This window comes from Chryseobacterium candidae, from assembly GCF_004916905.1.
GTDB lineage: Bacteria > Bacteroidota > Bacteroidia > Flavobacteriales > Weeksellaceae > Chryseobacterium > Chryseobacterium candidae.
On the sequence record NZ_SDLV01000014.1, the window covers coordinates 1 to 50,180 of the forward strand.

Below are 50,180 nucleotides of genomic sequence, written 5' to 3' on the forward strand. Positions count from 1 at the left end.
AGCTAAACTTTTTGCCTAGTCCCCAAATTTTGCGCTTGATCCCATTAGATTTGATCCTCAAAATAGACAATGTAATTTTTGAAGAACATAATCAGAATGAATAAAAACAAAAAAACCTCTAAACTGAATTAGAGGTTTTAAAGTGGTTTCTCCAGGAATCGAACCAGGGACACATGGATTTTCAATCCATTGCTCTACCAACTGAGCTAAGAAACCATTTATGTTTTTGTTTATTACTTCGTTGTTTTAAAGTGATGCAAAAGTATAATATTTTGTAACACCACGCAAGTTTTTTGAGTTGTTTTTTTGATGAAATGTATTAGTGTAGCCTGTTTTTGTATTCAATACTCTGTTCATCAATCATTTGGAAGGATTCTTTTTTTTTTTAATATTATTTTTAATAGTTTTCTGCCAGTGTATTTTCATTACTGAAATTGATTTTTATTCTGAAATGATTGTCCTTATATGTTCCTGATAAGACAAAAATTGAAAAATCTTATTTACATTTATAAAATATTGAAAATGAATATAAAAAGTCAAAAAGCGGCATGTTCAGGCTACTTTTATCGTTTTCTTTAGATTGTGAACAATATTAAGTATGCGATTTCTACCTCGACTTTGTTTTTCCCTCGAAACATGAATCGTTTAAAATTTTTGTTGTGTTTGAGTTCTGCAAAAATAGGTTCAACATCGTGACATTGTTGTGTTCGGAGCTTAATTAAGAAGTTTGTAACTCTTTTCTCTAATTTTTGGCAGTTTGGATTGTTTTATGAAGTAATAATTTAAGAAGGCCGTGATCGCTTAGTATAATGCAAAGATAAACCTGCTAAACATTTCCCCTAGCTTTTGAGACTGACCCCGTTAATCTGAAGAGAAAAAACGTTCTTTCTTTTACACCCCTGAGCTGCATTCTGAAGTTTTTTATTTTTGCATTGAGGGATTCAGCAGCAGCATTCGTGCTTCTTTGATCTTTACTTACTTAAAAGTTATATTTTAAACCACCAATAATATAACCTTGTAACGCTGCTGTAGAAGATTCATCTATACCTAGCTGACTTGTGTAACTGTTGATATACTGAAAAGAGTTTAGATTCAGGATGTTATTAAATTGCAGGTTATATTCAAAGTTCGATTTTTCTTTTCGATATGAAACTTGACCTCCAATTAAAAAATTTCTGAGTGTGTTCTCACCTGTTTTCTGTATTAAATATTCACCTAAAATATTCCCAATCCATTCCTTTTTAATGTTGGCTCTAATCCCAAAAGATAGTTTTATATTATCTTGCTTAGAAGTCGTATTATAAAAACTCTGTTCGAAAATACTTTTAGTAAAAGTGTAACCTAAATCAAACTGTAGGGGTTCGTTTTTAAAATTCGTAGAGAGTTTTTGAGACAGTTCAAAATTTTGGACGGTAGAAATGTTTTCATTATTACTTATAAAATTTACATTCTTAGTTAAAGCACTTGTAAACTTTGTTTTTAATGCATAATACTTACTAAACCTCCTATCACTGGCAAATAAAAATATCAATCTGTCATTAAATCTTCCTATTGTATTTTCCATAGCCGAAAATGTGCCATAATTGATGGTATTTGTCGTAAAGCTAGGTTTGGTTTTGTCATACATCAGCATAAGAAACATACTGCTTCCTTTTTCTAAATAAGCTCTGTGAAAGGTTAATTTATAACTATCTGTATTGCTTAACAAATCGGGGGTAAGATCCATATTTTGATTAAAGTATAAATCTTTTGTATATAAAAGGTTGTATTGCAGAAGCTTTAAAGTGGGAAGTTTATATATTGAGTTATATTCCAGGCTAATTTCTGTACTGGCTTTGGATGCAGGACTGTATTGGAATTTTAGCCTTTTCTCAAAATAAGGTTTCTTATATTCATTGATATTCAGAAAATGAGAACTTAAAGAAGCTGACAAATCAAATTTCCCGAATTGTCTGTATACATTCAGGTCATTGATATAATGATAGGTTTTTAATGTCCTATTCTCATTTGTCTGTGATAACAGCTCCGTAAGTTCTGACTTTTCATTTTTATAAGAAAATCCTGAATGAAAATTAAAATTGACAAGCTTGTTTTTATTCTTCAGGTAAAAGTCCAGTCCATATCTATTTGAACTCACATCATATTTCTGAAATAATGAATTCTTATAAGTCAGGAATAGATCATTATTTGAAAGTATATTTAAGTTTCCCGAATAATCTTCATTGATTTTACTGAAAGCGAAGATTATTTTTGAATTATTCAACTGTTTATTCCATGAAAGAAAATTACTAATCCCATTATTTTTTACATTATTTTTAATAATATAAAAATTGTCATCTGTGGAATATCGGTCTATATTTTGGTTAAAATTATCCTGAGTAGGATTGTAACCGAAATTATAGTATAAAAAACTCTCATCTGCAAAACTCTTTTTCAATTTTATTTGAGTAGTCCCTAAAAAACCCTTATTATTTTCTGCCCTTTGCTCATAAAAATTAAAATCCTTTGACTGCCCTTCGAATACAGTTCTTTTAGAGGCTGAAAATTTATTTAACTGAGCATTATTAAAAATAGAAAAAGCTGTAATACTAAAATTCTTTTTTGATTTAGAATATTGTAAAGCTCCAAACTGATTATCCTTAGATTTTACTTTTCCATCATTATTAAGAAAAGTAGGAATATCTATATTTGAATTATTATCAGCATTATCTATATCTTCCTGTGTATTCATTTCATAAAAATCCATAAAGCTAATCGGATCTTTAGCAATATTATTTGCATCTGCAATCAGAGCAAGGTTGCCAAGTTTTCCAATCCGGAACAAATTGGCATGCCCCAGATATGAATTTTTAGTCCCATAATTGCCTTCTATATTTCCAGTGATTTTTCCCTTATATTCTTCTTTGAGTTTTAAATTAAGTGCTGTGGAACGGTTTCCATTTATGGTAGTATAGTTTTGCCAAAGGTCAATACTTTCAACCATATTAGCTGAAATATTCTGAGTGGCCATTTTATGATTTTTTCCAAAAAAATCATTTCCTTCTATTAAAACTTGTCCTACTGATTTTCCTTTATAGGTTACTTTTCCATTTTCATTAATATTCAGACCTGGGAGTTTTTTAATGAGATCTTCCGTCGTTCTTTCTGTTCCGTCTCTTACTGCTTTCAGATTAAAAGCAATAGTGTCTTCCTTCGCACTCGCAATTTTAGGGCGAGCTTTTATTTCTACTGTAGGTATGATTTTGACCTGTGATTCTAATACAATTTCAAAATCAGTTTTTTCATTTGTATTAATTTCTAGAATCTTTGTTTTGTATAATAAAGAGGTAATTTTTAAGGAAAAAATTCCTTTCTCGGACAGCCGGAAATTGCAAACCCCTTTATCATTTGTCTTTTGAAAGTCTATGGTTTTTTCATTTTTAAGAAGCTGAACATTAGCTTCCGGTACAGGATTTCCGTTCGCTTCCTTAATTTCAATATTAATATTAATGTTTTGTGAAAAAGAATAGCTGAAAAACAATAGAAAAATAATGATTGGAAATTTTAAATTCATTATAAACGGATATCTGTATGCGTTTCTTTCACTTTTGATGCTTCTTTCATAATTTCCTGAATTTTATCTTGATCTTTTTCCTGATCTAAAACTTTAAGTTTTGGATTCATAGGTTCAAAATCCGTTTCTTTTCCTTCATTACTTATTTTCGTAGCATACACAATAAAATTTGGAGATTCTACTTTTAATACAAGACCGGGAAAACTATTATATACATAAGGACCTGCACTTACCGGGAACTCCTCCGCATACCAGACTTTTACTAATCCTCCTCCACTCAGTGTGACTTCGGCTAATTTACATGTGTATTTTTCAATCAGTTCAACGTCATTTTTATACTCTACTTTAGAAAATTTAGGAGCATAATATTTATAATATTCTTCGTCTCCAAAATTTTGGTATTGATAGAAGCCTGAATCATTTTTTTTATGATAAATTTTAATAGGTTTTATAACGAAGGATTCTTTTGTTATGCTGGTAGTTCTTTCATCAACTTTTTTTCTTTCTTTCTCGTTTTCAAATCTTTCAGTAGCAATGTTTTTGTAAAAAGTATTGCCATTATGAAAGTAAAGGACTTGTTTTTGGGCTTTTTTAAGCTGTTCCTGTGCCTGGGTTTTAAATGCATCTGAGGACTCTGCAGAATATTCGCTAAGATCCTGCTTATTTACATATTCATATTCTACTTTTAAATTTTGAGCACTAATAAAATTTAAAAAAAATAAATAGATAAAAAGAGTGTATTTCATATCCAATAAATTATATTTACAAGAACGCCTATTTGTTTAGGCGTTCTTATTATTTATACTTTCAGTAACTATTTCTTAGCAACCATACCAATATGTGGTCATCACTAAATCAGTTGATTTTGTTACGATAAGATTTCCCATACCATCATCATAATAACTGTATGAAACCTCAGTCGTAAAAACAGTTTTATGGCAGATGTTTTTAACCTCTTCTACCTTTTCATTATTTTTCACCTCTTCCAAAGAATTTACTTTGTCATATGTATATTTCAAAGATACAGTTTCTTTGCTTTCGTGAGAAAAATTATGAACCGGTGTATTGCTTTTAGCAAATCCTAGTGTTGTTCCTGCAAATAAGAACGCTGCGAATAATAATGTTTTCATTTTAGTTTAATTTTTTTAGATGATTAATATTTTTGTCATATAATCCCTGACAGTGGTTTTTGCTGATCAGCTCTATTTATACTTTTCATACTGCGCATTACGAAAAGAAAAATATTTGTGTTTTTTACCTGAAACAAACTTAGGCAAGAGTTGAGCAGAAAAAAAACAATAGGTATCAGGATTTATAAATCTTGGATAAACATTATAAGAAATTTATAAATATAGAGAGGAGAGATATGATTTAAACCGCTATTTAACAGTAATTTAGAATGGAATCTCATGTAATCATTAAGATAGGATTTAAAATGCTTATTTTTGCACTTTGAAACACAATATGCAAAAGAAGTTCTTCTTTTTTCTACTTATTTTTTGTCAAAATTTATATTTTTCACAAAGTATAAAGGGATTTCGTATCCCAGACTCCTTAAAACAAAAGAGTTTTGAGCAACTAGAAAAATCCTTTGAAAAACAACTTTATATCAATACAGATAAAGCTGGAATTTATGCTAATACAATTCTTTTGAAGGGCAAGAAAAATAAAAATGGTGAAAAAATGGCTGATGGATATGAGTCATTATATAAAATAAGCAATAATAAGCCGGCCATTTCATTTATAGACAGTATGATTACTGTATCCAAAAAAATGCAAAATTCTGAATATTTGTCTAAAGCTTATCGATATAAAGGAGTTTATTATTATTATGTTGCTAATTATCCCAAGTCGTTAGATAACTATTTAATTGCTAGAGATTATGCTGAAAAGGATAGTGAACTTTACCATAATATAAATTCCTGTATAGGTCTACTAAAGCTTGAATTGCAGAATTATCAAGAGGCTTTAAAACTCTTACTAGGATATAAAGATTATTTAGAAAAAAATAATCTTACAAATCAAATCAATTATGAAAAATGCTTATATAATTTGTCTTATGCCTATCACGTAAGTAATAATTTAGATTCTTCAAATTATTATGTAAAACATGGGTTTGAACAAAATTCAAAAAGTAAAGATCAAGATCTATATGCTTCTTTATCATTAGTTTCTGGCATCAACACTTTCAAACAAGGAAATTACAAGCTTGCTTTACGAATTTTGGAGAAAGCATCCAAAATTTTCACTAAAAACCCTGACAATATTCAAAATGTAGCTCTAAGTGAGTATTATATAGGACAAATTTTATATCATATTAAGAATAAAAATTTTATAGCTCGATTTGAAAAAGTAGATTCAATAATAATAGCAAGTAAAAATGTGTCGTATGAATTACGAAATACTTATCCCCTTTTAATTGATTATTATAAAAAAACAGGAGACAAGGAAAAACAATTATTTTATATTGAACACCTTTTATCTGTAGATAGTATCTTAAATAAGAACTATAGCTTTTTATCCACACAAATCAATAAAAAATATGATACACCTCTTTTGTTAAATGAAAAAGAAAGCCTAATTGCAGATTTAAATTCTAAAAATTACACCTTATTCTGGTTGTTGGGTGTAGGTGGTTTGCTTATAGCTAGTTTGATATTTTTACAAATAAAAAATAGAAAAAAAATAAAACTATATCAATTTAAAGCCAACTTATTAGCTAAACATCAAGATATAAAAGATGTTATCTCAGAAGAAGTTGAGGTAACAGATAATAAATTAACCTACCCCTCATTAAAACAGGAAACTGAAAAACCTAAACAGTCGAATCTATCTTATAATAAAATTAAACAACTTAGAATACAATTAGAAGAATTCGAAAGAACCAAACGTTTCCTAGATAAAACGATCAATCTAGATTTATTATCAAAAGAACTTAATACAAACAGGGCGTATTTATCAAAATCAGTAAATGAGCTCAAAGGACAAAATTTCCCTCAATATCTTAATGAATTAAGAATTAATTATATTGTTGAAGAACTAAAGAAGAATAAAAATTTACAAAAACTTACAATTGCTGCTATTGCAGATGAAGCAGGATACAATAATGTGGAATCTTTTACTAATGCTTTTAAAAAAATTACAGATACCTTACCTTCTTATTTTATAAAAGCATTAAAAGAGAAAGATAAAAAATGATTTTTAATTGTCATATAATCAGTTGATTGTGTTGTAAGTTGTACGGAATTTATAAATTTCGGTATGCAGTTTTTGAATAATTATAGATTAATTTCGTTGATTTGCAAGTGAACTTAAATTAGAAAACAACAAAATGAAACAAAAAAAAGAAATCTCGAAAAAATTATCTTTAAAGAAATTACAGCTAACGAGAATTATCAATCCTAATTCAATTAAAGGAGGTAGCGATCTGAATTATTTTAATGGAGATGATGAGCCAACTGGTACTGGTAGAACAAAGAGATAAATCTACGTAATGATACATCGATTAATTTTCATATTTTTTATCCACATTATTTTTGGCATGTTGAATGCCCAGAAAATAAAATTAGCTCCATCAAAGCCTGTTACTGAAAACTATTTTGGAATTAAGGTCGTGGATGAGTTCAGGAATTTTGAAAATTTAAGAGATCCTTCGGTCATTAACTGGATGCAATCACAAACCAATTATTCAGATTCAGTTCTTAATAAAATTCCTAACAAAGAATATTACGTTAATAAAAGAATCGAATTTGATCAACGTCAATCATTTTCCGTAGATAGAATTAATATTACGGAAAATGATTTTTGTTTTTATTTAAAGAAAAAAGCTGAGGAAAATACAGCAAAATTATATTACAGGAAGGGATTTAAAGGTATAGAAACAGAGATTTTCAATCCCGAAAACTATAATCCGAAGTCTGATAAAAAATACATAATTAATTATATTAAACCTAATTATGATGGCTCTAAGGTGGCTATTGCACTAACAGAAAGCGGAAAAGAAATTTCTGAGATGATTATATATGATTTGAATTCTCATAAAATACTTCCAGACCTTGTTACAAATTGCTGGCCAACGAATGGGGGAGGTATTTCATGGCTTTCGGACAATAATAGCTTTATTTATCTCCGGTTTCCTGTAGTAAATCCTAATTCAGACGGGTTTATGAAAAACATGCAGGCCGTTGTTTATAAAATAGGACAAGATCCAAAAGAACTGAATGTAATTTTATCAAAAAAAAATAATCCTGACTTAAAAATAAATCCAGAGGACTATCCTATAGTAAAACTACCTACAAAAGAAAGCCAATATTTATTTGGTTATATAGCAGGTGCTACAAATTTTAATGATACTTACTTCCAACCAGTTAGTCTTATTAATAAACAAAATCAATGGAAGCTGCTCTTTTCTAAAGAGGAAAAAATTGATGGATTTATTGTGAAAAATGACAGTATAATTTTTATATCAGAGAAAAATGGTGTTAATGCTATTTATTGTACATCATTGAAATCCCCAGATTTTAAAAATCCTAAACTAATAATTCCTAGCATCCCCAACGAAGTAATTAATGGACTTTATCAAATTAAAGACGGCTTTGTCTTTAGCAGTTCAAAAAATGGTGTGGAAGTTAAACTATACCTTTATCAAAATAATAAAATTGAAAACTTGATATTGCCATTTCCATCAGGTGATATTACCGTAACTACCCAAAGTAATGAGTCCAATGACTTCTGGATAAATTGCACAGGATGGAAAAATGATAATGAACGTTTTAAATTTGATTCAATAATAAAAAAATTTACTCCTGAAAATTTAGCATCGATTGTAGAGTATCCTGAATTCAAAGATATTATAGTAAAAGAAATAACTGTCAAATCTCATGACGGACTAGACATTCCACTTTCTTTAATATATAAAAAAGACCTCCCGAAAGATAAAAGAAATCCCCTTTTAATAGATGCTTATGGTGCTTATGGAATCAATAACAGCCCATTTTTAGATATGACATTTATGCTTTGGGCATTAAAAGGTGGTATTGTTGCTATTGCTCATGTAAGAGGAGGCGCAGAAAAGGGCGAATTATGGCATTTAGGAGGCTTTAAAGATACTAAGCCCAATTCTTGGAAGGATTTAATATCATGTGCTGAATATATGATCAGTGAAGACTATACATCTGCCGATAAAATAGCCATTTGGGGCCAAAGTGCAGGAGGTATTACAGTAGGAAGAGCTATGACTGAAAGACCTGACCTATTTAAAGTTGCTATCATAACAGCAGGAATAGTAAATAGTTTGAGAATTGAGGCAATGCCAAACGGATTAAATAGTGTCAAAGAATTTGGTTCCAAAAATATTGAATCCGAGTTTAAGGCTCTATATGAAATGGACGCATATCATCATATTAAAAAAAACATAAAATATCCGGCAACCTTTATTACTACCGGCATCAATGATCCGCGGGTAGCCCCTTGGATGCCTGTTAAATTTGCCGCAAAACTACAAACAGATAATACCGCAAAGAATCCTATTTTACTTAAAGTTGATTATAAAGGTGGACATGGTGGCCGAGATCTTCTTTTAAAGCAAAAATACTTAAATTTATCAGATATTTTCGCTTTCGCTTTATGGCAACTAGGACATCCAGATTACCAACTAAAAGAAAACACAAAAAAATAAATGTCACGTTTTCCGTATCAATTTTTTGATGAATATGTAGTGCGTACTCCTTTATTTTCACGCAAAAACTTTCAACAGACAATAAGTAGCAAAGATGAAATTACAGATGCAGAACTGAAGGAAATCTGTATCAATCCCATATTTCAGGAAGCTGTTTATTTGGCTTCGCCAGATTTACATGATGAGCTGGCTAAATGGATTAATTCAGAAAAAGAAAATCAAAAGCTAAAACAAACCCTGTTAAAATATTATAGCCGAATAAGTACGCGATGTACTCCATTCGGCTTATTTTCATCGGTTGGGTTGGGATCCTTCGACAAGCTTATGATGACAATTCCAATTTCAGAAAAAATTAGAGATACCAAATTGGATATGCACTTTCTTGTTTCCTTAGCTCAACATTTTGTGCAGCTACCGGAGATAAGAAACAAGCTTTTGTTTTTTCCTAATAACAGTATTTATAAAGTAGGAAGCAGGATCCGCTATATAGAATACCAGTACAGCGAAGGAAAAAGGGAGTATATTATTTCTTCGGCCCCACTTTCTGAGGAATTACAGCAGATATTAAATTTTTCAAAAGAAGGAAAAACGATACGGCAAATTGCGGAAATTTTGATTGATGAAAAAATCATACAAGACGAGGCCCTGGAATTTGTAGAAGAACTCATCAATAATCAGGTATTGGTAAGCGAATTGGAACCTAATGTTTCTGGAAACGATTTTTTGGATACTATCATTACTATTTTAGAGAGAAGGGAAATAAAAAAAGAAGCTGAGATTTTAATTTCGATAAAAAATAAATTGAATGAATTAGACCAGAACATTAATAATCCAATCGCCAGGTATGCTGAAATAGAAGAATTAATAAAATACTTTGCAATAGAATATGAGCCAAAGTATCTCTTCCAGACTGATCTTTATAATAAAGCATTGTCTTATTTGCCCTTTGAATGGAAAAGACAATTAAAAAAGGGAATAAGAATCTTGAATAAAATCACCTTGAGTCAAAGGGAAAATGAATTTTCAAAATTTAAAAAAGCCTTTAGTGAAAGATTTGAAACGCAGGAGTTGCCATTGCTGTATGTTCTGGACAATGAAATAGGTATTGGTTACAAACAAAATATTTCTTCAAAAGGTATTCATCCTTATTTGGAAGATCTGATTTTTCCGGTTTTACAAAAAAATCAAAACAAGAATATTGAGCTTACTCCGGTTCATCAGATCCTTAATGAAAAGGTGCAGGAAGCTTTATCTGATAATCAGTATAGTATTACATTATCTGATGAAGATTTCAAAGATTTTGAAGAGAAATGGGACAATTTGCCGGATACCATTTCCATAATGACAGAGATAATTTCTGATAACAGCCAGGAAAAATTATTATTAAAAAATAGTACCGGAAGTAGTGCAGCTGATCTTCTAGGGCGATTTTCTTCAGAAAAATCACAAGTTCAGAGTCTCACAAAAAAGATTACTCAAAAAGAACAAGGGCTGAATCCTGATGTGATTTTGGCAGAAATTATCCATTTACCAGAAGCAAGAATAGGAAATGTAATCAGAAGACCAACTTTAAGGCAATATGAAATTCCTTATTTAGCCCAGTCGCTTTTCCCTGCAGAAAATCAAATACAAGTTGAGGATTTGTATATTTCCTTTAAAAATGATGAAATTGTTTTACGGTCAAAGAAATTGAACAAGAAGATCATTCCTTATTTAACAAACGCTCACAATTACTATACAAATACTCTTCCTGTCTATCATTTTTTATCTGATCTGTATTCTCAAAATACCAGATCCGGGCTTTATTTCAGCTGGGGTGGATTAGAGCATATTTATACATTTCTGCCAAGAGTAGAATATGATAATATTATTCTTTCAAAAGCCAGATGGAAAATTACTGAAAAAGATATTTCTTCTTTGGATGTATTAAATTCAGATAAAGAAGATTTCTTGCTGAAACTAAGAAATTGGAGAAGCAAAAGAAAAACTCCTGTGTGGATTCAATGGGTAAAGTTTGATAATACTTTAACCATCAATCTGGAGAATTACGATATGGCAAAGCTTTTTATTCAGGCTGTAAAAAGTGAAAAGTCAATCATTATAGAAGAATTTTTATATAACGAAAATGATGAATTTAAAAGAGAATTCATTTTCCCCATGCACAAAAATAAATAACTGTTGTGATAAAAAGAAAATTTGTTCCGGGAACTGAATGGCTGTATCTGAAAATCTATACAGGGGTGAAAACAGCAGATCTTATTTTGGAGGAAGCAGCACAGCCTTTGGTAGAATACTTTCAGGAAAATGATTTTATTTCAAAATGGTTTTTTATCCGTTATAATGATCCGAAACCACATTTAAGAATAAGGTTTGAATTAAATAGTATTGATAACTCTAATAAGATTATTGACAAAATAAATGAAGCCCTATATGAATCTGTAGAAAGTGGAGAAATTTCAAACATTATATTTGATACTTATAATAGAGAAATTGAACGTTACGGGGAAAATACCATTGAAGATGCTGAAACCTTATTTTGCAAAAACAGTGAATTTACTTTTCAATGTCTGCACTATGATGATGAAGAGAAAATTATTGTTTCTCTTTTCTATATTGATGAAATGTTGAATAAGCTAAACCTTTCAGTTCAGGAGAAACTAGATTGGATCAAAGATTTTAATACAGCTTTTAAACAGGAATTTAATGCTGATAAAAAATTAAATTCTCAATTGGATAAAAAATATCGGGAGTTTAAACCAAAATATTTAGATTTTACTAGGTCGGTAGATTTTTTGGAAGAGCGGAATGTTATTATTTCTAATATTGAAGAGAGTAATTTAGCGTTGCGGAATATTATTGACCATCATAAAAATCAATCTTTAGGAATATCATTGCAAAGCTTTTTCAGTAGCATTTTTCACATGAATATCAACCGGTTGTTTGTTTCTAATCAGCGATTGTTTGAGATGGTTATTTATGATTATCTACTAAGGTATTACAAAATGAAATTATATATTCCATAATCCATATCATTTCTGATCCCTGGTATACGCAAAAATACAAAAAAACCTCTGACTAATCAGAGGTTTTAAAGTGGTTTCTCCAGGAATCGAACCAGGGACACATGGATTTTCAATCCATTGCTCTACCAACTGAGCTAAGAAACCATTATATTTTTGTTTGACTTACTTCGTTGTTTTAAAGTGATGCAAAAGTAGTAAGTTTTAGTATACAAAGCAAGTATTCATCATACTTTTTTTGCGTAAAGTTAAAAACCTACTGATTATCAGCCGGATTATTTTCCTGCTCTTTTCTGATCTGCTCACTCATCTCTTCCAATACTGGTTTGATCGTGTTTTCCGGAAGATCACTGATTCTGATATACATCAATCCGTCAATCGCATCATTGAAGTTAGGATCCACGTTAAAAGCAATTACTTTGGCATTTTGTTTAATATATTTTTTGATCAGAACAGGAAGTCTCAATTCAGGTTCAAGATCATCAATAATCTTGTCCAGCTTATTCAGGTCAGATTCCATTTCCTCAAAGAAAATGTTTTTATCCCTGTCGCGAAGCTTTACCTTGTATTCGTTTCTCGGAGTGATATATTGAGCTACTGCAGAATCAAAATAATTAGAACGCATAAACTCAATCATCAGCGATTTTGAGAACTCAGAGAACTTATTAGAGATACTTACACCACCCATAAGAAATTTATGATCAGAATTTCTCAGACATACATGCACAATCCCTCTCCATAAAAGGAAGAGTGGAAGCGGTTTCTGCTGATATTCCTGGCAGATGTAGGCACGTCCCATTTCAATCACCTTTTTAAAGAAAGGGTGGATGTCCTGCTCAAACTCAAACAAAGAGCTTGTATAAAAGCCTTTGACACCATATTTTTTCATCACTTCTCTACCCAATGCCATTCTGTAAGCACCAGCCAGTTTTTTCTCACCGTTATCCCATAGGAAAAGGTGGTGGTAATGCTTGTCATACTCATCAAGGTCAAACGGAAGATTACTTCCTTCACCTACCGCACGGAACGTAAGCTCTCTCTGGCGTCCGATTTCCCTCATAATAGATGGAATTTCCTCGTAAGTCGTGAAATAGATCTCATAATTCCCGTTACTGAAAAGCATTTTATCAGTTCCTCTTAATTTGTCGACATCTTTAATGATATCTTCGAGAGGCGTTTCATCAATGATATTCTGAACAATATTTTCTTCCTTCAATAAAGGAAATTTTACAGATAAATTCTGAAGATTGATACTTTGAGCAAGAGATTTTCTTTTTTCATAATAAGATTTCATCATATAAACCTTACGTTTCAGAAACTCTCCCAATTCCTCAATTGTTTCCATATCATCCATTGCCTTCACAGTAATAGGACGCCCGATCCTGATTCTGATAGGTTTTTCCCTGTCATTCATCATTTCCGCAGGAAGCATAAGTGTCTGTAAATTCGGGTGAAGCTTAGCCACCTGATAAAAAAGTCTGCTGTTCTTGGCATGGAAATACATAGGAACTACCGGCACTTTAGCCATTCTGATCAGCTTAAGTGCCGTTTTTTCCCATTCCTTATCTAAAATTTCTCCGTAAGGATTATTCTTGTTGGAAACTTCTCCTGCCGGGAAAATACCTACACAGCCTCCGTTTTGCAAATGCTTGAGTGTTTCACGCATTCCCGAAGAACTGCTGTAAGCTTCTTTTCTGTTTTCAAAAGGATTTACAGCGATCACATAAGGTTCCATCGGTTTGATCTTCTCCAAAAGGAAATTACCCATTACCTTGAAATCCGGACGAACCTCTGTGAGAACCTTGCACATCAGGATTCCGTCAATAGCACCCAGCGGATGATTGGAAACCAGAATAAATGGCCCCGTTTTCGGAATCTTTGCCAGATCTTCTTCAAAAGCTACATAGCTTAGGTTTCTTTCTCTCACAAATGAGTCGAAAAAGTCTTTGCCTTCCTTGTCTTTTAGTTTGTCGTATAATTTATTTACTTCGTTTATTTTAGCAATGCTCATCACAGCAGATGCTACCGGGTTCTTGAGAAACCCAATTTTATTTAAGCCGGAAGCTTTGATCAGATCGTTTTTCGAAATTAAACTCATGTGTGTTTAGTCGCAATTAATATTATTGTGTTACCATTTGAAGCGTATTCTTGGAGATTTGTTCCAATAATACATTTTTTTCATGGTAAAATTTATCAATGTGATCCTTCTTCGCATTTCTTACTGTGAATAAAGATACATTTTTAATTGCTTCGGTTTTAAAAATTTTTTGAAGCTCGTCGTTAAGCTCATCAATATGATTAAATTTATCCTCAAGGCACAGTGCCAGAGAGATCGCAGAATTCTGCATCAGGGAAACTTTGATCTTATATTTGGATAAATATCCGAAAATCAGGCTCATATGATCTTCTGCAATAAAAGAGAAGTCTCTGGTAGAGATTTTCAAAAGATCCTGGTTTTCTTTTAGAATATAAGATTCTTCCTGTTGATTTTTGTCGGAAGCACCTACTTTTGTTCCTTCTTTGGTAGGATCTACGAAAGATTTTACATAAAAAGGAATGTTTTTTTGCTGTAGTGGCTGCAGGGTTTTCGGGTGAATAACACTTGCACCATAGTAAGCCATTTCAATAGCTTCCTCATAAGAAATATTGGAAAGAAGAGTTACATCACTGAACTTTCTCGGATCTCCGGTCATTACTCCCGGTACATCTTTCCAGATTGTCATTGCTTCAGCATTTAAGCAGTAAGCAAAAATAGCAGCAGAGTAGTCAGAACCCTCTCTTCCTAAGGTTACCGTAAAATTGTTGTCGTCTGAACCAATAAATCCCTGAGTTACATAGCATATTTCAGGATTAAGATGAGAAATAAATTCTTCCGTTTTTTTCCAGTCTACCGTACCTTCTCTGTAAGAATTATCGGTTTTTATATAATCTCTGGCATCCAGCCATTGATTTGTAAACTGAATTTCATTCAGGTATTCACTCACTATTTTTGTTGAGATCATTTCGCCGCAGCTTACCACCTGATCGTATACGAAGTTGTAGTTTGGCGATTTATTTCTTCTTAAAAAAGAATCAATATCATCAAAAAAAACTTTGATTTCAGTAAAAACAGCATGATTTTCAGGAAAAAGTCCTTCCGCAATCTCAATGTGTTTTCGTTTTATCTTTTCAATCTCAGTTTGATAGTTATCTTTTTTGAAATAAAGTTCTACAACTTTTTCCAACTCATTGGTCGTTTTACCCATTGCTGAAATTACCAGCAAGCATTTGGCAAATCCCTGGCTTTTTAGAACCATGGACACGTTTTTTACACTGTCGGCATCTTTTACTGATGCTCCACCAAACTTGAAAATTTTCATTAAATTGTTAAAAATAAAATTGTTAGATAAAAAATTACATGAGTTTTTTACGGACGTCAAAATTATAAATTTACAACGAGATATGAAATAGCCATGTGCGGAGATAGAATTAAGATTTCCTTAAAATCAACAATTCATGAAATAATCTGAATTTTTTACAGACATTAAGCAGCAAATTTGGAGGTCATATTTTCAGTAAAACCCTGATATTACGTTGTGTTTCGCTTGTATCTCTCTGAAATACAGTGATTAATCTCTTTTTTAATTAAATTTTCTTAATGCGATAAATTTTCCGAAATTTGGGCAAAACGTAAAAAGAAAAATATGTCAAATCAACCATTACAGACTTTAGGAGAATTTCTTATAGATAAACAGGACGATTTTCAGTATTCTACAGGTGAATTTTCTCGTCTTCTAAGTGCAATAAGATTGGCTTCGAAAGTGGTAAACAGAGAAGTAAATAAAGCCGGAATTGTAGATATAACAGGAGCTGCAGGAAACCAGAACGTTCAAGGGGAAGAGCAGCAGAAATTGGATGTGATCGCTAATGAAATTTTTATTACGGCTTTATCTCAGAGAGAGGTTGTTTGTGGTATTGCTTCTGAGGAAAATGATGATTTTATTGATATTAAATGTGGTGAAAACGGACATTTAAGCAAATATGTGGTATTAATTGATCCTTTGGATGGATCTTCCAATATTGATGTCAATGTTTCCGTAGGAACTATTTTCTCCATCTACAGAAGAGTTACAGAACCGGGAACTCCTGTGCAGCTTGAAGACTTTTTACAAAAAGGTGTTAATCAGATTGCTGCGGGATATGTTATTTACGGTTCATCTACCATGATTGTTTACACAACTGGTAACGGAGTAAACGGATTTACATTAGATCCATCTTTAGGAACGTATTATCTTTCTCATCCTAACATGACTTTCCCAAAAACAGGTAAAATCTATTCTATCAATGAAGGAAACTATATCAAATTTCCGCAGGGAGTAAAAAATTATCTTAAATACTGCCAGATGGAAGAAGGTGACCGTCCTTATACTTCAAGATATATTGGTTCTTTGGTTGCAGACTTCCACAGAAATATGCTGAAAGGAGGAATTTATATTTATCCATCTTATTCACAGGCTCCCAATGGTAAATTAAGGCTTTTATACGAATGTAATCCAATGGCATTCCTTGCAGAGCAGGCAGGAGGAAAAGCAACAGACGGATTCAGAAGAATTCTTGAAGTAGAACCTACAGAACTTCACCAGAGAATTCCTTTCTTCTGTGGAAGTATTGAAATGGTAGAAAAAGCTGAAGAATTTATGCGTATTGACAGCGTGAAGTAAATGGAAGCAACGTATTTACAATATTTATTACAATTTAAACGCCCGAGTGGAACATCTCGAGGCGTTTTGCTTGATAAAGAGACCTTTATTCTGACTATTTCCGAAGAAGGAAGAAAAGGAGTAGGGGAATGTGCTGTTTTCAGAGGACTGAGTTTTGATGACAGGCCTGATTATGAAGAAAAACTGAAATGGCTTTGTGAAAATATCAATCAGGACAGTGTTTTTTTGAAGAAGGAACTGAAAGAGTTTCCTTCGATCTGGTTTGGTTATGAGCAGGCCATTCAGAATTTGAAATATGGAGGTAGTCTTTATTTTCCAAGTGAATTTACCGAAGGAAAATCTGCCATTACCATTAACGGCCTGATATGGATGGGCGATGCGGGATATATGGAAGAACAGATTCAGGAGAAGCTGGATAAAGGATTTCATTGCATTAAATTAAAAATTGGTGTCGATTGGAAATCTGAGCATGTTATTCTTCAGAAACTAAGAGAAAAATTCTCCAAGGATCAGCTGGAACTTCGTGTGGATGCTAACGGAGGATTCAGTAAAGAGGAAGCGTTAATTGTTTTACATCAGCTTGCCGATCTTCATATCCACTCCATTGAGCAGCCTGTCAAAGCCGGAAATTGGGATGATATGGCAGAGTTATGTACAAAAACGCCTATTCCGATTGCATTGGATGAAGAACTGATCGGAATTACTGATCCTGAAAAAAAGAGACAGCTTTTAGAAAAAATTAAGCCTCAATATATTATTTTAAAACCTGCCCTGGTAGGCGGCTTTTCAGGATCTGATGAGTGGATTTCCCTGGCTGAAAATCAGAATACAGGCTGGTGGATTACCTCAGCTCTGGAGAGTAATATCGGCTTGAATGCCATTGCTCAGTATACATTTACCAAAAAAAATCCAATGCCTCAAGGTTTAGGCACTGGAGCTTTATTTGTCAATAATTTTGAATCTGATCTGGAGCTCAGAAATGAGCTGCTATGGTTCAAATATAACAAAAGTAATTAACATAACGGTGCAGGTGAATCTGGACAGGTCGTCTGCCCACAATAATCCGGCTGCCATGATCTGCAGCACATTGCAGACGGATTCCAGCTGTTACACCCAAGAGGCGGTCTTCCTCCTTTGATGGTTTTTAATTCCCCTCTTTTGATTTTTTTTAGATTTTTCATGATAATAATTTTATTTGATTGTTAAGTAAATGTCGATAACTTTTTTTAATTATACAACATATGGAGAATTATTTAGTAACATTTAACAATTCCTCTGAAATGTTTGAATAGTTTTGAATATGAGTTTGGTTGGTTGCATTCTTTTAGCATGGCAATCCCTTCCTGTTCAGAATATATAAATTTTTTTTATCCGGTCTGTAGGGGAGACCTGGTAGCTGTGGTTCGGATATTTTTTTGATTTAAAGGTTGTTACTCAATTAAATCACATCTTTTACAAAGATGGCTTTCTTTAAATAATTTAATATAAAAGAAACCCTTTTTTTAATCTGTCCCATAATAAAAAATTATATTTCCCTAATGTATGAATTAGCAATCTCTGTGCCATACTGTAATTGAGAGCTGATTTTAACATAGGGTTTATTTTTAAGAATTCTTCTAATTATTTGTTAAGAAATAATTGTGAAAATATTTTCGTTATCTTTTGTTCTGCTGGTGATAAGATTTCTGTCAATTCCGTATAAATTCTGGAAGATATCATTTTGTACCTGCGAGCTTGAAAGATATCCCCAATGGTTTCCCACTTCATATTTATAGCTGTCCAGAAGATCATCTTTTACGAAGGTACAATCAATAACAGACACAATATCTTTATAATGATCAATTCCGCTGGGACCGTTTTTGCCAAGTCTTGGGGTGAGAATGTTTTTTGTAAACTGAGAAGCCCCCAGAATAATATCCTGTCTGTTCAAGTAAATAGAAATCCTGTTGGCCAATAAAGGAAGTTTATTAAATGAGTCCTCTGAATCTTCAAATACTTTATAGCTCACATCAGCATTCAGCAGTACAACCTGGTCAATGACACGAAGGATATTTTCCCTTTTAAGGCTGTATAACATGCTTTGAAGCACTCTGTTTCCCATAGAGTGTGCCATTAAATGTATTCTTTGATTGCAGGGAGTAAGATTCCGGTTGGAAAAAATATCTTTTAAAAATTGAGTATAGAAATAAAACATTCTCATCAGAGATGTTCCGGAATTGATACTGGAAGCCTTATCATCAAAATAGCTCAATGGGATGATACTGCCGGAGGCCGGCCAGCTCACAAATAAGATATGCTCTACAGGAGACGCGGGATTATCAATGAATATTTTCTTAAGATCAAGGATAGCCTTTAATTCATCATCAAAATCATACAAATAACCATGGATGAATATCATTACATCACTTCTGTCTTTGGTGGAAGACATGTTTTTGTACAGTTCATAAAACATTCTTTGGGTTCCGCCAAGATTATTGGCCGTAAGAGAAGATTTTTTAATTCCTTTTTCACTCAACAGAACGTCTAAAACTTCTTCATAACCCTGTTTTTCGGGTTCAGAAAAAAGTTGGTAATTTAAAATATTTCTGTTGGTGTAATCTTTCTTCTTTTTGGCCTGAGCGCTTGGTTCTTTATAATTGTCAAAATCACATTTAGCGATTCTGAAATTAGGAATTGAGTATTCTTCATTGGAAAAAGAGTCTACTTTTTCGCCTTTATGCCGGATAATTTTCCGGTTGCTTAAGATATAAACGGCCATAAGGGGTAATGGGTTAAAATGGTATTAGCTTTCCCAAGTTAGTGAAAAGTATTGAATTACAATCAATGAGGCTTTTAAATTATCACTTTTACAAAAGCTTATTTTTCCGTAACTTTGTGAAACTTTTTTTGCTAAAAAATAAAAGCTACTTTAATGGAAGAAGAAAAAAAATCACTCAATTTTATTGAGCAAATTATAGAAGATGATTTGGCAAACGGTCTGAAAAGAGATCAGATCCGTTTCCGTTTTCCACCTGAACCGAATGGATATCTGCATGTAGGGCATACAAAAGCTATCTGCATCAACTTCGGTCTTGGTGAAAAATACAATGCTCCCGTAAACCTTCGTTTTGACGATACGAACCCTGAAAAAGAAGAACAGGAATTCGTAGATTCTATCATGAAAGACGTTGAATGGTTAGGTTTCAAATGGGATAAAGTTTTGTACGCATCCGATTACTTCCAGCAGCTTTACGATTGGGCAGTTCAGTTAATTAAAGAAGGAAAAGCTTACGTAGATGAGCAGCCGTCTGAAGTGATTACTGAGCAAAGAAAGAACCCCGCAGAACCGGGAATTGAATCTCCATACAGAAACCGTCCTGTGGAGGAATCGTTGGATTTATTCGAAAGGATGAAAAACGGAGAATTTGAAAGTGGTTCAATGTCTCTTCGTGCAAAAATCGACATGGTTTCGCCCAATATGAATATGCGTGACCCTGTGATGTACAGAATTTTGAATAAGCCTCACCACAGAACAGGTACAGCCTGGAAAATTTATCCAATGTACGACTGGGCTCATGGTGAATCTGATTATATCGAACAAATTTCGCATTCATTATGTTCTTTGGAGTTTGAAAACCACAGACCTTTGTACAACTGGTATTTAGATCAGGTTTACGAAGAAGGAAGAGTTAAAAACAAGCAGAGAGAATTTGCAAGGATGAATGTTTCCTATATGATTACTTCCAAAAGAAAGCTTCAGAGACTGGTTGCTGAAGGGGTTGTAACCGGATGGGATGATCCTAGAATGCCTACCATTTCAGGGATGAGAAGAAAAGGATTTACTCCTGCTTCTATCAGAAACTTTATTGAGAAAGTAGGAGTAGCAAAAAGAGAAAACCTTATCGAAATTCAGTTGCTTGATTTCTGCGTGCGTGAAGACCTGAATAAGGTTGCCAAGCGTGTGATGGCAGTTGTAGATCCCGTGAAATTGGTGATCGAAAACTATCCGGAAGACAAAGAAGAATGGTTGGAAACTGAGAATAATCCTGAACAGGAAAATGCAGGAACAAGAGAAGTACCATTCTCAAGAGAAATCTATATTGAACGTGAAGACTTCAAAGAAGAAGCTAACAATAAATTCTTCAGACTTAAACTGGGTGGAGAAGTTCGTTTGAAATCTGCCTATATCATCAAAGCTGAAAGAGTAGAGAAGGACGAAAATGGTGAGATAACAACCATCTATGCTACCTATGATGAGAAGAGTAAATCGGGAAGCGGAACAGAGGAAAGTTTAAGAAAAGTAAAAGGAACTTTACACTGGGTATCTGCAAAACATGCTATTCCTGTAGAAGTAAGAATCTACAACCAACTGTTTACAGTGGAACAGCCTGATGCGGAAAAAGATGTAGATTTCTTAAACTTCATCAACCCTGAGTCTGTAACAACGGTAAAAGGATTTGCTGAGCCAGGCCTGAAAGACGTTGCTGTGGGAGAACCATTACAGTTCCAGAGAATCGGATATTTTACAAAAGATCATGATTCTACAGATGATACATTGGTATTTAACCGAACAGTAACTTTGAAAGATTCTTATAAACCTGAATAATTTTCAGGAACAGATCATAAAACAAAAGCAGGACTTACATGAAGTCTTGCTTTTATTATTTAATAGTTTAAAATCTGAAATTTAAGATTCTACTTCAGGAAATCCTTGTCCTGATAGGTGGGGTTTGGATATTTAATTTATAAAATCCATGTGCTCTAAATTTTTGATTAAAGATATTTTTATTCGATGATCTTTTAGCCTTTTACTCCTTTTACCCATTCCTGAAATCTGGTCAGGAAAGATTCATGCTCTTCCTGTTCTTCCGGACGGTTTACAAGGATATGTTCAAAGTAAGTTCCTTTTAATATTTTTCTTAAAATTCCTTCTCCTAAGAAAGGTTTATAATCATTCAAAGCCTGGGTAGCTTTTAATAAATGTCGGATGTCATATTGTAACGGATTGATATCCGGAACCTGCTTATTAAGATTCAAAAGATTGTAAACTGCTATTCTCGCCGTTCTCACAGAGCTTTCCATGGTGAAGACAACATCATTATTGGTTTCTACAAACTGTCCTACAAGACCTAAGTTGGTACATCCTTCAGGAACTACTCTAGGACGGTCTCCCATTGCTCTAGGCATGAACATAGAAGTGATGTAAGGCATGAATGCTGTACGTACAATGGTGTTTTCTATAACGTTATCGAATTGATCCGTCATTCCAAGGTGATAACATAGCTCAGCAAGAATTTCGTTTCCTGTACACTGAGGCATTGGCTTTTTGATAAAATTACCTTCTTTATCCATCAGTAAAGCGTATACCCATACTACAAGAATGTCATCCGGCTGGGTAGGGAAGTGCGGCTGTCTGTTGCAGGTAAAGCTCATCACCCAATTAGAATCTGTAATGGTAATAATTCCTCCCGTAGCAGTTCTTCCTGAATAAGGATCATTTACACACAGTTCTTTCAGTTTTTCTGTAAAGGCAGATGGACGACAGGTTAACGTAGCAGATTCCCATGAAGATTTTTCAATATGACTACAGAATTTTTCAGGCTTCCCGAACACTTCAGATTTCGCTGCAAGATTTTTCCACAGTTTCCATCCGGCACTTTGTCCGGCGCTGCTGTTGTCTATCGTAACTTCGGGAATAGTATTGTTGTCTCCGTAGAATGTACTTTCAGTCATAGATCCGGTAGTTACAATTACGTAGTCGTCTTTACCGATCGGTATTCTTACTTCTTCGCCATTTTGTTCAGTGATGATTCCTTCTACTGTTTTTCCTTCAGTATTAATATGAATATCAAGATCTTTTACCAAAGTGTTGAACTGGATCTGTACTCCTTTTTCCACAAGGAAGTTTTTTAATGGAGTTACGTACGTATCGTACTGGTTATATTTTGGGAAAACAAGGCATGAGAAGTCTTTCATTCCGTCAATGGCATGAAGAAATCTGTGCATATAGAGTTTCAGTTCCAGTAAGCTGTGCCAGTTTTCGAAGGCAAACATAGAACGCCAGAAAAACCAGAAATTACTGTTCAGGAAAGACTCAGAAAAATAATCTTCAATGGTAAGGTCGTCCAGCTCTTCTTTTTTCTTTAGCAACAATTTTACAATGGCCAGCTGATCCTTTTTCTCAAGTCCGAATTTACTGAAATCCTTGATCTGTCCCTGATTATGAATGAGTCTTGCTTTGGAATAGTTCGGGTCATTATCATTTATGAGGCGGTATTCATCCAGCACACTGTAAGGCGCAGGCAGCTCCAGGGCAGGAATATCCTGAAACATATCCCATAAATTTTCATAGGTCATATCCATTTCTCTTCCTCCACGTATGATGTAACCGTCTTTGGCATTACCGGCTCCATCCAGAGATCCGCCTTCCACATCCAGCTGATCGAGAAAAATAATATTTTTGCCTGGTACACGGCCATCACGGATAAAATAATACGCTGCCGACATACCGGCAATTCCGCTTCCTACAATATAGATTTTACTGTTTTCGTAAGATTGCAAAGGAATACCTTTATTACGTTGGTAATTTCCGATCTGGTCGGAGAAAGGCATCGTCTTTTCAGGAGTGTTAATCTGAACTTCTTTACTTGAATCCGGTTCGTGGTTTACTTTGCCGAACTGCTCAGAGGCATTTAAAACTTTATCGAATTTTGAATTGATCGTACTCATCTTTTATTGTTTTTAATTAACAGTATAAAGGTACCTCTATTCAGAAAGCGAGATATATCCTCAAGTTCAGAATTATTATCCCCAAATTCTCATGACTGAATATTTTCTTTAGTTCTGTATTCCGAAGGTGAAAGCGTCGTATGTTTTTTAAAGAAACGGCCGAAGGCTGACGCCGAATTAAACTGAAGTTCAAAGGCAATTTCTGATATGGTGATCCCGGGATTTCCAAGCATGACATAAGCTTCTTTAAGCAGCGCTTCATCAATAACCTCATGAGGGGTTTTTCCACTTGCTTTCTTAATGATTTCGATGAGGTATTTATTGGAAACATGAAGTTGGTCTGCATAAAACTGAACCCCCCGTTCCCTGGTGATATTTTCACGGACCAGTTTACTGAATTTGAGATAAAGGTCTTTTTTCCCTTCTTCTTTTTCCGGATTGGAAGCATTTTCCTGTTCCATAATCTCAGCAGTCTCCAGCAGAAGATTGAAAATAATGGTACGGATAATCTCTTCCGTAAACTTTCCCTGCTTTTTCGATTTTTTATCAAGGTAGTCCAGAAGGTTTTGCAGGAGTGAAGAATTTGTTGCCGTAGTTTTTACGATGCTGTATGAACCTTTGGGAAAAAGATTCATTTTTTCAATAATAAAAGGATTGGAAATATTTTTAATCAGAAAATTCTTGTCGAAGAACAGCAGTTTCATCGTAAAATCTTCACTAGTCTTTACAAATTTTACAATCGTGGAAGGAGCAGCCATAAGAAAACTGTGGGCCTCTATTTTATATTTCTGACGGTCTATCTCAATATTAATTTCTCCGGCAGTACAGATACACAGAGCGTAATAATCCATCCTGAAAGGAGCCTTAGGGAATTTGAAAATGGGTTTCCCGGAAGAAATGTAATAGGATTGCAGGCAGTCAATACTGTAAAAGGATAGCGTATCATGTAAATTTTCGTAGGTTACCATTCTTAGTATTGATTAAATTTTATGGTGTTTTGAAGAGGTTTTTAGCTTAAATAGCCTTACTGTTACTGCAATTTACGATTTTTATAAAAGTCTTTGGATTTTATATTTAAAATAATCCATTTTTACACTGACAGGCTGTTTGTATGGAAATTATTGATGAAAAAGGTTTTAAATAGAGGCTTTTTGGGTTATTTTTAGCTAATTTTGCACTTTCAAATTTCCCCAAAATAGTATTGTGAGATTAATTAACGTATATACGAGTTCTTTCAAAGGACTCTCGCAGGAGAGTTGGATGCTGGCGTTGGTAATGCTCATCAACAGGGCCGGTTCTATGGTACTTCCGTTTCTGGGAGTTTATATGACCAATCATTTACATTTCAGTATTGAAAATTCCGGAATTGTACTGAGTTTTTTTGGAATAGGTTCGGTCATTGGATCATGGCTGGGCGGTATGATCACGGATAAAATAGGAGAATATAGGGTACAGAGCCTGAGTTTACTGCTCAGCGTTCCTTTATTCTGTCTGATTCCGCTTTTTACAACGGAAGCTGGTCTGGCGGGAATTATTTTAGCCCAAAGTATTGTAAGTGAAACGTTCCGTCCGGCCAACTCGGTGGCGATTACCAAATATGCAAAACCTGAAAATATTACCCGTGCTTTCTCGCTCAATCGTATGGCTGTTAATCTTGGATTTTCCATTGGTCCGGCGCTGGGTGGTATTTTGTCGGCTATTTCTTATGAATTTCTGTTTTTCAGCAATGCATTGGCTGCTTTGCTGGCAGGATTGATGTATATCTGGTTTTTTAAAGACCGTGCAAGACTGGCGAAAGAGAAAGCGAAAAAGATAAAAGAAGCGATTGTTATTAAAAAGGAAAGCTCACCCTATCGTGACGGTAAATTCTTGATTTACTGCGTATTTTGTATGTTGTTTTCCATATGTTTCTTCCAGTTGTTCAGTACGCTGACGATATTTTATAAGGATACAGCACACCTGAGCCAGCAGAATATCGGGTATATTCTCGGATACAGTGGTTTCCTGATTGTACTGCTTGAAATGGGACTGGTACAGATTGCTGAGAAGTATTTCACATTAGCTTTTACGATGTTGATCGGGACTTTCCTGTGTGGTATTTCCTACGCTATGCTTGCTTTCGATTACAGTTTGATTACGCTTGTATTGTCTATGACACTGCTTTGTGTAGGAGAAATATGGACCCTCCCTTTTATGTCAACTATTACGGCATTACGTTCGGGAGAAAACAACAAAGGCGCTTATATGGGATTGAACGGAATGTCGTTTTCTATTGCCTTTATCATTACACCTTATGTAGGAACACTCATTGCAGAAAAATTAGGATTCAATGTACTATGGATCGGAACCGGATTACTTGCAGTATTTATTGCGATTGGCTTTTACTTTATCATTCCATGGATGCTTAAGGATAAAAATAAGGTAGAAAAAGAGATTATATAGGCCTTTGATTCATGAATTTAAAAATAAAAAGTTTCCGGGCAATTTCGTAGAAATTGCCCGGAAACTTTTACTATATACTAGTCGTTTACGATTAAGATTTTGAAAGAATGGTATTGATGATCATATTCGCGTGAACCCTGGAGTTTTCAATAAACCAAAGATGGGTATCTTTTCCTCCGCAAACTACTCCTGCAAGATAGAGATTAGAAATATTGGTTTCCATGGTTTCAGGATTATAAAATGGATTGAGGCAGTCGCCGTTGATTTCTATTCCTGAATTTTTCAGGAAGTCAAAATCGGGAAGATATCCGGTCATGGCCAGTACAAAATCATTGTCAATTTCATGAATTTCTCCTTTTTCATCTTTAAGAATAACAGTATTTTCTTTGATTTCTATCATTTCTGCATTAAAATGAGCTTTAATGCTTCCTTCTGCAATTCTGTTTTCAATATCCGGTTTTACCCAATATTTTACACTTTTGGAAATCTCAGAGTGACGGACAATCATCGTTACCTCAGCACCTTTTCTATAGGTTTCCAGAGCTGCATCTACAGCAGAATTGCTTGATCCCACTACCACTATTTTCTGCCTTGCATAGGGATAAGGCTCGGTATAATAATGTTTGACCTTCGGAAGATCTTCACCCGGAATATTCATAAGATTTGGGATATCGTAGAATCCGCTTGCAATCACTACATTCTTGGCCAAATAGGTTGCTTTCGTCGTTTTAATCTCAAATATTTCAGCATTTTTTGAAACATTCAATACCTTTTCATAGAGGTTGATATTTAGTTTTTTCTGTCGGGCAATTCCCTGATAGTATTCCAGAGCTTCCTGTCTTCCCGGTTTGGGAGCCGCGGAAATAAAAGGAATTTCATCAATTTCCAGTTTTTCAGCAGTAGAGAAAAAGCGCATGTATAAAGGATAATTGTACAGTGAGTTGACAATGGTTCCTTTTTCTATGATTAAATGAGTAAGGTTGTTTTTTTGAGCTTCAATAGCACAGTTTAGGCCGATAGGCCCGGCTCCGATAATGAGAGTGTCCAAAATTTCCATACAACAAAGGTACGGCTGAAATTGTAAATTATGAATTATCATTTATCATTTATGAATTATAGCGGTTGGCATCAGTTTTGGTACTCTTTTTATCCACCAAAAAAACTTATCATATGAAAAAGAAAATTATTCCTCTATTAGCTATGAGTACAGTATTAGTTCTCAGTGTTGCTACAGCCTGTAAAAAAGAGGCTGGCAAACCTGTTCCCAATCAAATTGATTCCATTGCACAGAATAGAGTTGACAGTGCTGGAACCGTTCAAAATAACGTTAATAAAGAAGCTGTTTTAAAACAGACCAATGATGAGGTTTTAAAAGCTTTAAAAGATAAAGATTATACCACTTTTGCCTCTTTGATTCACCCTGAAAAAGGAGTGCGCTTTTCTATGTATGCTTATGTGGATGTAAAAGAAGATAAACATTTTTCTAAAGCAGATTTTGAGAAATATCAACCTACCAAAACCTTGTTTACATGGGGGGCACACGATGGTTCGGGTGATCCTTATAAAGCGACGATCAACGACTATCTTAGTAAATGGGTATTTTCTAAAGATTTTACTACGTCACAATATTCAGTTAATAAATTCATTGGTGGAGGTAATTCTCTGAATAATTTAAAGGAAATCTATCCTAAAGATGACTTCACTGAAAACTATATTAAAGGAACCGAAAAATATGGTAATATGGACTGGAAAACGGTTCGTTTTGTATTTGAAGAATTTCAGGGTAAATATTATCTGGTTGCTGTTTTGAACGATCAGTGGACGATATAGAAACAAGAAGCAGGTGCTGGAATTAAACTTCCAGCCTCTAACTTCCATTTTTTTTTATTTCAAAACCTCAGTCAATTGACTGGTAAGGTTTTTTCTTGAAAACTGTTCAATATTTTGAGTGTTTTTGAGAAGGCTGCCATTTTTCCAAAGTTCAAATTTTTCAAGAATAAACTTTTTTACCGTTTCTGTATCCTGATAATTAAAGTGTTTTCCTGCCTGTGTTTCCTCAAGAATTTTTGCCACATCAGCTTTTTCAGGCCCGAAGGAGAGAATCTGTTTTCCTGAAGCCAGATATTCAAATATTTTTCCGGGGATGATTCCTTTTGAAGATTCATTTGGGAAGTTAGTGATAAGAAGCATGTCAGAATTTTGCATTTCTTCTACCGCTTTACCATGAGCCAGATATCCAAGATTCAAAATATGATTTTTTAAATTCGAATTTTCAATAGCACTCAGAATTTTATCATCTATTCTTCCTACAAACTTCAATGTAAAATCATCTGCAAAATCAGCGTTTTCCTTGATCAGTTCATCAAGTGCTTTCCATAGATTTTCTGGATTTCTAAGTTGCTCTAAAACTCCGATATAACTAAGTGTAAATTTATTTTCACCCTTTTGTCCTTTCGCTTTTTCGTCCGAATCACTTTCATCAAATCCATTTGTAATGCAAACGGCATTAGCTCCTGCTTTTCTGAAGTTTTCAGCATCGGTATAACTTGTTGCCAGCGTGATGTCTGCATTTTTAAATACAGCACTTTCCAGCTGACGGTGTTTTTTATCCGAGCTTTTGGTTAATTTCAGATGTTTGTAATAAGAAATCTCTGTCCATGGATCACGGAAATCGGCAATCCATTTCAGGTTCGGTATTTTATTTTTCAATCCTAAACCAATCAAATGGAGCGAGTGGGGCGGACCTGATGTTACAATGGTATCTATGTTATTTTCTTTCAGGTATTTTTCTAAAAATGCAATAGAAGGTTTTACCCAAAAAACTCTGGCATCAGGAATGAAAAAGTTACCTCTTACCCAAATTGAAAGTCTGGATTTCCAGCTTTGGTTTTTTCCAACATCAAACTGTCCCGCTTTAAATTTTTTATTGCTTTTGTTCAGTTTTTCAGCCAGTTGATAAGGTTCCCAGATTTTGGTTCTTACCATCTCAATATTTTCAGGAACGTCTTTCATCAACGTTTCGTCCAGCAATGGATAACTTGGATTTTCCGGAGTATAGATGATCGGTTTCCAGCCAAAATCTGGCAGATATTTTGCAAATTTCAGCCACCTTTGAACACCAGGACCTCCCGCAGGAGGCCAGTAATATGTGATAATCAATATTTTCTTCTGTTCCATTTATTTACTTAATGGTCTTTGTCATTCTGAACGAAGCGTAGCGCAGTGAAGAATCTCACTCTATCTCTTCATTGAGAAATTTCCAATCTGGATTGAATTCTTTAATTAAGTTTTCTTTCTTTTGTCTGGTCCAGCCTTTTATTTGTTTCTCTCTATTTATTGCTGTCTCAATGTCACCAAAATGTTCAAAATATATTAAATAAAAGCATTTATATCTTGAGGTGAAGCTTTTTTCAACAGCTTCTGGATTTTTATGCCAGTATAGTCTGTTCTTCAAATCGTTGTTGACTCCTGTATATAATACTGTCTTTGTTTTATTAGTCAGTATGTAAACATAGTAATTATGAGTGCCTAACGTTTTCATTTGAGATTCTTCATTACGCTATGCTTCATTCAGAATGACATTCGTAATATTATTTAAAAACCTTATTATACTGTTTAAGCTTTTTATTCAGCTGCAATCTCTTTTTTCTTGTTCTTATTCATCCAGAAAAGTCCAAATGCTGCCAACAGGATAAATAATCCGAATGAAAGAAGAGAAAGCCATTTCCCTTTTTCAATCACTTCAGGTTCAAAAACCATTCTGATATGGTGGTTTCCTGCCGGAACATGTACGGCACGAAGCAAATAATCTGCTTTGATGTAAGGAACTTCTTTCTCATCTACTAACACTTTCCATCCATGAGGATAATACACTTCAGAGAATACAGCCAATTGAGGCGTCTTCGACTGAGATTTAAATTCAAGTTCGTTAGGCTGGTATTTTATGAGAGTAATAAATGCTGTAGAATCTGCCTGAACCGGTTTGTTATCAAAATATGATTTGTCAGATGAAGAAATGACAGCCGTTTTTTTGTTGTCTATAGTCCCGATAGCTTTTATTTCCTGGTTAGGAGTATCTACAAATTTTAAATCACTTACAAACCATGCATTTCCGTTGGCTTTTGGATTAGGAACAACCTGTGGCTGCTCAGGGCCTCCGAAAACCATGTATTTGGCATTTAATAAGTTTAAAATATTAGGTGTTTTTACACTGTCGACACTATTAATGTATTCATTTAGTACATCATCGTATCTTCTTAATTTAACTGCGTGATAACCTCCAATGGAAGCCTTAAAATAAGACGTATTGGTTTCACTGGTTACACCCAGTGTCTGGTTGTAAATTCTGTAGTGCGTTTTGTCTTTTTCAGCAATCGTTTCCAATGTTTTGTTGATGTTGACATTGGATAAAATAGATTCCAGATTTGGATTTCCCTGAACTTTTTCAGCCAGCAGATCTGAGCTTTCTGTCTGGAAAGGATTTTCAGCAAAGATTTTATCTACGTAGTTTTCATCGTTTAAGTAACGCTTATTTACCGTCCAAAGGTCAAATAAACTTACAAGCCCAATCACTACCAAAGCAATATTCTGATTAAGCTTTTTCTTTAAAGTTAAGAATAAAGCAGCTGCAGCAATCGCTACATAGATGAATGCTTTTATCGCATCTATTCTGAATAGTTTATATCTTTCATCTACAAGATAATCGAGAAGGAATGGAGGGAAGTAGGTTTTTTCGCTTTCTGTAGCAAAGCCTAACAATGACTTTCCAAAGATTAAAAGAATCAATAAAAATCCTAACGTTCCGCCTCCTACATACATCAGAATTTTCTGCTTATATTCTTCAGTCAACTTTTCATCTGTAAAGAATCTGTATAATCCCAGAATAGCAATTAGCGGGAATAATAACTCTACTACCACTAAGATGGATGAAGGAGCTCTGAATTTATTATAGAACGGTACATAATCGATAAAGAAATCCGATAATGGCATAAAGTTACTTCCCCAAGCCAGTAAAATGGTCAGGATGGAAGCTCCCAAAATCCAGTAACGGTATTTTTTTGAAGCAAAAAAGAATCCTAATAAGGCAAGGAAACATACAATAGCTCCCTGATAGGCTGGTCCGGAAGTTCCCGGCTGGTCTCCCCAGTAGGTTACCCCGCTGAAACCTTTGGAAATTCTATCCATTTCTGCCTGTGAACCTACATTTTCCTGAACCAGTTCCTGAACTCTGTTCATGATTTCTTTTCCTTCAGGTTCCTGGCTTCCTCCACCCATTAATCTTGGAATGAAAAGGTTTAAAGTTTCCAGTTGCCCATAGCTCCACATCAGCATGCTCTCTTTGTCCATTCCGGATTTTCCTGAAGTATGGCTGTCGTTCGTTAAAATCTGTTTTCCACGAACCGTTTCTTTTACATATTCAGAATTGGCCATGATTCTTTGTGAATTCATTCCAACTCCAATAACACATGATGCCGCAATAATTCCTGATGAAATAAGGAAATGTTTCATCGGTGTCTTTTTCTGGATGGCTCTGATGAGTTCAGATAGGAATAAGAATGCTAAAGCAAGGAACAGATAATAGGTCATCTGTGGGTGGTTCGCAGCAATTTGAAGACCCATAAAAAGGGTAGTGACAATGAATCCCCAGATGTATTGTTTTCTGATATACACCAGTAAAATTCCGGCCAGCAGCGGTGCAAAATATTCAATGGTATTGACTTTACCATTATGTCCGGCGGCAATAATGATATAAAAATAGGTGGAAAGCCCGAAGAAAGTGGCTCCTAAGAGTGCATATTTCCAATTTCTGACTACTACCATTCCCAAAAGGAAAAAACCTGCAAACAGCAGGAAGAGATAATTAACCGGCCTTGGCAGGAAATTCAGATTGCTGTCGATTTTTTTGATGATGTCACCTTTGAACTGGCTTCCCATCTGATAAGTCGGCATTCCCCCAAACATGGAGTCACTCCAATAGGTCTCATTTCCGGTATTAGCTCTATAATCGAGCAGTTCTTTTGCTCCTCCTCTGTATTGCACGATATCGTGCTGGAAAAGCTGTTTCCCTGAAAATACAGGAGTGGAATATAAAAATGCTAAAACTATAAATACTACTAATGAAGCTGCAATATAAATTAAGTTTTTATTTTTTGCCATGCTGGTTATTATCTTTTATTTCTTGGAATTTTTACCTTTTGTCCTTACTCTCTTTCACCTCTTCGTAGTCTACCGTTTCTGCATCCCAGTTAAGGTTCTGTTGGTTATTCTTATTCGAGTTGTGTAGATCCTGCTGTTTGTTATTCTGGTTATCATTATTGAAACGATAGCTGTAGAATGTCTTAAAGAAAATTCTTTTCAGAATATTCCAGACAAAGAAAATAATAATGGCAGAGAGTACTAACTCAAGAATGTACTTCATAATTTTTTTGTTTAAAGTTCAGGGCTTAACATGTAAACTTTAAACCCTGAATGTTTATTCAAGTTATTTGGCAGATGGGTTTACCATTACCGAAGAATTGGAAACGCTCTTCATAGACTGAGATTGTTTTCCATCTGAAATGGTTTCTATCTGAGTTGTTTTTACGTTGATATTCTGGTTGGTAATCCATCCAGTACTTTCGTCAAATTTAATGGTTCCGTTCTGAACCAGTTCACTGCTCAGGCTGTGTGTAATGGGCCCTTGAGCTTTCTTTTCTGTTTTCTTAGGAATCCCTCCGGTTACTGCAATTTCTGCTGCTCCGTTTCCTAAACTTTTAAGCACATAATTCGATGTTACTTTTACGCTTCCGCTTGGGTCAGCATTTTCAGAAGTTGACCACTTTTCTCCCATTTTTACTCCTTTTTTAGGAATAATCATCAGGTTTTTATGGAACTGATCTTTCAGTACTTTTTCGTTGAATGACTGCTTAAGGCTCGCTACTACGCTTGCTTTTTCATTGGCATCTTTGATAAGTGTACCTACGGCGTTACCTACTTTTGTGTAAACAGCATCAAATCCGGTAATAGAAATTACATTCCCTTTTGTATCCATCTTCATCTGAAGTTTGTTTCCGGTAAGCGCTTTGTTGACATTCCAGATCATTTTAAGATCATCTTCTTTAGGAAGAGGAAGTTTAGTGTCTACTACTACCGTTTTTCCCTGTGCTGACTGAGAACTTCTCTTTGCTACAAGGTTAAGGGTCATCTCATATACGTTTCCTTTGATGTCATCCACTACAAAATTCATTTCATCTGTAGATTCGCTGGTAGCCGTGATAGATTTTCCCTGAGGATCTGTCATCGTTTTTACATCCCTCTGATAAGTGGTAAGTGGATATGTCTTTCCTTTTTCTAATTTGAAAGTCTGTGTAATAACTCCCGCAGAGTCTTTAATTGCCGGATTTTCTGCCACTTTTGCTACAGAATCAGCAGGAACTTCTATAGTTACTGTCTTTCCGGTTTTAGGATCTACTTTTGTTATTTTTGCCGTTTCTTTTTTACAGGATACAAGGGCTATTGATGATATAAGCGCAAGCGCTGCAATGTTCTTCATTTGATTTTTTTAACTTTATTTTTTACTACTATTTCTTAATCCGCAATATCATGCGGTTTTGCTTCATATTCTCCACCTGATTCATTGGAGAAGATTATGATTCTGTATTTTTGACAGATAAATCTGAAATACATATAAAAATAATATCCTCACAATACTGCAGCGTGATTGTATTGCCCTGGTTTATGGATTGGGTATTACGGTCATTTTTTGTCTTACCGCTTCATACAAAATCGCTCCACATGCTACAGATACATTCAGAGATTGAGTTTTTCCTTCAATAGGAAGTTTTATTTTTTCATCAGCATGATGCAATACTTCTTTAGAAATTCCGGTTTCTTCATTTCCCATAACAATAGCGCATGGCTCTGTCATATTAACATCATAAATTAATTTCTGAGCTTTTTCACTGGCTGCATACACAGAAATTCCGCTTTGCTGAAGGAAATCTACTGCATGAGCAAGGTTGTTTTCTTTACATATTTTAATGTTGTAAATAGCACCTGCAGAAGTTTTTATAGCATCGGAGTTAATAGGAGCTGCACCCTTTTCCGGAATGATAACCGCGTCTACTCCTACACATTCTGCCGTTCTGCAGATCGCACCGAAGTTTCTGACATCAGTAAGTCTGTCCAGGATTAAAAGAAAAGGTGTTTTTCCCTGTTCAAATAATTGTGGAACAATATCCTCCACCTTATGAAACGGTACATCCGAAATAAAAGCAACCACACCCTGATGGTTTTTTCTTGTAAAACGGTTCAGTTTTTCAACCGGAACATAATTGGGACGGATTTTATTTTTCGCTAAAATGGCTTTTAATTCAGCATAAATAGGACCCTGAAGTGCATTCTGCACAAAGATCTTGTCAATCGTTTTTCCCGCTTCAATTGCTTCAATCACGGGACGCAGCCCGAAAATAAAATCGTCTTTCATTGAAAATATATTATATAGTTATAGAGTGAATTGTCAATCGTGAATTTTACTTTGTAAGTCAATCTGCGGATGCATATTTACATTTGACTATTGACTTGCGCAGCAAGATTCACTATCTGCCTTTCTCTCCTAAAATTGCTCTTTTTTGTGCCATCACATATCCGTAATGAAGGGTTTCATGCATATTGTTGAAGATGATAGCATCCTGTATGCTTTTCAGATCCATTCCGAAACTTGTGGTGTAAGGAGTGTAATCTGAGAAGAAATCACTGTCATAATCCTTCATTAAAATCTTTGAAGTTTCTGTAAGCAAAAATTCTAAATCTTCCACTTCAGATTTCTGAACATTTAAGTTGGGTAAAGTTCCTTTCTTGTAGGTCTCAATCCAATACTTATCAATACGGAAAGGATTTCCGCTCAGGTAATAGTGCAGCAGCTGCTGTGTGGCAACAGTATGTGCAATATTCCAGTAGATATTGTTGTTGAAACCATCCGGAATCAGAATCAGGTCTTCATGAGAGGTATTCTGAAGGATATCTAATAGGTTCTTTCTTACCTGTCTGTGTGCTTGAAAATGATAATTCATTTTACAAAATTTTTAATCTCCAAAAATAGTTTAATAAACTGGAAATGACAATTTTTGAACAGATGATTGAAGCAAAATTTATATATTTTTATGAAAAAAATTAATAATCTTATTGAGTTTTAAGCCTTCAGCAATTCATAACCTCGCATCAATGCCGGAATTTTTAACAAACTTTAACTCAAAAATGGCATTTATTATGTTGATTAATGCAAGTATTTATCAGAAATTTACCACTTATTTTAAATCAAGCTATGTCAGAGATATATCAAGCTGAAGATATCCGCCAATTGACGGAAAAAGTAAAGGAAAAAAACTACTTATTTTCTCTTCTGAGACAGGAAATCAACAAAGTTATTATTGGACAGGAATACATGGTAGATCGTCTTTTGGTAGGACTTTTGGGAAATGGACACGTCCTTCTTGAAGGAGTACCGGGATTGGCTAAAACCTTAGCGATAAAAACATTGGCAGACGCTGTTCATGGAGATTTTTCAAGAATTCAGTTTACACCGGATTTACTTCCTGCTGATGTAGTAGGAACCATGATCTTTAATATCAGAGACAATGATTTTTCTATAAAAAAAGGGCCGGTATTTGCGAACTTTGTTTTAGCGGATGAGATCAACCGTGCGCCGGCAAAAGTACAGTCCGCTCTTTTGGAGGTTATGCAGGAAAAACAGGTGACAATTGGTGATGAAACCATGAAACTTCCAAAACCGTTCCTGGTATTGGCAACGCAGAACCCAATTGATCAGGAAGGAACTTATTTGCTGCCTGAAGCACAAAGCGACCGTTTTATGTTGAAGTGTACGATCGATTATCCTGCTTTTGAAGACGAAAGACAGGTGATGAGAATGGTTTCAACATCCCATCAGCCCACAGTGAAACCTGTCATTTCCCTTCAGGATATTGTAGATGCGAAAGAACTTATCAATCAGATTTATCTCGACGAGAAAATTGAAAAATATATACTGGATATGGTGTTTGCAACACGTTATCCGGAAAATTACGGTCTTTCTGAGCTTAAAAATTATATCGGTTTCGGAGCTTCTCCAAGAGCATCCATTAACCTTGCTATTGCCTCAAGAGCCTATGCCTTCTTAAAAGGAAGAGCATTTGTAATTCCGGAAGATGTAAAAGCACTGGCAAAAGATGTATTAAGACACAGGATGGGCTTAACCTTTGAAGCTGAAGCAGAAGAAATTTCAACAGAAGAAATTATTAACAGAATTTTAGCAAAAATACAGGCACCATAATGAGTGATGTGATCATAAGAAAAGCAGTTCAGGAGGATTGTGCTCCTATGTTAGGTTTGATAAAAGAATTGGCAGAATATGAAAAAGCATTGCATGAAGTAACCGTTAGTTTGGAGGATTTTACTCAGGATGGTTTCGGAGCTTCTCCCGTTTGGGGAGCTTTCGTGGCAGAATATGAAGGAGAAATAGTTGGAATATCATTGTACTACGACAGATATTCAACATGGAAAGGAAGAAGGCTGTATCTGGAAGATCTGGTTGTGACAGAAAAACTGAGAGGAAAACAAATAGGAAAGAAATTATTTGATGCAACGCTGGAATATGGTAAAACCCATAATTACAGCGGAATGGTATTCCAGGTACTGAACTGGAATGAACCTGCCATCAATTTTTATAAAAAATACAGCCCGAAGTTTGACAATGAGTGGTTGAATGTTTCTATTGAATTAAAAGATTAACCCCGAATTCCGCACTCAACATTAAACTTAGAATTTTAAACATTAAACTCGTCTATGCAGATAAAAGATATTGTAAAAAAAGTAAAGCAGATTGAAATCCGTACCAGAAAAAAGACGGAGGCTGCTTTAATGGGACAATATCACAGTGCCTTTAAAGGGCAGGGGATGACTTTCTCGGAAGTACGTCCCTACCAGTTTGGTGATGAGATCAGAAGAATCGACTGGAATAAAACCGCACGTTTCCGTGAGCCATTTGTAAAAGTGATGGAAGAAGAAAGGGAATTGACAATGATGATTCTCGTTGATATTTCCGCTTCCATGGATTATGGGACAAAGGTTCAGCTGAAAAGGGAATACGTAGCCGAAATTGCGGCCAGTTTAGGCTTTTCAGCAGCAGGTAATAATGATAAAGTAGGGCTGATCTTGTTTGCTGATAAAGTATACAAAGTCATTCCTCCTCAAAAAGGAAGAAAACATATTCTTTCCATTATCAGTAATATTCTCACTGCAGATTATGTTCCGGCAGAATCTAAAATAGACAAGGCAATGGAATATATGATGGGAATTTTTAAAAGAAAATCTCTGGTATTTCTGTTTTCAGATTTTGAGGATGCCTATGATTCCAAAATGCTGAGAGTAGCTTCAAAGAAACATCAGTTGCTGGGAATGAGGATTTATGATGAAAAAGATAATGAAATTCCTGACGTAGGATATGCCCGTTTACTTGATGTGGAAACCGGAAAAGAAATATGGGCCAATACTTCCAGTGCAAGATGGCGATATACCTTCGCGGAAGCTCAAAAACAAAAACTGAGAGCCCTGGAAGAAGATTTTGCCAACAGCTCTGCCAGTTTTATGAATATCAATACCGGCTCAGATTATTCAAAATTATTGTATAATTACTTTCAGAAAAAATAACATCGGGCTTTGCTCGTAATTAAAAAACATGAGGCAGCTGCCTTTATTATTTTAACATTGAGAAAAATACTTTTAATATTATCTTTTCTGATCTGTGCAAATGCTTTTTCACAGATATTATCCTCTAACGTAGAAAAGAAGACTCTTGCTCTGGGAGAAATTAATCATCTTACCATAAAGATTGATAACCTTAATGAACAGCAGGTAACTTCGGCTGCCAAAAATGAGCTGCTCCCTTTTCATTTTGAAGAAACTAAAGACAGTATCGGACAAACGGCTAACACGTATGAAAGAAAGATAGAGTTTGCTGTTTTTGAAGAAGGAAAATTTACCATTCCGGAACTGGAATTCAAAGTAGGAGATCGAATACTTAAAACGATTCCTTATGAAATAGATGTCATTAATACAGCTCAAAAAGCAGATCAGATCAATGATATCATGAATAACAAGCAGGTGAAACTTGAACCCAAAGATTACTGGGAGCTTTACAAGTTTTATATTCTTGCAGCATTGGCAGGGATTGCACTGGTCATTGCCATTATTATGTTTGTAAAATGGGGAAGAAAATCAAAGAGTTCCCCTGTAGTGGCTACCAATCAGACCTTAAAAGAACTTGATTCCCTTAAAAAGAAAAAATATATTGAAGGCGGAAACTTCCGTTCATTTTATGTGGAACTGATCGATATTTCCAGAACCTTCATTACAAAACAATACCGCCTTCCGGCAGATGTACTTCTTACTGATGACCTTATAGATGTCATGAAAAAAAATAATACAATCTCGCAGGACAACGAAAAAATAATAGAAGATGTATTTCTTAGAGGAGACCTGGTGAAATTTGCCAAAACATTCCCGGATCAGGAAACCATGGAAAGAGATTTTGCCAATATCAGGGATTTTGTGAAAAGATCATCCAAAGATTTAGAATTTGAAAACTTAAGAAAGGATGTTTAATTTTGAGTTTTACAGCCCATGGTTTTTGCTGCTTTTTCTGCTGTTTATTCCACTTTTAATTAAGGATATTGGAAGAAATAAAAGAAAAGGTATAAAAGTTCCTACGGTAAAAAATATGGATCATAGCGGCGGCATCCAGGGTGTACTTTTTTTACTGAAAATTTCGAAGTATATCATTCTTTCTGCGTTGATTATTGCCATGGCAAGACCGAGAACGTTTACGATTTCTCAGGACAGAGATGATACAAAAGGGGTTGATATTATGTTATCTATTGATGTTTCCTTAAGTATGCTGGCAAAAGATCTCACTCCGGACAGAATCACAGCATTGAAAGATATTGCTGTGAAATTTGTCCAGAAACGCCCGAACGACAGAATAGGTGTGGTTGCTTATGCGGCTGAAGCTTTTACTAAAGTTCCGGTTACCTCAGATCATCAGGTCGTTATTGATGAAATTAAAAATCTGAATTCTGCAGGTCTTGAGCCTGGAACAGCTATCGGAGAAGGTCTTTCCGTAGCGGTGAATCATTTGATTAAAAGCAAAGCCAAAAGTAAAGTAATCATTCTGATGACGGATGGCGTAAGCAATATTCAGAATGCAATTCCTCCACAGATCGCAGCTGAACTGGCAAAAAATAATAATATCAAGGTATATTCAATAGGAATAGGAACCAATGGTTATGCACTGATGCCGACATCTCAGGATATTTTTGGAGACCTTATTTTTACGGAAACAGAGGTTACCATTGATGAAAATACCTTGAGAGAAATAGCACAGACAACGGGAGGTAAATATTTCAGAGCTACCTCAAACAGCAGTCTGGAAGAAGTATATAACGAGATCAACCAGCTGGAAAAATCTGATGTAAAGGTTTCCAAGCTGTACAATTATGAAGAATATTTTAAAATATTCCTTTGGATTGCACTGGCTATATTGGTGTTGGATGCATTGTTGAGATGGGTGTTTTATAAAATTTTAAGCTGATGAGTTGGTCTTTAGGAAATTATTGGTATTTATTTTTGCTGTTGCTTCTGCCGCTGTTAGCTTCTTTCTTGATCCGTTTTTTACAATGGAGAAAGAAGAAGAGAGAAATTTTTGCAGGTAGCCAGTTTCATGATAATTTATTCGAAAAGAGTTCGGGATTTACAAAATTTTTCCCCGCCTTATATTTATTGGGAACATTGTTCCTTATATTCTCTATCATTGACCTTCTGAACGGTTCAGAAGAGGTAAAAAGTACCCAAAAACTGAACAATGTGATCTTTATGCTGGATGTATCCAATTCTATGAACGCTGAAGATATAGATCCAAGCCGTTTGACAGAAGCCAAAAATCTGATGCTGGCTACCATGAAGAAAATGAATAATGACAAGGTAGGTATCGTGATTTTTGCAGGAAATGCCATGTCTATTATGCCTCTGACAACAGATTATAATTCTGCCGAAACTTATATCAGCGGTATTGAAACCAGCTCTATGCAGATTCAGGGAACAGATTTTCTGAAAGGAATGCAGGCTGCTGCTGAAAAATTTAAAAATGTAAGCAAAGGATCCAGAAAAGTAATTCTTTTGAGTGACGGTGAAGATAATGAAGGAAATGATAATGCTGCCATCAGATTGGCTAATAAAGAAGGAATAAGCATTACTTCTGTAGGAGTGGGTACAGATGAAGGTGCTCCGGTTCCGGAATATGTGTTCGGACAGCTGATGGGTTATAAAACCGATGCCAACGGAGGTACGGTGATTTCAAAAAGACAGACAGAAGCATTAAAGAAAATGGCTGAATCTACAGACGGAACTTATATTGACGGAAATAATATCAATGAAGCTCCGGACAGAATTGTAGAAGCAGTTAATAAAAAATCTGCCGGTGCGGAAACTATGGTGAAATCGCAAAATGCCAATCATTATTACCAGTATTTTCTTGCAGTATCTCTTCTGTTTTTCTTTTTAATTTATATTTTTAATCCCAAAAAAGACTTTAATGTGTAGAATTCCTTTATTTATAGAAGAAATTCTACAACTACTTTAACCGAATTTTAACAAATAAAACTCTGTTTCTTAACATATAAAGGAATAATTTTGCAAGTGATGAATACTAAAATCATATTTTTATCGTTTATTGTTGCCCTTTCGTTCTCAGGCGTCATGTTTGGGCAGGAAAGCTATAGAAATTTAGTGTATGAAGGCAATCAGAAATTTGACGGTAAAGATTATGAAGGTGCCTCCTCCAAATATATGGAAGCGATAAAATCCAATGATAAAGATTTTACCGCTCATTACAATATGGGGAACGCATTGTATAAAAGTAAAAAATACGAAGAAGCAAAAGCTGAGTTTGAAAAAGCAGAAAAACTTTCACAGACACTTCCCGATAAAACGGCTGCTCTTCATAATTTAGGGAATGCTTATATGCAGATGAATCAGCCGGAAAAAGCTGCTGATTATTATAAAAAAGCTTTGAAGCAGGATCCCCACAGTGAGGTAACGAGAAAAAATTATGAGATTGCCAAACTGAAAGAGAAAGAAAAACAACAGCAAAAAAACGAACAGAATAACTCAGGAAAAGGCGGCGGCGGAAATGATCAGAACAAAGAGGATGATCAGAAAGGCGACAAAGACAAAAAACAGGATCAGGGTAACGGCCCACAAAACGAAGGTAAAAGTGACCAGGGTGACAATCCTAAGCAGAATCAAAATAATGAAGGCAGAATGCCAAAAAATCTTGAAAATGCGATCTTAGATAAAATAAACGAAAAAGAAAAAGAAACCGCCAGAAGAATTTTAAATAAAAATTCTTATTCGATGCCTGAAAGCAACGAGAATGATTGGTGATGCAGCACAAATTAATTTACATATTGCTTACTCTGGCATCCGTAATTACTTACGGACAGGTAAATCTGTCTATGGACGCAGATAAAACCGAATATGCGGGTAAGGATATCATTAATCTGACCATTGTTCTTGAACTTAACGGAAGTGATCTTGTACAGCAGACAGGTTTTCAGCTTCCGGATCTTTCAAAATTTAATATTATAGGAAGCGGATCTGTTACCAATACCGTTATTGATCCGGCTACCAATACTTTAATTACCCAAAAAGTTTCCAGAATTGCTCTTGAGCCTAAGAAAAAAGGGAAAATAAAGATCGGTTCCGTTCTTGTTACCGTAAACAACAGGATTTATAAAACAGAACCTTTTGATGTCAATATCCGTGATATTGTCGACAGAAGATCATTGGCTGCCAATACCTCCAATGAGGTCTATCTGAACATGGAAATTGATGACCGGGATGTATATCAGGATCAGCCTACCGTAGCTGTTCTGAGAGTGTATTCAAGAAATATGGATAACCTGAGAAAGGTGAAAAATATCCGTCTTCCTCAGCAGGACAATATCAATGTACATCCTATCAATTTTGATAAATCTGAGATAGATCCTTCTGGATATGGAAATATGCCTTCACAGGTTCTGGCTATGTTTATGGTATTTCCGAATGAAGCCGGATATGTGGAAATTCCAGGAGTATCCGCTTCGGTAAGTACTTATTCAAATAAAACAAAAATTGTTTCCAATAAAGTTAAAATCAATGTAAGAAAGCTTCCTGAAGGAGCTCCGGAATGTTTTAAAAATGCTGTTGGGAACTTTAATGTCAACGTATACAACGCTTCCAAAGAAAAACCTGAAGCCAAAAAGCCTCTGAATGTAGTGGTGAAAGTTTCAGGAGAAGGTAATTTACCGGATATGGAACTTCCTAGAATTGCTGCTTCTCCGGACTATGAAGTTTTTGCACCGAAAATTACCTCTAAAGTAGCTCCGGGAACTGCGGGAATGAAAGGTGAAATCCTGGCTAATTATGTGATTATTCCTAAAAAATCAGGGGTAATTTCAATTAAGACAGAGCAATTTGCTTTCTTTGATCCTGCCAATAAAGAATATGTAGATCTTGGACAGAAAACACTGGATCTTAACGCATTTTCTCATGATCAGATTATGGAGGCTCGTTCTACGGTAGAAAAAGTAAACGAATACACCAATAACCTTTTGGAGACAGTAAATACTCCGGTGTTAAAAACCACTTCATTTAAAGTAAAAGAGAAAAGTAAATTCCACTGGAATATTCTTTTAACCAATATTGCTATTCTGATCAGCTTATTTGTTGCGTATCTGTTATTTAAAAATTGGCAAAAAAAACGTACATTAGTTAGGGAAACTGTACCTTCAAAACCTTTAGGTTCAGTAGCTGAAACAGAAAAGGAGATCAGAGAATTGATGAAAACAGATATCAATGATTATTTCGGATATCTGGAAAATCTTAAAGATAACGGAGAGTATGAAAAGTTTTTTGTAACTCTGGAAGAATTGGATGAAGAAGTAAGAAGTCAGTATTTTCAGGGCTCTGCTTCAGAGTTTAAGACTTTTCTTGAAAAGCACAACGGTTCTTCAGTGGCAGAAGAATACAGCAAGCTGCAGCAGAAAGTTCAGATGGAGAAATACAATCCTGTGAAATCAACTGAAGCTCTTGAAGAACTTTTAAAAACTATTGTTAATTTATATTCACAAATTAACAAATAATCAGTTTATTTTCATATTTTTGCGAAATTTTTAATTACAAATAGATGGAGATTTTTGATGGTTTTTCTTTTAAAGAGGTTGTTACCAGCTTTATGGTTCTTTTTGCTGTTATTGATATTATAGGCTCAGTTCCTATTATAGTAAGTCTTCAGCAGAAGTTTGGACAGATTGAAGCGGGAAGGGCTGCCATTACTGCCGGAGTTATTATGATTGTTTTCCTGTTCGTAGGAAATAAGATTCTTAAGCTTATTGGAGTTGATGTAAATTCCTTTGCTATTGCCGGAGCTTTTGTGATTTTTGTCATAGCGCTGGAAATGATTTTAGGGATTGAAATTAATAAAACTACTGAAGCAAAGGCCGCATCTATTGTACCCATCGCATTTCCGCTGGTTGCTGGTGCTGGAACCCTGACTACTGCACTATCCCTCAGAGCTGAATTTCATGATATTAATATTATCTGCGGAATTATTCTTAATACAATTTTCGTATATTTGGTGCTGAAATCAGCGAAATGGCTGGAAAGGAAAATCGGGGATGCTACCTTAATGATCCTTCAGAAAGTTTTCGGAATCATCCTTTTGGCAATTTCAATTAAATTATTCACCGCAAATTTTGCCCAGTTGGTGCAGAATTATATTAATTTTTAAAGAGTCATGAAGAAGTTTTATAAAGTATTTTTAGTACTGTTTATTGTATTCATCACCATCAATCTTTATGCTATCAACTGGCAAGCAACAGATATTCTTGGAGATGAAGATAACATTAAGTTTGTATTCTCAGCGGGTGCTGCAGCAATAGGTCTTATCCTGCTTTTTGTAATGGATACCTGGAGCAGAATTGGTGTAAAGAAATAAATTGAATTTCTCAATATAGATATAGCCTCTTTCTTTTTGAAGGAGGTTTTTGTTTTTTTAGGTGACAGGTTTTTAGGTAGCAGTGGGCTGGATGATAGTAATTATAAATTATGAATTTTCGCCGTTATTAAAAACATTATTGGATTTCATATTCAATAGGAACAGGCTTTAGCCAAGCTTATAATTATGGTGCAAAGTTCGCAAAGGTATTATTAGCCACTTTAAAATCGTTCGCAAGGGCGTTGCACTCAGCAAGGAAAACTAGACGCAAATATGTGTGAAAATCTGTGCAATCTGTGGTAAAATTAACACGTAAAAATATTATGATCTAAAAAATAACCAAGTTTTTCAATATCGCTTCAGATTTCAGTTCTGTTTCTTTCCATTCTTTGTCCGGATTGCTTTGAGCTGTTATTCCGCCTCCCACAAAAATATGTACAGAATCTTTATAAAGCCTTGCACAGCGTAGATTTACAAAATAAAGAATACTTTGTTGTGTTTCAACTTTTATATAGCCTGCATAAAATTCACGGGGAAATTTTTCATATTTACGGATATTCTCATTACAAAAATCTTTTGGAATACCACAGACAGCCGGAGTAGGATGCAGGTCCTGAATAATTTGATCAAGGTCTTCAGGTTTTATACTGGTTTTAAAATCTGTTCGTAAATGTTTGATATTACCGGAAATATGATCATAGGTTTCCGATTGTTGTACGTTGTCAGAATAGTTCTTAAGAATATCCTGAATGTAATTGGTAACCGGCTTTTGTTCTTCAATCTCTTTTTCAGACCATTCTTCAGATACGGGAAGAGTTCCGGCAAGAGCCATAGTTTCAAATTCGTGAGTCGTTTTATTAAACTTCCCTAATACTTCCGAGAAAGCTCCCATCCAAGCATTTTTTCCATCATTAAACAGATATCTGAAGGCATTGGGGTAAGTTTCACATAGATTTTTGAAACTCTCTTTATAATCGATAGATGTAAATTCTGTAAAAATCTTTCTTCTGGAGTAAACCATCTTTTGCAGGTGATTTTCTTTAATCACTTCAATTACTTTCTGTAATGTTTCGCAGTATTCTTCTTTTGTTTCGGCAGAAGAAGCAGTAGAATCGCTTATCAAACTTTTGTTATTAATAGAAGTATGAACAAATTCTGCAGCATCAATTTCAAAAATATCTCCGCTGAAGCTGATCTGTTCTAAGCTGTTATAGGAAAAAAAAGTGACAGCATTTTTTGTGTTTTTTTCATCCGCAGACAGCAGTCTCTCGTCAAAAGGAAATTTGAAATAAATCATGGGTTATGAAAGGTTTTGAAAATCATCATTGGGAAATATTATAGAAAATTCCCCCTGTGATTTTCCTTTCTACAAAGGTATTACTAGTCTTAAAGATGTCAAAATAAAAAGAGCTTAAATTTAATTTAAGCTCTTTATTTTTTATGTTGATGCAATTTATCTGTGAATGATATTGTTCGTCATTGTAGTATGATTGATCAAAAGTCCTTTTTCATCACGGATTTCAATTTCAGAAACGTGCATGGTTTTACCTTTTCTGATAAAACGTGCCGTAGCAGTTACAATACCATCTTTTTTGCTTCTTAAATGATTGGAATTGATATTGGTTCCTACTCCGTAATATTTTTCACCATCGATAAAAATATTAGACAGGCTTGACCCTAAGGTTTCAGCTAAAACGCAGCTAGCTCCTCCATGCATGATTCCAAACGGCTGATGGGTTCTTGGGAGAACAGGCATTGTGGCTGTAAGGGTTTCGTTTTCAAGATCAATATCGATAAATTTGATTTCAAGGGTTTTGGCAAGAGTTACATCTCCCCAGTTATTGATGAATGCTAATATTTCTTCTTTTGTCTTACCTTTCATTTTAATAATTGATAAATGATGATTAATTTTGCTTCTAGCTTCTAGCTTCTAGCTTCTAGCTTCTAGCTTCTAGCTTCTAGCTCGGTTCCCATAATATCGGGATTCCAGTTGGCAGGCACTTTGGGAACAATGTCATTTTTTATATAATAGTCCTGGATTTCCTGCATAATCTCTGAAAAAGGGACTGATGCTATTCTTTCATAGGGAATGGTGTAGCCCAGATAAACAATTTTTCTTTTAAAATCTCCTGCTGCCAGAACAATAGGAACTTTTGCAGCCAAAGCCATGTGATAGAATCCTTTTCTCCATTTGGGTACCCAGCTTCTCGTTCCTTCCGGAGTAATAACAAGACTGAAATCTTCCTTTGAAAACTGGTTGGCTACGAAATTCACAAGGTCATTTTTCTGGCTCCTGTCGATCCCAATACCTCCAAGCCCTTTTACGATACCTCCATACCAGGCTTTGGTGTGGGCATCTTTAATAATAATCTTTAAAGGTTTTTCCAAAGACCAATAGGCGAAATTTCCTAAAATGTACTCCATATTATGAGTGTGTGGTGCTACCACAAGGATACACCTGTTCAGATTGTTGACATCGCCCTGCAGAACGACTTTCCAACCTAATATTTTTAACATTGCTTTGCCTAACAGCTTTTTCATAAATTTCCTGGATTAAAAACAAAAAAGTATAACCAAACTTTGGTTATACTTTACAAATATATTGAAATATTATCGCTCTTAAAACAAACCGCTAATTAAATCTACGATTTTCATTACGAATTCCATTGCAAATTGTATCATGATAAGGCTGTGTTTTTGATTATTTGGTTATTAAATTTAGCTTTACGAAATTAAAACTTTTTTTTCACATAATAAACTAAATAGAGATTTATTTTCACTTTTCTGAGAGAAGAAGGGTGTGAATTTCAAACGGTTGCCATCCACCCACACCTTCTGCCACTCTCTGAAGTTAATTATTTAGTTTGTATGGAAATTTCGTTTTTTCCGTCTTTGATTTTGATGTCCATATCTTTATTTGATTTTTTGATAGTAGACACTGCAGAATCAATTACTTTCTTTGCATGGCTGTTCGGAACCTTTTTTCCATTGACGATGATACTGTCCTGATCATCAGAGTTATACTCAATACTGGAACCGTTTACCGTGATTTTATTTTTTTCAATTCTGATACCGTTGTTGTCTTCATCCCCATCCTGATCGCTGTCATTGATACCGTCTCCGTCTAAGTCACCATCCATGTTGATATGGTCTTTTTTCATAGATATAACCACCATTTTCTGAGGAACTACAAGTTCATAATCAAGTCTGTAATCTCTGAATCTGTGTTCATATGGATATTTGATGTAGTTTGGAAGTAATACTTTATTATTTACCACTTCTACAGGAACTGTCAGCTGGATAGGGAAGTTATATCCTTTTCCTTCTTTTTTGATGATCAGATAAGGCGTTTTAATATCTGGTTTTCTTGTAACATCTACAGAAATATAATCTTCCTCATACACCGATCTTTTATCAGAGTAAATATCATTGTTGTACGCTTTAAAGCTCTGAGGAATGTTGATCTGTTTTACATCCACATACACAGTATCTGAAGTAGTGTTGATGGCAACATTTTCTACGTCTTCCTTGCTTCCTCTGTAAATCATGTCTTTCTTAGCCATGCTTATTCCGAAGTAAGTTCCAAGCCCGATCAAAAGAAGGAATAAACCACCTACAACCCATCCGATATTTCTCAGTTTTGTTTTTGGAGAGAAAATCTTGATGCTTAATAAGCTGAAAAGGATTGCCGGGATTAAGCTTCCGATCACCATCATCGCAGCAAGCACTTTGTCAAGCCCCTGATCATCCATATAGAATCTGATCTCATTAGCTCCCGGGAAGTCTGTATCCATTCCGAAAAGACCGAATAATACAAATACTCCGATAATACTTCCTACAGCCATCAGTACGAAGAATCCTCCTACGATATACTTGAATACATTCCAGACTCCGCTGCTTGCATTGTTGATATATGGCTTGTTTTCGTTGTAGATTTCTCCGACCCTCTGAGTAGATTCATTGGCAAATTGTACCAATTTGTTAGACTCATTCTTAAGATTGTCGAAGTTCATAGGCTTTCCCTGCATTTTCAGGAAATCTGCTGCTGTTTCAGCTTTTGGAAGTACGATCCAAAGGATTACATATAAAAGACCTATTAATGAAGAGGAAATGGCTGCTGTGAAAATTCCTAATACGAAGATTCCCAGCCAGATTGCTCTCATGGTAGTAATATCCATTCCTACATATTGAGCTAAACCTGCACAGACTCCTGCTACTTTTTGTTTTTCCGGATCACGGAACAGCTGCTTTTTATCGGTATAATGAGTCCCTGAATTATTGTTTCTGGCAGATGTTTTTTCAGAATAATAAGCTTCTTCCTGTTCTTCGATTTTTTCAGGGCTTCCGATCTGTGCGATTACCTTTTCTACATCGGTATCGTTAATCACTTCACGTTTTCCTAAAGAATCTTTGAAAATCTCCACCATTCTTATTTCTATGTCATGCATTACTTCATCAGCCTCAGAAGCATCCAGAGAGCTTCTCAGTGCGTTCAGGTAATCGCTGAGCTTTATATATGCGTGTTCTTCTATGGTAAAAGAAAAACCTGCGAGTCCTATTGAGAGTGTCTTGTTCATAGCTTTGTTTTTTAATTTTGTTGAGTGATTTGGTTTACTGAGGCTGTCAGTTCATTCCATGTATTGAGAAGTTCATCCAGGAAAAGTTTTCCTTTTTCTGTGATCTGATAATATTTTCTGGGTGGTCCTCCGGTAGATTCTTCCCATCTGTAAGAGAGAAACTCTCCGTTTTTAAGTCTTGTAAGAAGAGGGTAGAGGGTCCCTTCCACTACATCCAGTTTTCCTTTTTTCAGTTCGTCAATAAGATCAGAAACATACATTTCGCGGTTATTGATGAGACTTAGAATACAGAATTCCAGAATTCCTTTTCGCATTTGCGCTTTGGTATTTTCGGTATTCATCTTTGATAAGTTTTGTTAATTAGTTATATAATTTTCGAAGTTCGGAACCTAGCTAGTTGTACCTATTTCGATTTTACATTACAAAGATATGTAATTAAAATGGTATTATGCAATACAAAGTAGTGAAATTTTTAAAATAAATTATTTAATACACTGATAATCAGGTAAATAATTTTCATTTAAAATTTATTAGAAATAGATTTGAATGAAAAATGGTGAAAAAAACACTTAAATTTTAAGTAAGAATGAAAGAAATGAGGATAAAAGAAAAGTAACCAGCTATCATTCATTACTCATTATCTGATTTTGAGGTCCGTATCAGTATTCGTATTTTTGTTAGAAATAATAACATCTAAATCATTTGTAAAAAGTAAATCTAAAAGTACTTACAAAAGAAAAGATAAATAATAAACGGGTAACCACAGGGTATGCTCTTCAGAACAATATAACAGAGAAAAGTAAAATGAAAATTCAGAAAGAGATCGATTTTATTCTTGCAGTGGATGCACTTAAAAATGTACAGCGAAGAAATTATAATGCAGATGATTCCCGAAGAGAGAATACGGCGGAACATTCCTGGCAGATTATCATTCTTGCCCAGATCCTTTATCCGTATGCTAAAAACCGTGCAGATATTGATTTATTGAGGGTGATAAGAATGCTTTCCATTCATGATCTTGTGGAGATTGAAGCGGGAGATACTTTTATTTTTGATGAAAAAGCAATGGTAGGAAAATTTGAAAGAGAGAAAGCTTCAGCCCAAAAAATCTTTGGAATTCTGGATGAGCCTTTACGTACAGAATTTTTTAACCTGTGGCTTGAGTTTGAAGAAGAGACAACACCGGATGCTATTTTTGCCTGCGGGATCGACAGGATTATGCCGTTTATTTTAAATTCCCATACTACAGGAAAGAGCTGGACGGAAGCAGGAGTAACAGAAAAACAAATCCGAAATATGCTTGAAAATGCTATCAGCAGAGCATCGGATGAAATGGGAGAGGCTTTTGAACTTCTTTTAAACAGAAGTCTGGAAACGGAAAAAGTGTTGAAATAATTTCAATAAAAATATAATAAATTTCGGGCGGCCAAAGGCCGCCC

At 34.8% G+C, this 50,180-nt stretch carries 43 protein-coding genes, 2 tRNA genes and 1 pseudogene; 21 read left to right on the forward strand and 25 right to left on the reverse strand.

Features of this window, described 5'->3' with window-relative positions:
• Window positions 1-143 precede the first annotated feature (143 nt).
• The 5 genes and pseudogenes from EK417_RS07480 to EK417_RS07505 form a co-directional block, all read right to left on the reverse strand.
• Window positions 144-216, reverse strand: a tRNA-Phe gene (locus EK417_RS07480).
• A gap of 359 nt (window positions 217-575) precedes the next feature.
• Window positions 576-731 (reverse strand): annotated as a pseudogene (locus tag EK417_RS21680) (transposase); the annotation flags it as partial.
• 248 nt (window positions 732-979) lie between these two features.
• Window positions 980-3,553, reverse strand: coding sequence for a TonB-dependent receptor (locus tag EK417_RS07495; protein ID WP_136521791.1), 2,574 nt, complete (start codon window positions 3,551-3,553; stop codon window positions 980-982).
• On the reverse strand, window positions 3,553-4,299 hold the full coding sequence (locus EK417_RS07500; protein ID WP_136521792.1) for a GLPGLI family protein: 747 nt from the start codon (window positions 4,297-4,299) through the stop codon (window positions 3,553-3,555). The genes EK417_RS07495 and EK417_RS07500 overlap by 1 nt, the downstream gene beginning before the upstream one ends.
• A gap of 75 nt (window positions 4,300-4,374) precedes the next feature.
• Window positions 4,375-4,683, reverse strand: a complete 309-nt coding sequence (locus EK417_RS07505; RefSeq protein WP_136521793.1) for a hypothetical protein — start codon at window positions 4,681-4,683, stop codon at window positions 4,375-4,377.
• Between the two features lie 334 nt (window positions 4,684-5,017).
• Between EK417_RS07505 and EK417_RS07510 the strand changes: the two genes are divergently transcribed.
• The 5 genes from EK417_RS07510 (at window position 5,018) to EK417_RS07525 (ending at window position 12,253) form a co-directional block, all read left to right on the forward strand.
• The gene (locus EK417_RS07510; RefSeq protein WP_136521794.1) at window positions 5,018-6,751 is read left to right on the forward strand and encodes a helix-turn-helix domain-containing protein; all 1,734 of its coding nucleotides are present in this window, start codon (window positions 5,018-5,020) and stop codon (window positions 6,749-6,751) included.
• Between the two features lie 133 nt (window positions 6,752-6,884).
• Complete coding sequence (locus tag EK417_RS21005) at window positions 6,885-7,037, forward strand: hypothetical protein (RefSeq protein ID WP_168801945.1); 153 nt, start codon at window positions 6,885-6,887, stop codon at window positions 7,035-7,037.
• A 9-nt stretch (window positions 7,038-7,046) separates the two neighbouring features.
• Window positions 7,047-9,230, forward strand: a complete 2,184-nt coding sequence (locus EK417_RS07515; RefSeq protein WP_136521795.1) for a prolyl oligopeptidase family serine peptidase — start codon at window positions 7,047-7,049, stop codon at window positions 9,228-9,230.
• Complete coding sequence (locus EK417_RS07520) at window positions 9,231-11,405, forward strand: lantibiotic dehydratase family protein (RefSeq protein WP_136521796.1); 2,175 nt, start codon at window positions 9,231-9,233, stop codon at window positions 11,403-11,405.
• A 5-nt stretch (window positions 11,406-11,410) separates the two neighbouring features.
• The gene (locus EK417_RS07525) at window positions 11,411-12,253 is read left to right on the forward strand and encodes a thiopeptide-type bacteriocin biosynthesis protein (RefSeq protein ID WP_228457909.1); all 843 of its coding nucleotides are present in this window, start codon (window positions 11,411-11,413) and stop codon (window positions 12,251-12,253) included.
• 71 nt (window positions 12,254-12,324) lie between these two features.
• On the opposite strand, the gene EK417_RS07530 is transcribed toward EK417_RS07525, so the two are convergent.
• The 3 genes from EK417_RS07530 to EK417_RS07540 form a co-directional block, all read right to left on the reverse strand.
• Window positions 12,325-12,397, reverse strand: a tRNA-Phe gene (locus EK417_RS07530).
• Window positions 12,398-12,506: 109 nt separating this feature from the next.
• On the reverse strand, window positions 12,507-14,348 hold the full coding sequence (locus EK417_RS07535) for a bifunctional lysophospholipid acyltransferase family protein/GNAT family N-acetyltransferase (protein ID WP_076596049.1): 1,842 nt from the start codon (window positions 14,346-14,348) through the stop codon (window positions 12,507-12,509).
• Between the two features lie 22 nt (window positions 14,349-14,370).
• Window positions 14,371-15,609 carry an aspartate kinase gene (locus EK417_RS07540; protein ID WP_110366726.1) on the reverse strand — a complete coding sequence of 413 codons (1,239 nt, stop codon included), beginning with the start codon at window positions 15,607-15,609 and terminating at the stop codon, window positions 14,371-14,373.
• Window positions 15,610-15,933: 324 nt separating this feature from the next.
• Here EK417_RS07540 and fbp point away from each other — a divergent pair, with 324 nt between their 5' ends.
• Both fbp and EK417_RS07550 read left to right on the forward strand, forming a co-directional pair.
• Window positions 15,934-16,950, forward strand: a complete 1,017-nt coding sequence (gene fbp / locus EK417_RS07545; protein ID WP_076596047.1) for a class 1 fructose-bisphosphatase — start codon at window positions 15,934-15,936, stop codon at window positions 16,948-16,950.
• Window positions 16,951-17,967, forward strand: coding sequence for an o-succinylbenzoate synthase (locus EK417_RS07550; protein WP_136521798.1), 1,017 nt, complete (start codon window positions 16,951-16,953; stop codon window positions 17,965-17,967).
• Here EK417_RS07550 and EK417_RS21010 read toward each other — a convergent pair.
• Both EK417_RS21010 and EK417_RS07555 read right to left on the reverse strand, forming a co-directional pair.
• Entirely contained in the window at window positions 17,964-18,131 is a 168-nt protein-coding gene (locus EK417_RS21010; protein WP_168801946.1) for a bacteriocin-like protein, read from the reverse strand. The genes EK417_RS07550 and EK417_RS21010 overlap by 4 nt on opposite strands.
• 446 nt (window positions 18,132-18,577) lie before the next feature.
• The gene (locus tag EK417_RS07555) at window positions 18,578-19,708 is read right to left on the reverse strand and encodes an alpha/beta hydrolase (RefSeq protein ID WP_136521799.1); all 1,131 of its coding nucleotides are present in this window, start codon (window positions 19,706-19,708) and stop codon (window positions 18,578-18,580) included.
• Window positions 19,709-19,861: 153 nt separating this feature from the next.
• Between EK417_RS07555 and EK417_RS07560 the strand changes: the two genes are divergently transcribed.
• The gene (locus tag EK417_RS07560; protein ID WP_136521800.1) at window positions 19,862-21,535 is read left to right on the forward strand and encodes a glutamine--tRNA ligase/YqeY domain fusion protein; all 1,674 of its coding nucleotides are present in this window, start codon (window positions 19,862-19,864) and stop codon (window positions 21,533-21,535) included.
• Window positions 21,536-21,729: 194 nt separating this feature from the next.
• On the opposite strand, the gene EK417_RS07565 is transcribed toward EK417_RS07560, so the two are convergent.
• Together EK417_RS07565 and EK417_RS07570 are read right to left on the reverse strand one after the other, a co-directional pair.
• A complete protein-coding gene (locus EK417_RS07565; protein WP_136521801.1) occupies window positions 21,730-23,658 on the reverse strand; it encodes an oleate hydratase in 1,929 nt (642 codons plus the stop codon).
• 89 nt (window positions 23,659-23,747) lie between these two features.
• Window positions 23,748-24,626 (reverse strand): AraC family transcriptional regulator, encoded by an 879-nt coding sequence (locus EK417_RS07570; RefSeq protein WP_136521802.1) that lies wholly within the window; start codon window positions 24,624-24,626, stop codon window positions 23,748-23,750.
• 292 nt (window positions 24,627-24,918) lie between these two features.
• Between EK417_RS07570 and EK417_RS07575 the strand changes: the two genes are divergently transcribed.
• The gene (locus EK417_RS07575; RefSeq protein WP_136521817.1) at window positions 24,919-26,100 is read left to right on the forward strand and encodes an MFS transporter; all 1,182 of its coding nucleotides are present in this window, start codon (window positions 24,919-24,921) and stop codon (window positions 26,098-26,100) included.
• A gap of 91 nt (window positions 26,101-26,191) precedes the next feature.
• Here EK417_RS07575 and EK417_RS07580 read toward each other — a convergent pair whose 3' ends face one another.
• The gene (locus tag EK417_RS07580) at window positions 26,192-27,157 is read right to left on the reverse strand and encodes a YpdA family putative bacillithiol disulfide reductase (RefSeq protein WP_136521803.1); all 966 of its coding nucleotides are present in this window, start codon (window positions 27,155-27,157) and stop codon (window positions 26,192-26,194) included.
• Between the two features lie 113 nt (window positions 27,158-27,270).
• On the opposite strand from EK417_RS07580, the gene EK417_RS07585 reads away from it, so the two are divergent.
• On the forward strand, window positions 27,271-27,930 hold the full coding sequence (locus EK417_RS07585) for a hypothetical protein (RefSeq protein WP_136521804.1): 660 nt from the start codon (window positions 27,271-27,273) through the stop codon (window positions 27,928-27,930).
• A gap of 54 nt (window positions 27,931-27,984) precedes the next feature.
• On the opposite strand, the gene EK417_RS07590 is transcribed toward EK417_RS07585, so the two are convergent.
• From EK417_RS07590 to EK417_RS07620, 7 genes are all read right to left on the reverse strand, one after another.
• Window positions 27,985-29,277, reverse strand: coding sequence for a glycosyltransferase family protein (locus EK417_RS07590; protein ID WP_136521805.1), 1,293 nt, complete (start codon window positions 29,275-29,277; stop codon window positions 27,985-27,987).
• Between the two features lie 55 nt (window positions 29,278-29,332).
• The gene (locus EK417_RS07595; protein ID WP_076597458.1) at window positions 29,333-29,641 is read right to left on the reverse strand and encodes a GIY-YIG nuclease family protein; all 309 of its coding nucleotides are present in this window, start codon (window positions 29,639-29,641) and stop codon (window positions 29,333-29,335) included.
• Window positions 29,642-29,724: 83 nt separating this feature from the next.
• Window positions 29,725-32,256 (reverse strand): YfhO family protein, encoded by a 2,532-nt coding sequence (locus EK417_RS07600; RefSeq protein WP_136521806.1) that lies wholly within the window; start codon window positions 32,254-32,256, stop codon window positions 29,725-29,727.
• Window positions 32,257-32,287: 31 nt separating this feature from the next.
• Complete coding sequence (locus EK417_RS07605) at window positions 32,288-32,518, reverse strand: hypothetical protein (RefSeq protein ID WP_136521807.1); 231 nt, start codon at window positions 32,516-32,518, stop codon at window positions 32,288-32,290.
• Window positions 32,519-32,581: 63 nt separating this feature from the next.
• Window positions 32,582-33,631 carry a DUF6263 family protein gene (locus EK417_RS07610; protein WP_110366717.1) on the reverse strand — a complete coding sequence of 350 codons (1,050 nt, stop codon included), beginning with the start codon at window positions 33,629-33,631 and terminating at the stop codon, window positions 32,582-32,584.
• A gap of 183 nt (window positions 33,632-33,814) precedes the next feature.
• The gene (gene rlmB, locus EK417_RS07615) at window positions 33,815-34,564 is read right to left on the reverse strand and encodes a 23S rRNA (guanosine(2251)-2'-O)-methyltransferase RlmB (RefSeq protein ID WP_181416097.1); all 750 of its coding nucleotides are present in this window, start codon (window positions 34,562-34,564) and stop codon (window positions 33,815-33,817) included.
• Between the two features lie 112 nt (window positions 34,565-34,676).
• Entirely contained in the window at window positions 34,677-35,150 is a 474-nt protein-coding gene (locus EK417_RS07620) for a DinB family protein (RefSeq protein WP_110010139.1), read from the reverse strand.
• 251 nt (window positions 35,151-35,401) lie between these two features.
• On the opposite strand from EK417_RS07620, the gene EK417_RS07625 reads away from it, so the two are divergent.
• The 10 genes from EK417_RS07625 (at window position 35,402) to EK417_RS07670 (ending at window position 44,164) form a co-directional block, all read left to right on the forward strand.
• Window positions 35,402-36,406 (forward strand): AAA family ATPase, encoded by a 1,005-nt coding sequence (locus EK417_RS07625; RefSeq protein WP_136521808.1) that lies wholly within the window; start codon window positions 35,402-35,404, stop codon window positions 36,404-36,406.
• The gene (locus EK417_RS07630; RefSeq protein WP_110366715.1) at window positions 36,406-36,864 is read left to right on the forward strand and encodes a GNAT family N-acetyltransferase; all 459 of its coding nucleotides are present in this window, start codon (window positions 36,406-36,408) and stop codon (window positions 36,862-36,864) included. The genes EK417_RS07625 and EK417_RS07630 overlap by 1 nt, the downstream gene beginning before the upstream one ends.
• 54 nt (window positions 36,865-36,918) lie before the next feature.
• Window positions 36,919-37,782 carry a DUF58 domain-containing protein gene (locus EK417_RS07635; RefSeq protein WP_076597442.1) on the forward strand — a complete coding sequence of 288 codons (864 nt, stop codon included), beginning with the start codon at window positions 36,919-36,921 and terminating at the stop codon, window positions 37,780-37,782.
• 57 nt (window positions 37,783-37,839) lie between these two features.
• Window positions 37,840-38,736, forward strand: coding sequence for a BatD family protein (locus EK417_RS07640; protein WP_051934306.1), 897 nt, complete (start codon window positions 37,840-37,842; stop codon window positions 38,734-38,736).
• The gene (locus tag EK417_RS07645) at window positions 38,729-39,721 is read left to right on the forward strand and encodes a VWA domain-containing protein (protein ID WP_076597441.1); all 993 of its coding nucleotides are present in this window, start codon (window positions 38,729-38,731) and stop codon (window positions 39,719-39,721) included. The genes EK417_RS07640 and EK417_RS07645 overlap by 8 nt, the downstream gene beginning before the upstream one ends.
• Entirely contained in the window at window positions 39,721-40,728 is a 1,008-nt protein-coding gene (locus EK417_RS07650) for a vWA domain-containing protein (protein WP_136521809.1), read from the forward strand. Before EK417_RS07645 ends, EK417_RS07650 begins: the two co-directional genes overlap by 1 nt.
• Window positions 40,729-40,827: 99 nt before the next feature.
• Entirely contained in the window at window positions 40,828-41,571 is a 744-nt protein-coding gene (locus tag EK417_RS07655) for a tetratricopeptide repeat protein (protein ID WP_136521810.1), read from the forward strand.
• Window positions 41,571-43,310 (forward strand): BatD family protein, encoded by a 1,740-nt coding sequence (locus tag EK417_RS07660; RefSeq protein ID WP_076597438.1) that lies wholly within the window; start codon window positions 41,571-41,573, stop codon window positions 43,308-43,310. The genes EK417_RS07655 and EK417_RS07660 overlap by 1 nt, the downstream gene beginning before the upstream one ends.
• Window positions 43,311-43,354: 44 nt before the next feature.
• The gene (locus EK417_RS07665) at window positions 43,355-43,957 is read left to right on the forward strand and encodes a MarC family protein (protein ID WP_136521811.1); all 603 of its coding nucleotides are present in this window, start codon (window positions 43,355-43,357) and stop codon (window positions 43,955-43,957) included.
• 6 nt (window positions 43,958-43,963) lie between these two features.
• Window positions 43,964-44,164 (forward strand): hypothetical protein, encoded by a 201-nt coding sequence (locus EK417_RS07670; RefSeq protein WP_076597436.1) that lies wholly within the window; start codon window positions 43,964-43,966, stop codon window positions 44,162-44,164.
• A 328-nt stretch (window positions 44,165-44,492) separates the two neighbouring features.
• On the opposite strand, the gene EK417_RS07675 is transcribed toward EK417_RS07670, so the two are convergent.
• The 5 genes from EK417_RS07675 to EK417_RS07695 form a co-directional block, all read right to left on the reverse strand.
• Entirely contained in the window at window positions 44,493-45,461 is a 969-nt protein-coding gene (locus EK417_RS07675) for a chorismate-binding protein (protein ID WP_136521812.1), read from the reverse strand.
• A 156-nt stretch (window positions 45,462-45,617) separates the two neighbouring features.
• Window positions 45,618-46,046: a PaaI family thioesterase gene (locus EK417_RS07680; RefSeq protein ID WP_136521813.1), complete on the reverse strand. Its 429-nt coding sequence runs from the start codon at window positions 46,044-46,046 to the stop codon at window positions 45,618-45,620.
• Between the two features lie 62 nt (window positions 46,047-46,108).
• A complete protein-coding gene (locus EK417_RS07685) occupies window positions 46,109-46,705 on the reverse strand; it encodes a 1-acyl-sn-glycerol-3-phosphate acyltransferase (RefSeq protein ID WP_136521814.1) in 597 nt (198 codons plus the stop codon).
• A gap of 314 nt (window positions 46,706-47,019) precedes the next feature.
• Window positions 47,020-48,741, reverse strand: a complete 1,722-nt coding sequence (locus EK417_RS07690; RefSeq protein WP_136521815.1) for a PspC domain-containing protein — start codon at window positions 48,739-48,741, stop codon at window positions 47,020-47,022.
• 11 nt (window positions 48,742-48,752) lie between these two features.
• Window positions 48,753-49,082: a PadR family transcriptional regulator gene (locus EK417_RS07695; RefSeq protein ID WP_002977573.1), complete on the reverse strand. Its 330-nt coding sequence runs from the start codon at window positions 49,080-49,082 to the stop codon at window positions 48,753-48,755.
• A 463-nt stretch (window positions 49,083-49,545) separates the two neighbouring features.
• Here EK417_RS07695 and EK417_RS07700 point away from each other — a divergent pair, with 463 nt between their 5' ends.
• Window positions 49,546-50,136 carry an HD domain-containing protein gene (locus EK417_RS07700; protein ID WP_076597431.1) on the forward strand — a complete coding sequence of 197 codons (591 nt, stop codon included), beginning with the start codon at window positions 49,546-49,548 and terminating at the stop codon, window positions 50,134-50,136.
• The last annotated feature ends 44 nt before the right edge of the window (window positions 50,137-50,180 follow it).

Excerpts from the sequence above, each read along its gene's own strand:
- EK417_RS07595 (WP_076597458.1), bottom strand. The coding sequence starts at position 29,641 with ATGAAAACGTTAGGCACTCATAATTACTATGTTTACATACTGACTAAT.
- EK417_RS07590 (WP_136521805.1), bottom strand. The coding sequence starts at position 29,277 with ATGGAACAGAAGAAAATATTGATTATCACATATTACTGGCCTCCTGCG.
- EK417_RS07625 (WP_136521808.1), top strand. The coding sequence starts at position 35,402 with ATGTCAGAGATATATCAAGCTGAAGATATCCGCCAATTGACGGAAAAA.
- EK417_RS07520 (WP_136521796.1), top strand. The coding sequence starts at position 9,231 with ATGTCACGTTTTCCGTATCAATTTTTTGATGAATATGTAGTGCGTACT.
- EK417_RS07515 (WP_136521795.1), top strand. The coding sequence starts at position 7,047 with ATGATACATCGATTAATTTTCATATTTTTTATCCACATTATTTTTGGC.
- EK417_RS07620 (WP_110010139.1), bottom strand. The coding sequence starts at position 35,150 with ATGAATTATCATTTTCAAGCACACAGACAGGTAAGAAAGAACCTATTA.
- EK417_RS07585 (WP_136521804.1), top strand. The coding sequence starts at position 27,271 with ATGAAAAAGAAAATTATTCCTCTATTAGCTATGAGTACAGTATTAGTT.
- EK417_RS07580 (WP_136521803.1), bottom strand. The coding sequence starts at position 27,157 with ATGGAAATTTTGGACACTCTCATTATCGGAGCCGGGCCTATCGGCCTA.
- EK417_RS21005 (WP_168801945.1), top strand. The coding sequence starts at position 6,885 with ATGAAACAAAAAAAAGAAATCTCGAAAAAATTATCTTTAAAGAAATTA.
- EK417_RS07660 (WP_076597438.1), top strand. The coding sequence starts at position 41,571 with ATGCAGCACAAATTAATTTACATATTGCTTACTCTGGCATCCGTAATT.
- EK417_RS07535 (WP_076596049.1), bottom strand. The coding sequence starts at position 14,348 with ATGAGTTTAATTTCGAAAAACGATCTGATCAAAGCTTCCGGCTTAAAT.
- EK417_RS07650 (WP_136521809.1), top strand. The coding sequence starts at position 39,721 with ATGAGTTGGTCTTTAGGAAATTATTGGTATTTATTTTTGCTGTTGCTT.
- EK417_RS07505 (WP_136521793.1), bottom strand. The coding sequence starts at position 4,683 with ATGAAAACATTATTATTCGCAGCGTTCTTATTTGCAGGAACAACACTA.
- EK417_RS07695 (WP_002977573.1), bottom strand. The coding sequence starts at position 49,082 with ATGAATACCGAAAATACCAAAGCGCAAATGCGAAAAGGAATTCTGGAA.
- rlmB (WP_181416097.1), bottom strand. The coding sequence starts at position 34,564 with ATGAAAGACGATTTTATTTTCGGGCTGCGTCCCGTGATTGAAGCAATT.
- EK417_RS07635 (WP_076597442.1), top strand. The coding sequence starts at position 36,919 with ATGCAGATAAAAGATATTGTAAAAAAAGTAAAGCAGATTGAAATCCGT.
- EK417_RS07665 (WP_136521811.1), top strand. The coding sequence starts at position 43,355 with ATGGAGATTTTTGATGGTTTTTCTTTTAAAGAGGTTGTTACCAGCTTT.
- EK417_RS07630 (WP_110366715.1), top strand. The coding sequence starts at position 36,406 with ATGAGTGATGTGATCATAAGAAAAGCAGTTCAGGAGGATTGTGCTCCT.
- EK417_RS07565 (WP_136521801.1), bottom strand. The coding sequence starts at position 23,658 with ATGAGTACGATCAATTCAAAATTCGATAAAGTTTTAAATGCCTCTGAG.
- EK417_RS07645 (WP_076597441.1), top strand. The coding sequence starts at position 38,729 with ATGTTTAATTTTGAGTTTTACAGCCCATGGTTTTTGCTGCTTTTTCTG.
- EK417_RS07670 (WP_076597436.1), top strand. The coding sequence starts at position 43,964 with ATGAAGAAGTTTTATAAAGTATTTTTAGTACTGTTTATTGTATTCATC.
- EK417_RS07570 (WP_136521802.1), bottom strand. The coding sequence starts at position 24,626 with ATGGTAACCTACGAAAATTTACATGATACGCTATCCTTTTACAGTATT.
- EK417_RS07600 (WP_136521806.1), bottom strand. The coding sequence starts at position 32,256 with ATGGCAAAAAATAAAAACTTAATTTATATTGCAGCTTCATTAGTAGTA.
- EK417_RS07500 (WP_136521792.1), bottom strand. The coding sequence starts at position 4,299 with ATGAAATACACTCTTTTTATCTATTTATTTTTTTTAAATTTTATTAGT.
- EK417_RS07550 (WP_136521798.1), top strand. The coding sequence starts at position 16,951 with ATGGAAGCAACGTATTTACAATATTTATTACAATTTAAACGCCCGAGT.
- EK417_RS07510 (WP_136521794.1), top strand. The coding sequence starts at position 5,018 with ATGCAAAAGAAGTTCTTCTTTTTTCTACTTATTTTTTGTCAAAATTTA.
- EK417_RS07560 (WP_136521800.1), top strand. The coding sequence starts at position 19,862 with ATGGAAGAAGAAAAAAAATCACTCAATTTTATTGAGCAAATTATAGAA.
- EK417_RS07540 (WP_110366726.1), bottom strand. The coding sequence starts at position 15,609 with ATGAAAATTTTCAAGTTTGGTGGAGCATCAGTAAAAGATGCCGACAGT.
- EK417_RS07655 (WP_136521810.1), top strand. The coding sequence starts at position 40,828 with ATGAATACTAAAATCATATTTTTATCGTTTATTGTTGCCCTTTCGTTC.
- EK417_RS07575 (WP_136521817.1), top strand. The coding sequence starts at position 24,919 with ATGCTGGCGTTGGTAATGCTCATCAACAGGGCCGGTTCTATGGTACTT.
- EK417_RS07685 (WP_136521814.1), bottom strand. The coding sequence starts at position 46,705 with ATGAAAAAGCTGTTAGGCAAAGCAATGTTAAAAATATTAGGTTGGAAA.
- EK417_RS21010 (WP_168801946.1), bottom strand. The coding sequence starts at position 18,131 with ATGAAAAATCTAAAAAAAATCAAAAGAGGGGAATTAAAAACCATCAAA.
- EK417_RS07680 (WP_136521813.1), bottom strand. The coding sequence starts at position 46,046 with ATGAAAGGTAAGACAAAAGAAGAAATATTAGCATTCATCAATAACTGG.
- EK417_RS07605 (WP_136521807.1), bottom strand. The coding sequence starts at position 32,518 with ATGAAGTACATTCTTGAGTTAGTACTCTCTGCCATTATTATTTTCTTT.
- EK417_RS07700 (WP_076597431.1), top strand. The coding sequence starts at position 49,546 with ATGAAAATTCAGAAAGAGATCGATTTTATTCTTGCAGTGGATGCACTT.
- EK417_RS07610 (WP_110366717.1), bottom strand. The coding sequence starts at position 33,631 with ATGAAGAACATTGCAGCGCTTGCGCTTATATCATCAATAGCCCTTGTA.
- EK417_RS07690 (WP_136521815.1), bottom strand. The coding sequence starts at position 48,741 with ATGAACAAGACACTCTCAATAGGACTCGCAGGTTTTTCTTTTACCATA.
- EK417_RS07555 (WP_136521799.1), bottom strand. The coding sequence starts at position 19,708 with ATGGCCGTTTATATCTTAAGCAACCGGAAAATTATCCGGCATAAAGGC.
- EK417_RS07675 (WP_136521812.1), bottom strand. The coding sequence starts at position 45,461 with ATGATTTATTTCAAATTTCCTTTTGACGAGAGACTGCTGTCTGCGGAT.
- EK417_RS07495 (WP_136521791.1), bottom strand. The coding sequence starts at position 3,553 with ATGAATTTAAAATTTCCAATCATTATTTTTCTATTGTTTTTCAGCTAT.
- fbp (WP_076596047.1), top strand. The coding sequence starts at position 15,934 with ATGTCAAATCAACCATTACAGACTTTAGGAGAATTTCTTATAGATAAA.